Source organism: Psychrobacter luti, from assembly GCF_014192115.1.
Classification (GTDB): domain Bacteria; phylum Pseudomonadota; class Gammaproteobacteria; order Pseudomonadales; family Moraxellaceae; genus Psychrobacter; species Psychrobacter luti.
Window position 1 is genome coordinate 57,672 of sequence record NZ_JACHXL010000003.1, and the last position, 57,671, is coordinate 115,342.

Annotated in this window: 46 protein-coding genes and 3 pseudogenes (2 of these 49 cut by a window edge); 24 read left to right on the forward strand and 25 right to left on the reverse strand. The window is 42.9% G+C overall.

Annotation, left to right across the window (positions count from 1 at the left end; genetic code table 11):
* A protein-coding gene (locus FHS24_RS07105; RefSeq protein ID WP_183620185.1) for a lysozyme inhibitor LprI family protein crosses the window boundary here: on the reverse strand, positions 1-593 show its 5' portion. 373 nt of this gene lie to the left of the window's left edge; the window shows 593 of its 966 coding nt (coding positions 1-593); its start codon is at positions 591-593; its stop codon lies beyond the left edge, outside the window.
* Positions 594-1,074: 481 nt separating this feature from the next.
* Here FHS24_RS07105 and FHS24_RS07110 point away from each other — a divergent pair, with 481 nt between their 5' ends.
* Positions 1,075-1,497, forward strand: a complete 423-nt coding sequence (locus tag FHS24_RS07110) for a YbaN family protein (RefSeq protein ID WP_183620187.1) — start codon at positions 1,075-1,077, stop codon at positions 1,495-1,497.
* A 245-nt stretch (positions 1,498-1,742) separates the two neighbouring features.
* Positions 1,743-1,952, forward strand: coding sequence for a cold-shock protein (locus FHS24_RS07115; RefSeq protein WP_010201661.1), 210 nt, complete (start codon positions 1,743-1,745; stop codon positions 1,950-1,952).
* Positions 1,953-2,179: 227 nt separating this feature from the next.
* Here FHS24_RS07115 and FHS24_RS07120 read toward each other — a convergent pair whose 3' ends face one another.
* Entirely contained in the window at positions 2,180-3,262 is a 1,083-nt protein-coding gene (locus FHS24_RS07120) for a YeiH family protein (RefSeq protein WP_183620189.1), read from the reverse strand.
* 218 nt (positions 3,263-3,480) lie between these two features.
* Here FHS24_RS07120 and FHS24_RS07125 point away from each other — a divergent pair, with 218 nt between their 5' ends.
* On the forward strand, positions 3,481-4,413 hold the full coding sequence (locus tag FHS24_RS07125) for a LysR substrate-binding domain-containing protein (protein WP_183620191.1): 933 nt from the start codon (positions 3,481-3,483) through the stop codon (positions 4,411-4,413).
* A gap of 149 nt (positions 4,414-4,562) precedes the next feature.
* Here FHS24_RS07125 and FHS24_RS07130 read toward each other — a convergent pair whose 3' ends face one another.
* The gene (locus FHS24_RS07130) at positions 4,563-5,024 is read right to left on the reverse strand and encodes a universal stress protein (protein WP_087813544.1); all 462 of its coding nucleotides are present in this window, start codon (positions 5,022-5,024) and stop codon (positions 4,563-4,565) included.
* A 145-nt stretch (positions 5,025-5,169) separates the two neighbouring features.
* Complete coding sequence (locus FHS24_RS07135; protein ID WP_183620194.1) at positions 5,170-5,631, reverse strand: universal stress protein; 462 nt, start codon at positions 5,629-5,631, stop codon at positions 5,170-5,172.
* 262 nt (positions 5,632-5,893) lie between these two features.
* Here FHS24_RS07135 and FHS24_RS07140 point away from each other — a divergent pair, with 262 nt between their 5' ends.
* Positions 5,894-8,971, forward strand: a complete 3,078-nt coding sequence (locus FHS24_RS07140) for an insulinase family protein (RefSeq protein ID WP_183620196.1) — start codon at positions 5,894-5,896, stop codon at positions 8,969-8,971.
* A gap of 120 nt (positions 8,972-9,091) precedes the next feature.
* Here FHS24_RS07140 and FHS24_RS07145 read toward each other — a convergent pair whose 3' ends face one another.
* Both FHS24_RS07145 and FHS24_RS07150 read right to left on the reverse strand, forming a co-directional pair.
* Positions 9,092-9,655 (reverse strand): NUDIX hydrolase, encoded by a 564-nt coding sequence (locus FHS24_RS07145; protein ID WP_183620199.1) that lies wholly within the window; start codon positions 9,653-9,655, stop codon positions 9,092-9,094.
* Positions 9,656-10,014: 359 nt separating this feature from the next.
* Positions 10,015-10,536 (reverse strand): HPP family protein, encoded by a 522-nt coding sequence (locus FHS24_RS07150; RefSeq protein ID WP_183620201.1) that lies wholly within the window; start codon positions 10,534-10,536, stop codon positions 10,015-10,017.
* Positions 10,537-10,654: 118 nt separating this feature from the next.
* Here FHS24_RS07150 and FHS24_RS07155 point away from each other — a divergent pair, with 118 nt between their 5' ends.
* A complete protein-coding gene (locus FHS24_RS07155) occupies positions 10,655-11,392 on the forward strand; it encodes an NUDIX hydrolase (RefSeq protein WP_183620203.1) in 738 nt (245 codons plus the stop codon).
* A 259-nt stretch (positions 11,393-11,651) separates the two neighbouring features.
* On the opposite strand, the gene FHS24_RS07160 is transcribed toward FHS24_RS07155, so the two are convergent.
* Together FHS24_RS07160 and nhaA are read right to left on the reverse strand one after the other, a co-directional pair.
* Positions 11,652-13,049: an oxygenase MpaB family protein gene (locus FHS24_RS07160; protein ID WP_183620205.1), complete on the reverse strand. Its 1,398-nt coding sequence runs from the start codon at positions 13,047-13,049 to the stop codon at positions 11,652-11,654.
* A 77-nt stretch (positions 13,050-13,126) separates the two neighbouring features.
* On the reverse strand, positions 13,127-14,329 hold the full coding sequence (gene nhaA / locus FHS24_RS07165) for a Na+/H+ antiporter NhaA (RefSeq protein ID WP_183620207.1): 1,203 nt from the start codon (positions 14,327-14,329) through the stop codon (positions 13,127-13,129).
* A 517-nt stretch (positions 14,330-14,846) separates the two neighbouring features.
* On the opposite strand from nhaA, the gene FHS24_RS07170 reads away from it, so the two are divergent.
* A complete protein-coding gene (locus FHS24_RS07170) occupies positions 14,847-15,602 on the forward strand; it encodes a TSUP family transporter (RefSeq protein ID WP_183620209.1) in 756 nt (251 codons plus the stop codon).
* A 130-nt stretch (positions 15,603-15,732) separates the two neighbouring features.
* On the opposite strand, the gene FHS24_RS07175 is transcribed toward FHS24_RS07170, so the two are convergent.
* The 3 genes from FHS24_RS07175 to radC form a co-directional block, all read right to left on the reverse strand.
* Entirely contained in the window at positions 15,733-17,106 is a 1,374-nt protein-coding gene (locus tag FHS24_RS07175) for a dicarboxylate/amino acid:cation symporter (protein WP_183620211.1), read from the reverse strand.
* Between the two features lie 387 nt (positions 17,107-17,493).
* A complete protein-coding gene (locus FHS24_RS07180) occupies positions 17,494-20,469 on the reverse strand; it encodes an acyl-CoA dehydrogenase (protein WP_183620213.1) in 2,976 nt (991 codons plus the stop codon).
* A gap of 365 nt (positions 20,470-20,834) precedes the next feature.
* On the reverse strand, positions 20,835-21,518 hold the full coding sequence (gene radC / locus FHS24_RS07185; protein WP_183620214.1) for a RadC family protein: 684 nt from the start codon (positions 21,516-21,518) through the stop codon (positions 20,835-20,837).
* Between the two features lie 130 nt (positions 21,519-21,648).
* Between radC and coaBC the strand changes: the two are divergent.
* The 3 genes and pseudogenes from coaBC to FHS24_RS07195 form a co-directional block, all read left to right on the forward strand.
* Positions 21,649-22,422, forward strand: a pseudogene (gene coaBC, locus FHS24_RS12565) (bifunctional phosphopantothenoylcysteine decarboxylase/phosphopantothenate--cysteine ligase CoaBC); the annotation flags it as partial.
* A gap of 114 nt (positions 22,423-22,536) precedes the next feature.
* Positions 22,537-23,040, forward strand: a pseudogene (locus FHS24_RS12570) (phosphopantothenoylcysteine decarboxylase domain-containing protein); the annotation flags it as partial.
* A gap of 52 nt (positions 23,041-23,092) precedes the next feature.
* The gene (locus FHS24_RS07195; RefSeq protein WP_183620216.1) at positions 23,093-23,875 is read left to right on the forward strand and encodes a sulfite exporter TauE/SafE family protein; all 783 of its coding nucleotides are present in this window, start codon (positions 23,093-23,095) and stop codon (positions 23,873-23,875) included.
* A 19-nt stretch (positions 23,876-23,894) separates the two neighbouring features.
* On the opposite strand, the gene FHS24_RS07200 is transcribed toward FHS24_RS07195, so the two are convergent.
* The 4 genes from FHS24_RS07200 to FHS24_RS07215 form a co-directional block, all read right to left on the reverse strand.
* Positions 23,895-24,101: a DUF2905 domain-containing protein gene (locus FHS24_RS07200; protein WP_183620217.1), complete on the reverse strand. Its 207-nt coding sequence runs from the start codon at positions 24,099-24,101 to the stop codon at positions 23,895-23,897.
* Between the two features lie 56 nt (positions 24,102-24,157).
* Complete coding sequence (locus FHS24_RS07205) at positions 24,158-25,075, reverse strand: histone deacetylase family protein (RefSeq protein ID WP_183620218.1); 918 nt, start codon at positions 25,073-25,075, stop codon at positions 24,158-24,160.
* Positions 25,076-25,191: 116 nt separating this feature from the next.
* A complete protein-coding gene (locus FHS24_RS07210; protein ID WP_183620219.1) occupies positions 25,192-26,193 on the reverse strand; it encodes a YbjN domain-containing protein in 1,002 nt (333 codons plus the stop codon).
* 72 nt (positions 26,194-26,265) lie between these two features.
* Positions 26,266-27,384, reverse strand: coding sequence for a hypothetical protein (locus tag FHS24_RS07215; RefSeq protein WP_227671730.1), 1,119 nt, complete (start codon positions 27,382-27,384; stop codon positions 26,266-26,268).
* A 76-nt stretch (positions 27,385-27,460) separates the two neighbouring features.
* Here FHS24_RS07215 and ccmA point away from each other — a divergent pair, with 76 nt between their 5' ends.
* From ccmA to ccmE, 5 genes are all read left to right on the forward strand, one after another.
* Complete coding sequence (gene ccmA / locus FHS24_RS07220) at positions 27,461-28,090, forward strand: heme ABC exporter ATP-binding protein CcmA (RefSeq protein ID WP_183620220.1); 630 nt, start codon at positions 27,461-27,463, stop codon at positions 28,088-28,090.
* A gap of 127 nt (positions 28,091-28,217) precedes the next feature.
* Positions 28,218-28,874, forward strand: a complete 657-nt coding sequence (locus FHS24_RS07225; protein ID WP_183620806.1) for a heme exporter protein CcmB — start codon at positions 28,218-28,220, stop codon at positions 28,872-28,874.
* Positions 28,875-29,112: 238 nt separating this feature from the next.
* Positions 29,113-29,901 (forward strand): heme ABC transporter permease CcmC, encoded by a 789-nt coding sequence (gene ccmC / locus FHS24_RS07230; RefSeq protein ID WP_183620229.1) that lies wholly within the window; start codon positions 29,113-29,115, stop codon positions 29,899-29,901.
* Between the two features lie 58 nt (positions 29,902-29,959).
* Complete coding sequence (ccmD, locus tag FHS24_RS07235; protein ID WP_183620231.1) at positions 29,960-30,181, forward strand: heme exporter protein CcmD; 222 nt, start codon at positions 29,960-29,962, stop codon at positions 30,179-30,181.
* Positions 30,182-30,420: 239 nt separating this feature from the next.
* On the forward strand, positions 30,421-30,921 hold the full coding sequence (ccmE, locus tag FHS24_RS07240; RefSeq protein WP_183620233.1) for a cytochrome c maturation protein CcmE: 501 nt from the start codon (positions 30,421-30,423) through the stop codon (positions 30,919-30,921).
* A 116-nt stretch (positions 30,922-31,037) separates the two neighbouring features.
* On the opposite strand, the gene FHS24_RS07245 is transcribed toward ccmE, so the two are convergent.
* Positions 31,038-31,886 carry an aldo/keto reductase gene (locus FHS24_RS07245; protein WP_183620235.1) on the reverse strand — a complete coding sequence of 283 codons (849 nt, stop codon included), beginning with the start codon at positions 31,884-31,886 and terminating at the stop codon, positions 31,038-31,040.
* 374 nt (positions 31,887-32,260) lie between these two features.
* Here FHS24_RS07245 and FHS24_RS07250 point away from each other — a divergent pair, with 374 nt between their 5' ends.
* Positions 32,261-33,484 carry an MFS transporter gene (locus tag FHS24_RS07250; protein ID WP_265088149.1) on the forward strand — a complete coding sequence of 408 codons (1,224 nt, stop codon included), beginning with the start codon at positions 32,261-32,263 and terminating at the stop codon, positions 33,482-33,484.
* Between the two features lie 217 nt (positions 33,485-33,701).
* On the opposite strand, the gene FHS24_RS07255 is transcribed toward FHS24_RS07250, so the two are convergent.
* The 6 genes from FHS24_RS07255 to FHS24_RS07280 all read right to left on the reverse strand — a co-directional run bounded on the left by FHS24_RS07255 (position 33,702) and on the right by FHS24_RS07280 (position 41,245).
* Positions 33,702-34,685: a MetQ/NlpA family ABC transporter substrate-binding protein gene (locus FHS24_RS07255; RefSeq protein ID WP_183620237.1), complete on the reverse strand. Its 984-nt coding sequence runs from the start codon at positions 34,683-34,685 to the stop codon at positions 33,702-33,704.
* A 265-nt stretch (positions 34,686-34,950) separates the two neighbouring features.
* On the reverse strand, positions 34,951-35,637 hold the full coding sequence (locus FHS24_RS07260) for a methionine ABC transporter permease (RefSeq protein WP_149488683.1): 687 nt from the start codon (positions 35,635-35,637) through the stop codon (positions 34,951-34,953).
* Between the two features lie 17 nt (positions 35,638-35,654).
* Positions 35,655-36,425 carry a methionine ABC transporter ATP-binding protein gene (locus FHS24_RS07265; protein WP_183620239.1) on the reverse strand — a complete coding sequence of 257 codons (771 nt, stop codon included), beginning with the start codon at positions 36,423-36,425 and terminating at the stop codon, positions 35,655-35,657.
* Between the two features lie 311 nt (positions 36,426-36,736).
* On the reverse strand, positions 36,737-38,905 hold the full coding sequence (locus tag FHS24_RS07270) for a sensor histidine kinase (protein WP_183620241.1): 2,169 nt from the start codon (positions 38,903-38,905) through the stop codon (positions 36,737-36,739).
* Positions 38,906-38,997: 92 nt separating this feature from the next.
* Positions 38,998-39,720 carry a response regulator transcription factor gene (locus FHS24_RS07275; RefSeq protein WP_057761578.1) on the reverse strand — a complete coding sequence of 241 codons (723 nt, stop codon included), beginning with the start codon at positions 39,718-39,720 and terminating at the stop codon, positions 38,998-39,000.
* A 214-nt stretch (positions 39,721-39,934) separates the two neighbouring features.
* Positions 39,935-41,245: an efflux RND transporter periplasmic adaptor subunit gene (locus FHS24_RS07280; RefSeq protein WP_227671731.1), complete on the reverse strand. Its 1,311-nt coding sequence runs from the start codon at positions 41,243-41,245 to the stop codon at positions 39,935-39,937.
* An 800-nt stretch (positions 41,246-42,045) separates the two neighbouring features.
* Between FHS24_RS07280 and pilG the strand changes: the two genes are divergently transcribed.
* The 9 genes and pseudogenes from pilG to FHS24_RS07325 all read left to right on the forward strand — a co-directional run bounded on the left by pilG (position 42,046) and on the right by FHS24_RS07325 (position 55,667).
* Positions 42,046-42,426 carry a twitching motility response regulator PilG gene (gene pilG, locus FHS24_RS07285; protein WP_149488687.1) on the forward strand — a complete coding sequence of 127 codons (381 nt, stop codon included), beginning with the start codon at positions 42,046-42,048 and terminating at the stop codon, positions 42,424-42,426.
* A 287-nt stretch (positions 42,427-42,713) separates the two neighbouring features.
* Positions 42,714-43,076 (forward strand): response regulator, encoded by a 363-nt coding sequence (locus FHS24_RS07290; protein ID WP_183620243.1) that lies wholly within the window; start codon positions 42,714-42,716, stop codon positions 43,074-43,076.
* 3 nt (positions 43,077-43,079) lie between these two features.
* Positions 43,080-43,610, forward strand: coding sequence for a chemotaxis protein CheW (locus FHS24_RS07295; protein ID WP_183620244.1), 531 nt, complete (start codon positions 43,080-43,082; stop codon positions 43,608-43,610).
* A 536-nt stretch (positions 43,611-44,146) separates the two neighbouring features.
* Positions 44,147-45,151: pseudogene (locus FHS24_RS07300) on the forward strand (methyl-accepting chemotaxis protein); the annotation flags it as partial.
* Positions 45,152-45,352: 201 nt separating this feature from the next.
* Positions 45,353-46,321, forward strand: a complete 969-nt coding sequence (locus FHS24_RS07305; protein ID WP_183620248.1) for a CheR family methyltransferase — start codon at positions 45,353-45,355, stop codon at positions 46,319-46,321.
* Positions 46,322-46,351: 30 nt separating this feature from the next.
* Entirely contained in the window at positions 46,352-53,443 is a 7,092-nt protein-coding gene (locus FHS24_RS07310; RefSeq protein ID WP_183620249.1) for an Hpt domain-containing protein, read from the forward strand.
* Positions 53,433-54,467, forward strand: coding sequence for a chemotaxis protein CheB (locus tag FHS24_RS07315; RefSeq protein ID WP_183620251.1), 1,035 nt, complete (start codon positions 53,433-53,435; stop codon positions 54,465-54,467). The genes FHS24_RS07310 and FHS24_RS07315 overlap by 11 nt, the downstream gene beginning before the upstream one ends.
* Positions 54,464-54,967, forward strand: coding sequence for a hypothetical protein (locus tag FHS24_RS07320; protein ID WP_183620253.1), 504 nt, complete (start codon positions 54,464-54,466; stop codon positions 54,965-54,967). The genes FHS24_RS07315 and FHS24_RS07320 overlap by 4 nt, the downstream gene beginning before the upstream one ends.
* Positions 54,968-55,139: 172 nt before the next feature.
* Entirely contained in the window at positions 55,140-55,667 is a 528-nt protein-coding gene (locus FHS24_RS07325; RefSeq protein WP_183620255.1) for a cytochrome b, read from the forward strand.
* Between the two features lie 137 nt (positions 55,668-55,804).
* Here the strand turns inward: FHS24_RS07325 and minE are convergent, their stop codons facing one another.
* From minE to minC, 3 genes are all read right to left on the reverse strand, one after another.
* Positions 55,805-56,095, reverse strand: a complete 291-nt coding sequence (gene minE, locus FHS24_RS07330) for a cell division topological specificity factor MinE (RefSeq protein WP_183620257.1) — start codon at positions 56,093-56,095, stop codon at positions 55,805-55,807.
* A 2-nt stretch (positions 56,096-56,097) separates the two neighbouring features.
* Positions 56,098-56,910 carry a septum site-determining protein MinD gene (gene minD, locus FHS24_RS07335; protein ID WP_183620258.1) on the reverse strand — a complete coding sequence of 271 codons (813 nt, stop codon included), beginning with the start codon at positions 56,908-56,910 and terminating at the stop codon, positions 56,098-56,100.
* A 430-nt stretch (positions 56,911-57,340) separates the two neighbouring features.
* Positions 57,341-57,671, reverse strand: partial view of a septum site-determining protein MinC gene (gene minC, locus FHS24_RS07340; protein WP_183620259.1) — the 3' portion only. It continues 533 nt past the right edge of the window; 331 of the gene's 864 nt are visible here — the last part of the coding sequence; the start codon falls outside the window, past its right edge; the stop codon is at positions 57,341-57,343.

Sequence of the window (57,671 nt, forward strand, 5' to 3'; positions counted from 1 at the left end):
TCTACATCGGCTTTTTGTTGCCGTGCTTTTATCGCTTGTACTGAGCTTTTTTGTATGGCATTGATTACTGCAGTTCCAATAAAATCTATAAGCTCAGAACCATTTTGTAATTGTCCATAAATATTAACCCCATCATCTGTAGGCTGTATAGAATACTCTAAAGAGTATTTTATAGTATTGCCGTCCATATCTATATCTTGTTGGAAAGCTTTCTCACTGAGGTTATACTGCTCATAGTAGTTCGTGACAAAATTAGCACGTTCAATTAGTTCTGAATCAAGTGTAGTAGATAGTGCTGCAACGCAAAATACTTTTGTACTGTTAGGGTCTGTTTGAGAGGTACGAATATCTTCTAAAGTAAAGTGGATTTTGCTAGTACTTGCTCTTAGTCCTGCGCTATCTGTAAGTACGCCCTCATTAGATGCGATATTTTTTACGCGAGACTGGGTATTGTCTTCTAAAAGAGACTGAACAAGTTGCAAAGAACTATCGTCTCCACATTTCACTGTATTTTCGGATATTGTACTTATTTTGTCACAGCCACTTAAGCCTAGTAATATAGTTAAAGGCAGAACAGCAAATCTTAGTTTCATAACAAACCTCTTTTTTTTATAACGTTGAAATTCGGCTTTGAACTTTTACTTAAGCCATCTTAGTGATTATTGACTTATGAAATAATAAGAAGCGCTGTAATAAAGAGACTTATTAGTTGATAAAAGTTACTAAATATATGTATTTCAGTAACATCAAGATTATGCCCTATTGTTCGGTGTTTTTCTAGTAAGTAAAACGTTGACAGGCTAGTCCTTTTTTTCTATATGTATTCACTATTAAATTATTATCATTAAAATTGTAAAATACTAATAACATTGACGGTGAGCAATTTTTGTTTTTTAAGGATTTAGATAAATCCTATAATGCCAATTACTCAACCGCTAACCAAATACACCAATCAATAGCAAAACCGTGCAAAATCAGTCTTGAACCTAGGTTTGAACTTCTTTATCTTTGATAGCTTATATAGGTAGTCTAAACCTAACGACCTAATGTCTCATACTGACTGATAAAACTCCCATGACTCAAACAAAAAAAGCTTTTTATTATCGACCAAAGACCAATCAACATAGCAGCCCAACCGTACGTTGGACGTTTTTGATACTGGGCTGGATATTTTTTGTATTGGGTATTATTGGCATCTTGTTACCAGTGATGCCGACTGCACCTTTTATACTATTGGCAGCGGGTTGCTGGGCGCGTAGCTCACGACGCTTTCACTTTTGGCTGATTAATCATAAATATTTTGGTAAATATGTCCGTGATTGGGAAGATCGCCGCGCCGTACCGCTATATGCGAAGTGGTTGGCAACCATAATGATGACCATATCAACAATAATGTTGTTTTTTAACATTCCTGCCGATATGATATGGGTCGCATGGCTGCTAGCCGTTGTCTGTACTAGCGTAGCGGTGTTTTTATTTCGTCTGCCCAATGCTTAAAAATAGGCTAAATAGGGCCAAAAAACAGTCAATAGTTGCACTTAGTTACACGAAAGGTGAGATAAGGCTTGCGATACTGAACTAACCTCCCTATAATACGACCAAGCTTAAGAGCAGTTCTGCACCAAATCATTACCTCGTAGTATTAGTTATAATCCTTCGTTTTAATATTTATCGTTCAGTAGCTATTTGCAAGCGTTACCGGTCACTAGACCATTAATAAATTAAAAAGTAGGATTATCAATATGTCAGATACTCAAAAAGGTACAGTTAAGTGGTTCAACGAAGCTAAAGGCTTTGGTTTTATCGCTCCAGAAACTGGCGCAGACGTTTTTGCTCATTACAGCGAAATCACTGGTTCAGGCTTCAAAACTTTAGCTGAAGGCCAAGAAGTTGAGTTCACTGTAACTCAAGGTCAAAAAGGTCCACAAGCTCATAACATCGTTGCTATCTAATTCGTCTTTATAGACAACTAGAGCAAGATGAATAAAAAACGAACCTTCGGGTTCGTTTTTTTTCGTCTATTGTTTATGTTTATCGCTTATGATAAATGCCTTAATAATAAGGCACTAAGCAAAATCTTAGAACAAAAATGCCTACGACTATCACTATAGTCGTAGGCATTTTTGGTTTGGTGTTAAGAGTTTGGTGTGTAGTCAGTAACTGTTTTAGAGTGAAGTGATTAGAGTGAAGCAATGCCGATATTAATCAGTCCGCCGCCAATGATAAGCCAAGCAAACATCATTGCGCCTAAGATAAGCGGTTTAACCCCCGCTTGTTTAATAGCGCTTAAGTGCGTGGTTAAGCCCAGCGCAAACATCGCCATGGTAAGCAACACATCATCAAGCATGACCATGCTACGCTCAAAGCCTGCCGTCATCGGCACCCAAGTATGCAGTAACACTATCAAAATAAAAACAAAGGCAAACCATGGTACTTTAACTTGTTGCACACGCTTCATCAATGACGGTTTTTCACCATTTTTGCTACTGCCTGTGGTTAAAGCAAACGATAAAATCAGTAAAAAAGGTGCCAACATCATCACCCGTATCATCTTAGTCACAACCGCTGTATTACCAACCTCCGAACTAACGGCATTACCAGCGACCACCACTTGTGCCACTTCATGAATGGTTGAACCTGTATAAATGCCGTATTGCTGGGCGTTTAGCCACGGTTGCAACCAGCCAAGCTGATATAAAAACGGATAGAGCAGCATGGCAATCGTACCAAAGACAACCACGGTGGCGACGGCGATAGTGATTTTATGGGCTTCCGCTTTGACCACGGGCTCTGCGGCAATCACCGCTGCCGCACCGCAAATACTGGCACCAGAACCAATCAATAACGTCGTCTGCTTATCGACTTTGAGCCATTTGGTGCCAAGCCAATAGGTGAGTAAAAATGTCGAGGTTAATACCAGCGCATCCGTCATTACCGCTGGCATACCGACACTAGCGACTTGTGTCAAGGTTAGCTTAAAGCCATAAAAAATAATGGCAAGACGTAATATTTGACCTTTAGCAAAGTTAACACCATCACTAAGTTGGTCGGAAAAATTTGGATATAGCGTATTGCCCAATACCATGCCAAGCAAGATTGCTAGGGTTAACGAGGACAGCCCGACAATACGCCCGTCCGACCACGTATCTAAGCTCATATTCAGCCACAAACAAAACAAGCTGCCAATCAGCACGACAATCAGCCCCAAAATATGGCGGTTATGCGGAAAGTAGTTATGCATGTTTTGTGCTAAAGCGTTCATGTCGTACGTACCTATTATTATCTATAATCGAAATAAGCATAAGCTTATGAATAGACAGTATAAGTCATGTCGATTTATAATAAAAACAGATTAATAAGATATAAACTATCGAATTTTTAGGTTAAGAAACGATTTGTAAAATTTAGGTTTTTAAAATTTAGGCTTTTGAAATTTAGGCTTTTGAAAGTTTATAGGGTGCATAGGATGTCAGAGACATTATGAAAAAAACCATACAGATGCTGCCGAAGATTACCCTTAAGCAGCTATCGGTATTTGTCAGTATTTATCAAACTGGCAGTACCAGCCGTGCCAGTGAGGCGCTGCATTTGTCGCAGTCGGCGGTCAGTAGCGCGCTGACAGAATTAGAAGCAAGGTTACAGATGCTGCTATTTGAGCGCGTCGGGCGTAGGCTTAATCAGCATCCAAACGCCCATCCTATTTATATACAGGCGCAAGCTATCTTGGGGCAGGCTTTAACTCTAGAGCATTATCATAAGCATCAAGCAGGGCAGATTCATATTGGTGCCAGTACCACTATCGGCAATTATGTGCTGCCACCGCTGCTGGCCAAGCTATATGCTGCGCTACCGGATGCCCATATCGACATGTATATTGCCAATACCCAAGAGGTAGTCGGCGAGGTTGAGCAGTTAAATATTGATATTGCGCTCGTAGAGGGTATGCCGCGCCCGATAGATATGAAGGTGATTGAGCAGCGAGAATGGCGGACCGATACCTTGATCGTCTTTGCTAAGCGTAATAGTAAATGGCTGACAGGCATGGCCTATAACGAGAAAGAAAAATGTTATGAGCTGAGCGCGGAACAGCTGGCAAGGCTGCCGCTATTGGTACGAGAGGCGGGTTCGGGTACACGGCAAATTATCGATGAGCAATTATTGCAATACTTGCCGTATGCCGAGATCGTGATGGCGATTCAGCAGTCGGAGGCCATTAAACATATGGTAAGCGCCGATATTGGGCTTGGCTGTTTATCACAGCATGTCATTGAGGCGGAGCTGGCAGCAGGAAAATTGGTGCAGGTAAAAGTAGCGGGTATAGATTTATCACGTACGTGGTGGCTAGTTTGGCACAAAGCCCGCCATCAAAGCCCTATTTGGCAAAGCTTTATTGATATTTTGATAGAAGATTGATTTTAATGGTAAATGTAGAGATTCTAGTGAGAAAACTTACTGTTTTAATGAATAATAAAAAAGCGCACTGTCATACAGTGCGCTTTTTTTACTGAGCTTTTTTAATAGTTTCAAATAACTTGGGAATTACGGTAAGTCTGTTCTGAGACTTATTTATTAACCGGTTTATCCAGTCTCACTACTAAGCTGTCGCAAGGGACATTTGGCAAGATATTATCTGCTGTCGCGCCACTGAGCCAAGCAGCGATACCATGACGTTCGTGACGACCGATGACTAGTAGATCAACATCATGCTTATGGCAATAGTTGACGATACCTTCACTGTTAGAGATGGCGGTGGTCACTTCAGAGTTTACCGCATGTAAGTCGTTACGGTCCAAAAACTGTGCCAATTTAGCGCGCGCTTCTTGGCAGCGCTCATCATCAATTTCATCATATAAGCTTGAGGCAGGCACCAGCTCATAGCCGAAGCCAACCATGGTATCTTTGACGATATGAAGCACCGATAATTTGGCATTAGGACGATTCTCAACGATGCGTTTGGCCTTTTGGGCGACCACATCAGCATCGGACATTAGGTCGGTGACCAATAAAATATGTTCGTAACTCATAGCGTCTTCCTCGTGTCAGATAGTATTTACTATAGCACTCCTACTGAGCGCTGTTAAGTGCTGCTAAGCTATGTTTGTCTATATCTTATAGGGATATTTGTTACGCTTAACAGTGGCTTTTTTAGCGCCTTGCTTGCTTATTCCGTTATTTCGGGACGGGCTGATCAAGTTTTACCACGAGACTGTCGCAAGGTACGTTTGGCAAGATACTGTCAGCGGTTGCCTTGACTAACCAAGCAGCGATACCACGGCGCTCGTGGCGACCGATAATCAGTAAATCGACTTCTTTTTCGCGGCAATAATTGACGATGCCTTTACTGTTAGAGATAGCAGCATTGACCTCGGAGTTGACCGCGTTTAGCTCATTGCGTTCTAAGAATTGCGCCAATTTATTGCGTGCTTCTTGCCAATGTTCGCCATCGAAATCGCCTGACAAACTAGACGCCGGCACCAGCTCAAAGCCAAAGCGCACCATATCATCTTCAACGATATGTAAGACAGATAACCTAGCTTCAGGCGAGCCTGCAAGGATACGTTTGGCTTTTAGGGCAACCTTGTCAGCATCGGACAATAAGTCGGTGACCAGTAAAATATGTTGGTAGCTCATCAGGTGCTCCTGAATAGTAGTTAACTTTATAGTAACAGTGCCACATGCCTTTGTTAAGGATTAAATCCATTATTTGATTATGGATATTGTCTTCATACTACTTTTAAAATATTCATTGATAAATCTTACTCAGTGAGCCGTTATTACTGTATGGCTAGCTTGACTTATCTATAGGTAAGCCCCATCTAATAGCGCTATAGACACCATTTTATGAGCCCTGAAAATCAGGGCACGATATATATTATCATTGATAAGGAACACTATGACTGACACGCCATTTACTGCAGATTTAACGCTACATCCAGCGTTTGAGCTGATTGAGCATCGCCACATTGAGGCGCTATCGATGGATGTGCTGATCAGTCAGCATGTTAAGACTGGGGCCATGCATTACCATTTGGCGCATCCGAGTGATGAAAATGCCTTTTTGGTTGGCTTTCGCACTCAGCCAATGGACTCAAAAGGCGAAGCACATATTTTAGAGCACGTGGCCTTATGTGGCTCTGAGAAATTCCCCGTCCGTGATCCGTTTTTCTCAATGATTAAACGTTCATTAAACACTTTTATGAATGCGATGACTGCTGCCGATTGGACGGCGTATCCGTATGCCACGCAAAATAAAAACGACTACTTTAACTTGCTTGCCGTTTATCTTGACGCATCATTTTTCCCCAATATCCATCCGCTTGATTTTGCCCAAGAAGGCATTCGCGTCGAGTTAGACGAAAATGATAAGCCGCAGTTTAAGGGTATCGTTTTTAATGAAATGAAAGGCGCGATGAGTGGCGAGATTGACCAGTTATATCATACGGTTGCCCATCATTTGTTCCCAACGACGACCTATCACTATAATTCAGGCGGTGATCCTGCTGATATTCCAGACCTCACTCATGATGAGCTGGTTGAATTTCATCAAAGCCATTATCACCCATCAAACAGTGTGATTATGAGCTTTGGTAATATTCCAGTCGCTGAGACGCAGGCGAAAATCCATGAAGATGCCTTGATTCAATTTGAAGCGGGCAAAAAACACGTATCGCGTCCAGAACAGCGTCTGTCTGCACCGATTAGCGCGGTTGACACTTATACCGCTGACGAAGCTGGTCCTGACCAAACCCATCATGTGGTGGCGTGGTTATTGCCGTCAATTACCGATCCAAAGCAGCGTTTGGCATTGCGTCTATTAGAAGGCGTTTTGGTTGAGCATGCTGGTTCACCATTGCGCACGTATCTAGATAGCCATCCACTCGGTAAGGCGCCAAGTCCGCTATTGGGACTCGATGACAGTCATTATGAAATGGTCTTTTATACCGGTCTGCGTGGTTCAAACCCTGAGCATGCCGAAGCGGTAGAGCAGGGTATTATTGATTTGCTTAAAGAGGTCGCGAGCAAGCCGATTGATGATGAAACCATTGAAACTATCTTGCATCAAATCGAGATTGATCAACGCCATATCGGCGGTGATAGCATGCCTTATGGTCTAAATCTCATGCTAGAAGGCTTTAGTACGGCGATTCATGATGGCAACCCTATCGATGTGTGGGAAGTGGACGAGCATTTAGAGTGGCTACGTGAACAAGTAAAAGACGCACAGTGGTTACCGAATTTAATTAAGCAGCACTTGTTAGATAATCAACACCGTGTGCGTGTCACTATGACGCCTGACAGCGAAAAAACAGCACGTCTTGCAGCCGCTGAACAAACCCGTCTTGATACGATTGCGATGGATTTGACCGCTGATGATAAAGCTATCTTAAAACAACAAGCCCTTGATTTGGCAGCGCGCCAAGCAGCGCCTGATGATTTAAGCTTATTGCCAAAAGTTGGCTTAGAAGATGTGCCTACGGATATCAGCTTTAAACAAGGCACACAAAAACAAGTAACTTTAAGCGGCCAAGATAGCACCTTATTTGAATATGAGGCAGGTACCAATGGCTTGTATTATTATCAAGTAATTGTGCCGTTGACCGATGCGATTGGTAATCAGGATACAAGCGAGCTACCCGTTAATGAAGTGATTAATCATCCGCTATTGCCTATTTACTTAAGCTTATTATCTGAGCTCGGTACCGACTCGTTAAGCGCTCATGAAATGCAAGCCAAGCAAGCCGCGCATTCATCAGGCGTGACGGCGCGTATCAGTCAGCGTACCAATATCGGCGACAGCCAAGCGATTAGCAGCTACTTTGTGGTGGCAACGCGTGCGCTGAATCGTAAACCTGAAGCGATTGATTTGCTCAAAGAAGTCATGGAACACAGTATCTTTAGTGAGCATGATCGTATCAAAGAAATCTTGCAGCAGCGTCAAGCAGGTTGGCAATCAAACCTTGCCGGTTCTGGACATTCTTATGCGATGCAAACCGCCAGTCGCGGCATGAGTCGCCAAGCGCAATTAGAATATGTGCGCAGTGGTCTGCCAGCATTGAACGCGCTAAAAGAATTCCTAACCCATGCCAGTACGGATGATGCGCAGTGGGATAAACTGGCAACCAGCTTGATGGATTTACATCAACGTCTGATTAGTCTGCCTAAGCATGCGGTTATCATTTGTGAAGCGGAGCAAACTGAACGCTTAAGTAGCTTAATTGTGGATAGCTGGAAAGACAGCCAAGCGCCAAAAATTGCTGAAAAAATCACAAACTCTGAGGCGGGTATTGAAGACAATATCCCAAGCGAGTTTGCTGAGTTACAACTTGATGCGGCGTTAAATGGCGAGAAAGACGCGGTCAAAGCAATAGAAAGTGGTGTGGCGCTCGATGTTGAAGATTTGGCATGGCTGGTGCCGACCAACGTCTATCACAATGCCAGTGCTTATACCGTGCCAGCAGCCGACCATCCTGATACAGCAGCCTTGATGGTACTAGCGCCTTATCTGCGTAATGGTTACTTGCATAGTGCCATCCGTGAGCGCGGCGGTGCTTATGGCGGCGGTGCAGGTTACGATGCCAATGCTTGTGCCTTTAAGTTCTTTAGCTACCGCGATCCGCAGTGTGCTGAGACCTTTGCGCATTTTGATGCCAGTATCGAATGGCTATTGAATGAGCCGCAAACCGATGAGCAATTAGAAGAAGCTATCTTAGGTATCATCTCAGGTATGGATAAACCAGGCTCTCCAGCAGGTGAAGCGGTCAAAGCCTGCTTTGCCAATCTGCATCATCGCGGTGTCGACTGGCAACGTAAAATGCGTGCCTCAATATTGGCCGTAACCGTGGAGGATTTACAACGTGTTGCTAAGCAATACCTGCAAGGGCAAAAGCATGTACGTGCGGTACTAGCGCCTTATGATAAAGAAGCAGCGGTACAAGAGCTTGGCTTTAAAGTCTGTAAGATTAAAAGCTAGTTTTTTAACTTATCGCAAAATAAGTTATAGCAAATTAATATCTGTATAAAAAACCGCCGCTTTCAGTATTTATATTGAAAGCGGCGGTTTTTATTGCGGGTAGTATTTTTAAAAGCTGGATTAATAGCGCTTAATCGCCTGGTCTTTGCCAATCATATCTTGATGAATGGGAAAATCCTCATGATTATCGTATTGCTGACGGTCGGCAAAATAGCTTTTTAAAGTACGGCGTACGGCTTCAAAGGCAAGCTTATCCCATGGAATGTCTTCTTCGGTGAATAAAGCGCAGTCTAGACTTTCGGAGCCAATACCGTAAGCACCGTCTTTTAGCTCGGTGATATAAATACTATATATTTGCCCGATATCAGGAATATCATAGAGGCAATATAAATGCGGATTGGTAACGACCGCTTCTGCCTCTTCAAAGCTTTCCCTAGCTGCGCCTTCTGCCATGGTTTCGCCATTTTCCATAAAGCCTGCGGGCAGCGTCCATAAACCATATTGTGGCTCAATCGCGCGGCGACATAGCAGCACACGGTGTTTATAGACGACCAATGAGCCACAAATGACTTTTGGGTTTTCATAATGAATATAATTGCAATTTGGGCATACCAAGCGCGGGATATTATCGGTGGCTGGTATTTTGCGTTCTGCTTGATGACCGCATTGTAGACAATAGCGCATATCAACTGCCTTATATAATGAAAAGGAGAAATGAGAAAAAGGTGTTCGGTATTTTAAGAATTATAATTCTTGTTTTATAAAATAGTATGACTTTAGCTTATCGAATTTTATTTGATAATAGCCGTTAAGCCTAAGATAACACAAATTCTCATCGCACTGGCAGTGATAATAAAAACCCTACAGGTTTGCACAACTGCTTGCGCTTAACAATGCGTTTATTAATAAATGCATTGTTAAGCGCAACGGATAACGCAGCTTAACCCAGCCCAGTCACATAAATTCTATGCAGCTTTAGTCAGATTGCGCTAGGCTAGACTCATGCTAACTATTGAATGATAGCTTTACCTTGAAGAGTAGCTTTACCAGTAACGCGGGTAATGACGGCCGCGACCGATATTATTATAAATGAGGGCGACCACTACCAAGGCAAGCGCACCGACCAGAGTAGGGGTGATTAAAAAATGCCATTTGACGCCGCCAAGCATTACGATTAATGGATTGGATCCAGCCGGTGGGTGCGGTACGCGCAGTAATAGCATCAGCGCAATCGCCGTGCCGACTGCAAGCGATAAGCTCCACCATTCAATGCCAAACAAAGTCAAAAATGATAAGCCTGTGAAAGTGGTGATAAGATGACCGCCAACGATGTTTCTAGGCTGCGCAAAGGGGCTCTCTGGATAAGCAAAAATAAGCAAGCAGCTGGCACCAAATGAGCCCAAAATCATGGCGACATTTTGCCAATTGCCTAATAGCGCCAGTATGGCAGTGGCAAACGTACCGCCAACCCAAGCTATGGCGATAATGATTAATGGCAATCTTTGCGGGCAATCATCAATCTTGCCCTGCATCTTATTTAATGAAAAAATCTTATCCACGAGCATATCCTAAAAATATTTGGTTTTTGACATTGATACTTGATTAGGCAATATTTATATTTGATTGCTATTTATAGTCAATTGCATTGATGCTTCATACTGATAAAAATATAGGGCAATAATAATGTTACTCCCCTCGCAGTCGCTACGTTTTGATGACTTTTCAGTCGCTGTGCCAGACTTTATTCGCTATCCTACGATTCGGAAGTTGGCGGAACGAGTGCAGCATGAAACCTTAAATGCCGTTACCAGTCCGGCGCTGTGCGACGGCTCTAATACTTCTCGTAGCGCTCGCATCTTAGATAGCTTATATCAGACACCCATTGCCGATGCCTCGGTATTGGTTGCTATTACCCATGAACGTCATCCCAAGCTGCTACTGACGCGCCGCGCCGCTCATATGAACAGTCATGCCGGCGAAGTCTCTTGTGTAGGCGGTAAACATGACGCCGGCGATGGTAATAATGTCGTCACTGCTTTGCGTGAAGCCTGTGAAGAAACCGCATTACCGCCTAGTAAAGTCCAACTGCTTGGTCAATTACCGATTCAGACCTCCAAAAGCGGTATGAGCGTGCGTCCTATTGTGGCGCTGATTGCGCCAGATTTATTGTTAGTGCCTGAGCTTGGTGAAATCTCGCGTATTTTTTGGGCAGATTTTGAGACGTTACTGACTCAACCTACGGTAGAATATGCGGTAGAGTATATGATGCAAGATCAGACTGCGACCATTCTCACACCAAGCTGGCAGGTTGATGGTGAAACGGTTTGGGGTCTGACAGGACGCGTCATTGCCAGCTTGTTGGAAACGGGCTTTGATCGGCAGCTTGATTGGTATTACCGCATCCAAAATACGCGTAATTAACACGTAAGACAGTTGAGGTTATGGACTGAATTATCTAAAGTAGAACCATTCTCTGTGTAAAACCAAGCGCGTCTTTTGCGGATTTATTATAGTTATTGTAGACGCCGTTGATAATGGTTTAACATATTCTATTTGCTACTAATAATATTCGACATATGCTTTCTAGTTATGGTTTTGAGATTATCTAAATATCATTTGTTATTAGTTTTATGTAATATAGAGTGGTTTTTCTCCTTAAATTGTCTGCATTTATCATACTTTATTTATAGTAATCGTCATTTTTCTTAAGCCACCAGTTCATATTGTCTTGGCGTTTGGCGCGGAAGGCTTCTAGCTTTTCAGCCACCGTTTGATTGTGCTGACGTGCTGTATCGAGCGCAAAAAGAATTGGCACTGACGATAAGACACCAAAACGAATTTTTGATTTTGGCAAATCCAGTCCATCGCCGATATCATCACCGACCAAGGTACGGGTGACGCTGGCATTGACCATTTCAACGAAACGTCCACGGCGATTGTCCTCGCCCATCAGTTGCCGCGGCAAATCATGCAGCGCTTTTGCTAATGGCTGTCCCATTTTAAAATCAAGCTGCTGAATCGATAAATAGGTATAGAGCCATTCCCAACAGGCGGCTTCGTCCTTTGGTAAGCGCTCTAAATCAACGCCCATCCAATAACTGGCAAGATTCCATAGATGCAGGATACCTTCCGCTTCTTCAGTACTGATACGGGCGCCAAGCAGTCGTAAACCGCGCATAATCAACAGTGAAAATTGCAAATGGGTAGCAATCATATCGGTCTGATTGATTGGAATACCCCAGTATGCTTTGTTCCAACTGCCATCTGGATTATGGTGCTGGTCGGCACTAGATATGACACCCTTAGCTGCATTGCCTTTACCTTTGAGCAGGTTTTGCCGCACTAGAGTATGAATCTGCCGCACCTTGATAGATTGCCGCCATCCTTCTGAACCAATCGCCAATACCTCCTCGATAGGCTGATGCTGAGTGCCTGCGCTCATATTTGACTTGTGTAATGGAGGATGCTCAGAGACGGCAAGGATATAAGCGTAAGTACGCATCAAACGCGGTAGGGCATCGTGCATCAATGCTCCCGTTTGAATGAGCGGCAGGGAGAGGGCAGGAATACTATAGCCTGCCATTAGCGCCACGTTACGCAATAGCCAAATTAGCATCAACGGATAACGGCGATAAGCGACTGCACCAGTTTGTGCAAGCTTGGGATCATACCAAGCAGGGTGGCTGCTAAATTGCTCGGTCAAGGCGTTAAATGCAGGGTTGTTTGTAAGGTTGGCGTCAAAGTTACTGCTATTGCTACTACTACTGTCGCTGATAATAAATTGATGCAAGGGCTTTACAAAACGAATACCGTCAGCAGCTAACGCATCTGCCACTGGATCACCGATCTCGTAACCCGCAACCATTTCCTGTAATAAATCTTGCGAGATAACAAAGTCTTTTGGTAGTAAGTAGCGCTTGATACGCTTTAATACTTGCAGATCACTATGATCGTCAATCGCCGTCGTGCGCCCATGACGCTGATAAGATTCAACATGCGCTTGATGAGGATTGTTGTCTTCGCAAGAGCTGGCGGCATTTGCTTTAGTGTTTTTTTTAGTAATATTGATGGAATCCATATCTATGAGTCACTCTTTAGTAACTGCTTTTCATTACCCAATTAAGCGACTTACTAAATAAGTCGCTCTATCAGTCATTATGAGTGCTGCGTTAAGTCGACAGAGGTGTTGTTAACATCGTCTTTTAGAGTGGCTTTTAGCATCAGATAACCAGCAACACCAGAAACGATTGAACCCATAATGATACCTAGACGTTCATCAAATAGTGGCGTGGCGCCGCCAAATGCAAGGCCACCGATAAACAAGCTCATGGTGAAGCCAACGCCGCAAAGTAACGCCGCACCGTAGATTTGCTTGAAATTCATACCTTTTGGCATGGTTGATATGCCAAGTTTAAAGATTAACCAGCACATGAACATCACGCCGATTTGCTTACCGATGAACAGTCCAGCGGCAATACCCAATGGCACGGAATGAAATAGCTCCGCAAAGCCTGCGCCCTTGAGCGATATACCTGAGTTGGCAAAGGCAAATAATGGCAAAATTCCGTAGGATACGGTGTTTTGTAAGTCGTGCTCAAGCTCTTCAAGTGGGGAGTGTTCAGGGTCCGTGCGATCAAATAACGGAATGAATAAGGCGAGTACCACCCCAGCTAGTGTTGCATGGATACCAGATTTTAGTACGGCAACCCACATGATGACCCCAATCAATATATAAGGGGTGATACTGGTAACGTTACGGCGATTGAGCAGGTACAAGAACGGCAAACATAACCCAGCGACAGCCAGTGATCCAAGCGACAAGTCATTGGTATAAAATAAAGCGATGATAAGAATAGCGCCAATATCATCGAAAATAGCGATAGAGACCAAAAACACTTTTAGTGAGTTTGGCACGCGATTGCCAAGTAGACTTAAGATACCAAGGGCAAAAGCAATATCAGTTGCCGCAGGAATCGCCCAACCTTTCCAAAACTCAGGCTCATTATAGTTAAAGAGCAGGTAAACGATGGCAGGCATAATCATGCCGCCCAATGCGGCGCCAGCGGGTAAGATAATTTGCTTGACGTTTGAGAGCTCGCCGATGAGCACTTCACGCTTGAGCTCAAGACCGACTAAGAAAAAGAACACTGCCATCAGACCATCATTAATCCAATGGTGGGCGTCTTTTGCAATCGCAAAGCTACCGATTTGAATGGCAACGGGAGCATGAATAAAGGATTCATACCAAGTATTCAGAGGGGTATTGGCAATAATCATTGCCGCGATAGCTGCCAGCGCTAAGACAATGCCGCCTGACGCCTCGAGGTTGAAAAATGCTTTGACTCTTTGTATTGCCATATTATCCTCATTAACTAAATAAAACGTGCTAAATCATTCAAAAACTTCAAGTACCTATTGTTATTTGATTTGCTTCAGTCTGCTTGGCTTTAATAAGCTTAGATTTGCTTAGTTCAGCTAAGGATTACTCAGCATAGTTAAGCGATCGACAGTCATTAATAGCGATATAGATTGATATAACAAATAGGTGTCTCTAGTTTCTCACAATTTTATTCATATAAACAATTAAATACGTTAACGGTTTTGTGCTGCTTCCTTGAAGACTCAACGATTATCAAAGGACATATTGTTAAAACAGCCGATATGACAAATCTAGCAGACTTTGTTAGGTTTTTGGCTTTTTTTACATTTTTATCTTTATAATGAGCGCCTCTAAGCAAATCCTTCTATCCAGTTTGGCATTGATGAAAGAGTGGTATAGATTAAAAAAATAGCTGCTACTTTATCAACCAATGTATTTTGAGCCTGATTTTTTCAAGCTTGCTTTTTTGTGTCATAAATTTTCAAGGTCGGTGTCATGGACATATCGCTCTCTATCGAAATTATTTTAATGTTGACGGTTGTGGCCGCTCTGGCTGGTTTTATCGATGCTATCGCGGGCGGCGGTGGTTTATTGACCATTCCAGCCATGCTGCTTGCCAATATTCCCCCTGTACTAACTTTGGGAACGAATAAGTTGCAAGCAGCATCAGGCGCACTCGCGGCGTCCATTACTATGATTAGAAAAGGTGTCGTCAAACCGAAAAATATAAAAACGGCGATTATCGCGGCTTTTATCGGTTCTGTTCTTGGTACGATTGCCGTGCAGTTGTCGCCGCCTGATTTATTAGAAAAGCTGATTCCGTTTTTGATTGCGGCGATTGGTATTTATACCTTATTTGCCCCAAGGCTGGGTGAAGTGGAAGCCGCACCGCGCATCTCAGAAAGCAAGTGGCAAAAAGTAGTAGCACCTTTGATTGGTTTTTATGATGGTTATATCGGACCGGGTACGGGGATGTTTTTTGCCTTAGGAAATGTGGCGCTACGTGGTCGCCAAATTATTGAAGCAACGGGAGCGGCAAAGGTGCTGAATTTGTCCACCAATATTGGCTCGCTCATTTTCTTTATTTTGGGCGGTAATGTGTTGTGGAAAGTGGGACTGGCAATGATGGTAGGGCAGACGATAGGTGCTTATTTTGGCTCGCAAATGGTCGTTAAAGGTGGTAGTAAACTGATTCGTCCGATGATTGTTTTGGTTTGTATGGCGATGCTGACGAAATATGTGTTTGGTTAAAAAGTGTTGGTATGAATTTCAAAAACCTTATTCAAGACGGAAAAAAACCTCAGCCGATTGTGAACTGAGGTTTTTTTATTTCTAAACTTTTATCATTGGCTATTTTGTATTAAAGCTAGCCACGTTTCATTTAATCACGCTTAACATCGTCGTATTCACTGCCCATAATGCCATCGCTAAAGACTTCAGAGAATTCGCGTTCGCTGTTTTCATCGATATGACCATCGAATACGTCTTTTGAACCAGCATCAGGATCGTTATAAACCGAGATATCCATTTTGCCTTCTGATTTCGCTACGATAGCGGTCACAGCAGCATCGCCGCCGACGTTGACGGCAGTACGTAACATATCAAGGATACGGTCAACCCCTAAGATAAGACCAATGCCTTCGATAGGTAAGCCCACTTGCGCAAATACCATCGATAGCATGATTAAGCCAACACCAGGAACGCCTGCTGTACCGACAGAGGCAAGTACCGACATTAAAATAACAGTCAGATATTCGGTTATGCCCAAATCAATACCATAGATATTGGCAATAAAGATGGTCGCCGTCCCTTGCATGATAGCTGTACCATCCATGTTGATGGTGGCACCAAATGGCACGGTAAACGAAGCGACAGAATTATTGACGCCCATACGTTTGGTAACCGTACGCAAGGTAATTGGAATCGTCGCGTTTGAGCTTGAGGTACTAAAAGCAAAAATTTGTACTTCGCGCATTTTTGTTAAAAAGGTTCTTACTGATAAGCCTGAAGCTAGCTTTAGCACAATCATCATGGTTACAAAGAAGTGAAAAGCAAGCGAGCCAACCAATACCGCGACATAACCAAGTAGCGACCAGATAAGGTCTAAACCAAGCTCAGACATGGCTTTTGCTAACAGCGCAAACACGCCGTAAGGGGCAAGGTTCATAATGATGGTCACCATCTTTAAGATGACTTCATTGATAAGCTCTAAGCTTTGCACCAAACCCTTGGCAGGTTTGCCAACCATCAAGATACTGATACCGATTAAGATAGCAAAGAAAATAATCGATAACATATCACCATTCGCCATCGCACTGATGGGGTTTGATGGGATAATATTGGAGAACACATCAAGCAGTGGCGGTGCAGATTGCGCTTCAAACGCCGCATCCGTTTTGATATCCATGCCTTTACCGATACCAAAGAGTACGCCAAGTCCAATGGCAGTCGCAATCGCTAGCGCCGTTGTCATCATATAGATGAAAAAGGTTTTTGTACCGATACGACCAAGCAAGCGGATGTCACCGATGCCACAAACCCCGCAGATAAGCGAGATAAGTACCAAGGGCACAACCAGCATTTTTAGCGAGTTAACAAATAACTTACCGATAATGGCAAAAAACCCATTGGTGATATAAGTATTAACAAAGCTACCTTCGGCATTCAATCCCGAATAGTTTATAAATAAACCCAGTATAATACCCAGCACCATAGCAACAATAATCTTGCCAGTCAGCCCCATATTTTTCCACATAACTACTGTCCTTGGTTGCCGTAATGCACAGCAATAAACACGATATATCAGGCCGTATAAGCGTCATTATCGTGTCTGCTACTGTGTTTATTACGTCTATAAGTGTGTTATCTGTCATTTAAGTCAGATTTTGGAGACAATATAAAAGAATTGTTGGGGATACTGCAAGAAATTTTTATGACTTTAATAACGTGACATTTTCGCCTTGCTGTGGTCAGGATTTATTTAGCGGCAAAAATTTTTAGATAAAATTGAATAACATAAGGGTTTTTGCGTAGATTTGCGTGTCATAGCTATGGTATATACGAAAAAAGCGAGACTATCTATGTTGGATAATCTCGCTTAAGTTGAAAAACAAGTCTTAGAGAAGTGCTGGTTTTAAGCCACTTAAACCTTATCGTTTTCGTCGCGACGTAAACCATCTTGCCATTTGTTATCAGCGTTGGACGATTTGTCTAAGCTGTCTGTTTTTGCCTGCATACTTTCTGAGCTCTCAAGGCCATTTGAGCCGTCTAAGCTATCTGAGTTATTTACATTATCAGCATGAATATCAGTCGCTTGATTCAAACGATGATTATGACCCATGCGTTCGCTTAGGTGCGTTTCTGCATCACGGTGACGCGGGTCGATTGCTTGCGCTTCAGGATTCGACTCTGCAAAATCGGTTTGTGCTTGAACCTCTTTTATGGTGTCTTGCTCGCTGACCATTTTTACATCACCATCGCTTTCATACCCATGGTCAGGATTGGCATCACCGGTTGCTTCTTGTTTATCATCCGCTGCAGGCTCAAAGGATTCAGTCGTTGACTCAGTATTATCAGTCGCGATACCGTTTCTTATTTGGGCATCGTTTTTCAATTGCGCATAATCCGTTAGCTTATAAACTGCATTCTCTAAACTGTGTGGATTGGTACGTTCTTGCACTTTAGATAAATGCTTATCGAACACATCAGTTAATAACGAATCAAAACGTATAGCATTATATTGAATAAGGACTTCAGCCTCTTCTTCGGTAATATCACCATTTTGGCTGGCATAGACCACGTGATCTTCAAAGGTTAAACCTTCAAAGCTGTCTTTATGCTCAGCCTTTTTGAACTTCTGCCATAAAGGTTCAACGTCAAGCAGTGTTTGATAAGCGTGCTCCATGCGTCCCGTTACATCATCGGGCTCAGTATTGTAATACACCATGGTTTTAAGATAATCGCGGAATGGATTGGCTTCAAAATCATCCATAAAGGTATCGCCCAATTGGCGTTTTAACTCATCGCTCACCGGTGCAAAGATACGACCACTTGGGAAAGTAACAAAGCTGACCACACTTGCCGCCATGCGATTTGGAAAGTTAGCAAATAAAGATAAAAAGGCTTCTTGAATAGTATAAAGGCTGTTTTTTAGTGCCACTTCCGCATGCAAGCGTTCAGCTGCTGATTTAGAGCCGTATTCATAAAATTGTAGAATCGCTGTACAGATAAATAGATGCGCGTGAATATCTGCTAAGCGCCCAGACAGCATTTCTTTACGTTTTAAATCGCCTGCCAATAAGCCTAAAGACATATCAGCGGTTAGGGCAAAGCCTGCGCTCAAACGGTTGATGTCTTTGTAATAAGGACGGGTAAAGCTATCGGCAAAGCTTGGCGCATGACTGCTACCACCGACATAGCCTGCGACAAACGCTTTGGCACCGCGATTAAAAGTATAGCCCAAATGTTTAAAGAATAAATCATCAAACTGCTTGAGCGCGCCTTCTTTATCCTCACTTTGTAGCAGTTGCAGCTCGTCAAATAGGTAAGGGTGACAACGCATTGCCCCTTGACCAAATATCATCAACGAGCGCGTCAATATATTGGCACCTTCAACGGTGATAGAGACTGGAATGGCTTGATAAGGAATCGCTAAAAAGTTACGCGGTCCCATCTGCACCGCACGACCACCGACCACATCCATACCGTCATTAATGACTGAACGCATGGTCTCAGTGGCATAGTATTTTGCCATTGCTGTCATTACTGATGGCGTACCACCTTGGTTCAGTCCACAGGTAACTAAATGACGGAAAGCTTCTAACATATAAGTGTTGCTAGCAATACGGCTGGTGGCATCTTGTACACCTTCAAATTTGCCGACGGAGATTTTAAATTGCTCACGTACTTTTGCAAAGGCACCAACGGTCAAATAACTGACTTCACTGGCAGAGGTCGATAGCGCTGGCAAGGAGATGCCGCGGCCAACACCCAAACATTCCATCAGCATACGCCAACCGCGACCCGCATTTTCAACGCCGCCGATAATATAATCTAGTGGAATAAAAACGTCTTTACCATCGACTGTACCATTCATAAATGGTGAGCCGATTGGATTGTGACGCGGACCGATAATTACCCCTTCATGGCTAGCAGGAACGAGCGCACAGGTAATGCCGTAATCGGTCTTTTCAGGGTCGCCAAGTAAACCTTCTGGGTCATGCATCTTAAAGGCCAAACCAACGACGGTGGCGATAGGCGCAAGCGTAATCCAACGTTTAGAGAAATTCATGCGTAGGCCGAGCACTTGCTCGCCTTCATGCATGCCATAGCAAACCACACCCGTATCAGGAATCGCGCCTGCATCGGAGCCCGCCTCAGGACCAGTCAAACCAAAGCAAGGGACTTCTTCGCCTTTGGCTAAACCTGGTAGCCAGCGTTGTTTTTGTTCATCGGTACCGTAATGCATCAGCAGCTCACCGGGACCAAGTGAGTTCGGTACCATGCAAGTAACGGCAGCGGTTGGTGAACGCGAAGCAATTTTACTCATCACCCGACTTTGGGCATACGAGCTAAATTCTAAACCGCCATATTCTTTAGGAATGATTAAACCTAAAAAGCCATTGGCTTTAATAAAGCGCCACGCCTCTGGTGACAGCTCTTTATCTTCATGATGGATTTGCCATTCATCAAGCATGGCACAGAGCACTTCTACTTCATTATCAATAAAGCTTTGCTCTTCTTCTGATAATTCAGGATAGGGATACTTGGCAAAGGTATCCCAATCTGGCGCGCCCATAAACAGCTCTTTTTCCCACCAACTGGTACCAGCATCAAGAGCTTCACGTTCGGTGTCGCTCATGCTTGGCATGGCACCGCCCAAGGCTTTATAAACTGGCTTGGTAATCAGTGATTGGCGCAGCGGAGTAAATAACAATACTAGGCATAAGAGCGCGATTGGTATACCTAAGATAAGCGACCATGGACTGATAAAGGCGGTGACGAGGATGGTAACAAGAGCCACGATACTGCCAGTGACACGCGATAAGGATAATAAAAAGATGGCCAAGACCACGGCTAACTGAATGATTACTGCCAAAATAAATAAGCCGATGGCCATGACTGTCTCCTTTATAACGCTGAATGCACAAGCGTAAAATTTAAATGAATAAAAACTGATGGAATAATTCTAATTGTTATTTTATTTTTCCATCAGATTTTTTATGCGATAAGTTAATGTATATGACAAAATAAATGCCTGTTTGGTACTTCTTTTCTAGCAGTTTTGAAAATTAATAAGGATAGACCTACTATTAAATAAATCTATCAATAGTAGGTTTACCGATAACTGCCACAACTGCCACAGCAAAAATAAAGTTAACTACCAATATGAAACAGTTGTTTATAACTATCAAGAGCCAAAATGCTACGCTGTGTCGATAATATGTATCAAGCTTTGTTTATATAACCAGCTGTTATCGATTCTTAGCCAAAAGGGGGCAAGCAGCTCTCAGCATAAGATAAGGTGTCATTACGTCCGACAATGATATGGTCAACCAATGACAAATCTATTAAGTCACAAGCCTTTTTTAGCTCGTAGGTTAATAAGTTGTCGGCCGTTGAAGGGGTTGCATTGGTATGCGGGTGGTTATGAGCGACGATAAGCTGACTGGAAGCGTGGCTTAACGCATGACGTAAGACGTGTTTGATACAGACCGAGCAAGAAGAAATGCCGCCGGTAAACAGTATCTCAAAATTGATTAAGTTTAACGCATTATCCAGACACAGCACGGCAAAGACCTCACGGTGCTCACCGCGCAGCTGGGTGCTGATATAGTCTTTGACCATTTGCGAGCGTCCAAGGGCGTGACCTGTCTTAAGCTGACTGTCTAAATAGCGCGTGCCCATCTCAAGCGATGCCAGTATCTGGGCGTATTTGGCAGGACCAATACCGTGACAAGCAAGTACCGTCTCTTGCGGCGCGGCCAACAGCTCAGCTAGGCTACCAAACTTGTCGATTAAATGGCGGGCAAGCTCAATGGCAGATTGTGACTGGGTGCCTGTGCGCAAAAATATCGCTAATATCTCAGCATCAGATAAATGAGCTGCGCCAAATTTCAGCAGCTTTTCACGGGGTCTATCATCTTCATGCCAGTCTTTAATTCCCATTGTCACTCCTTGATAATGAGGATAGGTGCCAGATAACTGAGATAAATCTACAAAACTTCCCCTAACTTATCGCATAATTGTTACTATAAGCGCAAATTTTATCTTTCATTTTTTTATTGATGCTATGCTTATGTCAAATATTGTGCTTGCTATCACCGGCGGTATCGCCGCTTATAAATCTGCTATGTTTGCCCGTCTACTTATTAAGGCGGGCTTTGATGTGCGCGTCATTATGACCACAGGCGCACAAGCGTTTATCACGCCTCTTACCTTGCAGGCTTTGACGGGCAATGAGGTGCATATCTCATTACTTGATGAGCAAGCAGAAGCGGGGATGGGTCACATCGAGCTTGCTAAATGGGCGGATTTAATTATCATTGCGCCTGCCTCAGCCAATACTTTGGCACGGCTTGCAATGGGTATGGCAGATGATTTATTGACCACCGTATGCCTTGCAACGACAGCACCGGTCATTATTGCACCAGCGATGAACCAGCAAATGTGGGCGCATCCAGCAGTGAATCTAAATGTGCAGACTCTGCGCGATATGAATTACCAAATTATCCAACCAGCCAGCGGCGAGCAGGCATGCGGTGATGTCGGAGCAGGGCGCTTGCCTGAGCCTGAACAGTTATTAGCCGAAGTGCTGCTATTTAATGCCATGCAAACCACGCCGCAGTTATTAGCAGGTAAACGCGTGGTAATTACTGCAGGTCCGACGGTAGAAGCCATCGATCCTGTGCGTTATTTGTCCAATCATTCTTCAGGGAAAATGGGCTTTGCCTTAGCCCGTGCTTGTGTGGCCGCTGGTGCAGAGGTTATTTTAATTGCTGGGGGCAAAGTTGCCCTGCCAACACCGCTCAATGTCACGCGCATTGATGTGCTGTCAGCTGAAGATATGTTGATAGCAGCGCAGCAATGTGTCGATGGTAGGCATAGCGCGCTACAGTATCTGCTTGAAGAAGAACATGACCATTCTCACGATCATATGCACGACCATTCTCATGAGCACAGCCATGACCATGCTCATAATCATAACGACTGTGATTGCGATAAAGAGCATGAGCATACTGAGATTATTACCGATGACAGCGTAAAAGTTGCTGATATCTTTATTGCTACCGCGGCTGTCGCCGATTATCGTACTGAAGAAGCTGCACCGCAAAAAATCAAAAAAACGCAAGATGCGATGACGCTAAGCTTGGTTAAAAATCCTGATATTTTAGCAACGATTTCACTTGCCCATCCAAAGCTATTTGTCGTTGGTTTTGCGGCAGAAACTCAAGATGTTGAGCGTTATGCTCGTGGCAAACTAGTATCTAAAGATTTAGATTTAATTGCCTGTAACGATGTGTCACGCGCAGATATTGGTTTTGCTAGTGATGATAATGCCATGCAAGTGTTTTTCTCAGAGCGTTATGAGCACGATAGCGTGATACTTGAGAAAGCGAGCAAAGAGGAGATAGCCAAGCAATTGGCTACTATTATTGGCGAAACCATCTGGCAACGTCATAATGCATAATATACGTCCTAATTATAATTTTGCCAGTATAGCTATTAGAGATTAAAGTCTGATGGCAAATATGATGGATGACGATAGCACCCAGACGCTATTACTGATTGCAGTCTTTGCACTGGCATCATTGCTTCACGGCATTAGCGGACTGGGTGTGACGTTAGTAACCACCACCGCGCTTGCCAGTATCTATCCGTTACCCCATGCTATCGTTCTAGTGATTTTTCCCTCATTGTTACTTAATGCCATGACTTGGCTAGCGGGTGGCGGGCGTACTATTTGGCAAAATTTCATCTACTATGGCAGACGCTATTGGTTGCTTGCGTTAACCAGCCTGCTGGGGAGTATGCTTGGTGCAAAGCTACTGCTATGGGTAGATAGCGCTTATATCTTGTTGGTATTGGCAGCGGTTATTGGCTTTTATGTCGTTAGTAGCTCACTCGGTAAGCAAATCCGTCTGCCTAATACCAAGCCTGTACTGATTATCGTTGGTCTTAGTGCTGGCATTATTGGCGGTGCGACCAATGCCATGTCGACCATATTAATGATGTATTTATTGTCCGCAAGTGACGATAAGCATACCATCGCCAAAGTCGGCAACATGTGTTATTTCTTGGGTAAAATCGCCCAAATTATCGTCTTGCGTGAGCCTATTATGGCGCTAAGTAATAGTGAATGGCAGCTGATTACTATACTTAGTGTCATGTCTATCGCCGCGCTGTTAGTTGGTATTCGCTTGCGCCGCTACTTGCCACAAGCACGCTTTCGCCAGCTTATTTTATTGATTCTTACGGTGCTAGGTATTCGTGTCGGCTGGCAGGGAATAACGGCATTGCTATAAACTGAGCAATTAAATAAATTTACCGATTGAATAAATTTAACAGTATGGTAGCGACGATACTGATGATAATCATTGTGACGACTGGAAAATAAACCCGTGTATTGCCTGAGGTGTGTTTGATATCGCCTGGCATATTACCTATCCATGAAAATGCATTTGGAAATAGCAGCCAAATAACGCCGATAACAACCAGCAAAATCCCTATACCTATCAATATTTTTGCCATTTAAACTCCACTAAGCTCATTATGTTGCTTGGTCGCGCCTGTTTCTAAGTTGCACATTACTCAATCAATTCTGAAAAAAACAGCTGTTGTGCCAAACGAAAAGTATTACAGTGCGCTTCGATCACATCTTCGATATCTTCTGAATAGCCGCCTCCCATAACGATAGCTACGGGAATATTTGCCGCTTTAGCTTGTTGTAGGACAAACTCATCACGCGCTTTACAACCTTCTATCGTCAGACTAAGTTTGCCCAATTTATCGGTTGCTAACACATCGACGGCGGATTGATAAAATATCATATCCGGCGCAAATTTATTGATTAAGCGCGGCAGCGTAACCTCTAATATCTGTAAGTATTCTGCATCACCCGTATCATTATCTAGCTCAATATCTAAGTCTGATAGTTGTTTACGAAATGGATAATTCTTCGCGCCATGCATACTAAAGACAAAAACGCGCGGCTCATCCGCCATAATACTTGCATTGCCGTTACCTTGATGAACGTCCAAATCAACTATTAAAATTCTTTGCACCTGTCCACGATTTAATAATAAATTGCTGGCGATACAAACATCATTAAAAACGCAAAATCCCTCACCATGATCGGCAAAGGCATGATGAGTGCCGCCCGCGACGTTCATCGCCACGCCATATTGCTGCGCATATAACGCACATTCATAAGTGGCATGGGCAATATAACGACCGCGCTCTACCAGCTCTGATGTCATCTCAAAGCCAATGGCGCGCGCTTCTTTGCGTGGTAAGGTCTGGGTTTTAAGCTGCTGCCAATAGTCCGCTGTATGCGTGGTTAAAATTTCCTCTTCACTTAGACGTTTCGGAGCAAAAAAATTCTCGGTAGTGATAGTTCCTTCAGCCAATAAGCGCTCAGGAATCATGGTGTATTTTTGCATGGGAAAGCGGTGCTTTTCGGGTACGGAATAACGAAAAATGTCAGAGTAAGCAATTTTTAGCATAGTATTAATGTATGTCTTTTTAAAAGTGATTTAAGGATAGACAGGTTTAAGAATTTTGAAAGTAGGGTATTGGTGAGAAATTGTAAAAGCAGAAGATATCTGTTTTGCATAATTGATTATTGAACAAATTGCGTGGGTAAAAAAAAGGTTCGCGCATCCTCTTGCTGATGTAGCGTCATCAGTAAGTCTTGCAACTCTGCAGCAGGATTTTGATTATTGACCAAGTCACTAAATATCTCGTAAGTAACCGTGGTCATGGCGATGACGCTTTGTAGTAAATGCTCAATGGTATTTTCATCCATACCGACCGCTTCGACATCGATGGCATTTTTGTAGCGTATCTCGCCATCATTGATATCCATCTCAAGATTGCCAATCAGCATGTCGTAATTGATTTGGGTAATCAGTAGCATGGCGGCGCTTTGGTGGCTTTCGGGGATCAGAAACGGCAAAATACCATAGACTGCTAGCAAGTTGTTTTTTTCTTGCACACGAAATAGATAGCCACAATCGAGCTTTTTATTGCGCATTCTCAGAGATAAATGGTGTGATTGCTGGATGTCACTGTTTTTATTGCCACTGGCTCTAGGTCGATAATGGTTATAGTGCCATTGTTGCTCATCAAAATACTGCTTAAGATAATTGACAATCGGGGTGTCATCATCACTATTTTGCTTTGTCATACCTTCGATATCATTATCAAAATAAGCGTCAGTACCAGTACCAGTACCAGTATCAGTATCAGTGCTGCTATCTAACCGACTATCAATGTTGCTACTAAGGCTGTTATAAATGACGTCATCGGGACTGTTATCAAAGCTGTGGTTTACGTTATGATTTAAACTATAATTTAAGTCAGGGTTAGAGCCGCTGCCATCCGTATCATCGTTGTCATTATCATTATCGTCACTGTCTTTAGGACGAGATTTAATACTATCACTCTCATCTTTTGAAGGCTGAGAGTTATTCTTATCCTGTTTTGTTAAGTCTAAATCCGCACCCACATCCACATCTAAGTCTTGAGCTACCTTGATATCATCAATGACAGCCTGCACAGCTGATATGTTGAGCAGCTGTTTAATTCTTTGCCATAAGCTGAGTTTAGGAGATTGGCTCATAGATAGTAGGCTAACTAATAAAAAAGGTGAAATTTAAAAAATAAATCAAAAACCGTACGCCACAACAGCAGATTAATCGGTGCCGAATACCAGTCCTGCTTTGATACTCGGCTGAGCGTAAAACGCTTGCAGCATATCTGTTATATGCGCCGTAACCCATGAGCTTTCAATGGTGTCAGTGACAACAGGTAGCAGGGCAGTACTCAATTGCGTCATTGCCTGCTCATCGATATTTAAAATTGCTGCTATATTGGCAATGCTATCGGTATGATGGTTGGTATACCAAGTATCGACGCTCGCTGCTACAAGGCTGTGCAAATAAGGCGATAGGCGCAAACGGTTATAGCTTTGCTGTATGCTATTTTCAATATGCTCAATGCTGCTATCGTCAGGCTCATCACGTAAATAGGTCTGGATTTCGCTAATCGGCTTATCTTTGATACGGCCCCAACCCGTTACCAATAAACGTGCAACCTCTTCATTGGATAAATGCGCTTGGGCATTGGCTTCTGCTTTATGCGCTAAATCTTTAATATTGCGATGCAGGTACGTCTGCAATTTTTCATCAAGATTGCGATTGGTTGCTTTTTCAAACGAGCTACGTCCAAACTTCATCAGTTTGCCAGCAGGGCCCGCTTTATCTAGCGTGGATTCCATAAAATCATTGATAGCGTGATAAAGCGTTTGCGTTAATAAGTCTGCAAAGGTTTCATTGCCGACTAGTGTATGAACCAAGATATTACGCTGCTCTTCATGACTGCCTACGTAGCTGGCTAAAAGCTCAACTTGGGAGTCATCGACCAATTCTGATAAAGGCACGTTATCATTAACGGGATGATAAATAATAGTATGCAGAATATCGCGAATATCGCTGCGAACTACTTCGCTAACTGGCTGTTTAAGAAACCATTCATTAATAAGATGCTGCAAATCATCGCTACTGATATATTTACTCAGTGGCTGCTCGCCAAACCACTGCCAAGCCTGCATCGATAGCGGCTGGGCTTGTGAGTACAGCCATTGCCGCATAAAGGCAACTTGCGCCTCGATTAATCTGTTTATAGTTAGCATAGGCGTGTCTGATTTTTGAGCTGGGTTTTGATTCGGTTTTTGAATATCTTTTGAAGTCTGCATAGGTTTTGAGGTCATAGTAATCGACAATTTGTTATACTGTGTGGTTGAAGTAAGCATAAAGTATTATGCCATGAACCTCATCTGTGTTTGTGATGAATATTGCCTGTTGCTTAATAAATAATGAGAGGTTTGGATGACAGCTCTGAATACAGCTTTACTTGCGCTCGATGAGCTGACGGTTCAGCGTGGTGAAATTCCTTTATGTGAAGGGGTGACACTCAATTTGGCTGCCGGAAGTATCTGTCACTTGGTTGGTGCTAATGGTACGGGTAAAACGACGCTACTGATGCAGCTGGCGAGTTTATTGCCGGTGCTGACTGGAGAAATTGTTTATCAGGGAACAGTAAGCTTACCTGTGCAGCCTTTATATGTATCGCACCAATTGGGCATTCATCCAAACCTGACCGTAGCACAAAATCTCACTTTTTTGCTAAATTTATATGGTATTAGTCCAAGTAGCGCTGATATTGATGATGCCCTTACTTGGGTGGGATTACAAGGGTTTGAGACCATCAGCTCAAGCCATTTATCTGCTGGGCAAACGCGTCGTATTACCCTTGCACGCTTATATTTATTAACGCCTGACGTCACCCCTTTATGGCTGCTTGATGAGCCCTTTACTGCGCTTGATATCGATATGGTGGCACGCATGGAAGATAGATTGCGAGAATTTGCCACTGCTGGCGGTGCGATATTAATGACCAGTCACCAAGCCGTCGGCGTGGCCAATCAAGTGCTCGATTTGTCCGATTATATGGTGTAAATACTATCAATATAAGTGCGACAAGTATCAGTGGAAGAGCGAATAAATGACAGAGTCAGATACTCCAGTACAAAACGTGAATAAAAACTCAAATGCGAACTTAGCAATACCGCGCTGTATCAGTTTTATGCAGCTATGGCGGCGTGAATGGCAGGTCAAGCAGCAAGGAGCGGTACAGTGGTTATATCCTCTGGTATTGTTTTTAGTGATTATTACCTTGTTTCCGCTAGCGGTTGGTAGTGAGCCTGCTTTATTGCAGCGCCTTGGGGTGTCCGCGGTTTGGATAGCGGCTCTGTTGTCACTGGTAATGGGCGTTGATGGTTTGTTTAAGCCTGCCCTTGATAATGGTACGCTGGCGCAATTGGTCGTCGCTAAGGCGTCGCTGCCATTATGGGTGCTGATTCGGTTGGTTATTCATTGGATTTTTAGTAGTGGTATCGTGGCAACATTAAGTTTGCTAGCTGTGCCTTTATTTCAGCTTAGCTGGTTTGAGGCGTGGATATTGATGGCGTCTATTGTCGCTGGCAGTCCGATGCTGCTCATGTTGTCAGCGGTCGCCAGCAGTTTGACGTTATCACTAAAAAATGGCGCGGTGCTGGTGCCTTTGATTGCATTACCGATGCAATTGCCGGTATTGATTTTTGCTACAGGTGCGGTTGATTTATTTGCCACCGGTCTCAATGGCTTGCCGATTTTAGCTTTATTATTGGCAGGTAGTATTATTTCGGTTTTGGTGATGCCATGGGTGATTGCAATGACGTTAAAAATGTCTTGGTTAAATTAAAAAATCACCCAGTTTTGTATCGTGTATCCATTTTATTCGTATCGACTATATACATTCCCTCATTAAAACCCTTTATATTAACAGCATGGTGAAAACTGGCAACTTTGCTATAATAGTTTATTAAACAAACAGTCACGTGTAGATTCTATCCAGCGTTTAACGCCAGCAAGTTAGCGGGTAGTCGTATGAATCATGCGTTTTACTCTATAATCACTAGCTGCGTAATAGGTTTATTCCCATGCCCAACCTGAATAATGTCTCATCTCCTAGCCTGTGGCAACGCATCTGGCAAGTTTTCTTGACCACGGTGGGTACCAAGGAGTTCTTTCGTATCTTTGCGCCTTGGGTTAAGTGGTTAGCGATATTAGCCGGTCTCTGTTTGCTCATCGGTAGCATTTGGGGCTTGGCTTTTGCACCGCCTGATTATTTGCAAGGTAATAGCTATCGTATTATCTTTATCCATGTACCTGCTGCCAGTCTTGCTATCTCCATTTATTTTGCTTTAGCCGTACTCGGCGTGATTTATATGGTATGGAAAATTAAGACGGCGAGCCTTGTGGCGCAGGCGCTGGCTCCGATGGGTTTTTTGCTTTGTGTCATTAGTTTATTAACCGGTTCTATTTGGGCAAAACCGACGTGGGGTACTTATTGGGTTTGGGATGCGCGCTTGACGTCTATGCTCATTTTGGCGTTTTTATATGCGGGCGTGATGGCATTGTTTGCCGCCTTTGAACATACGGCCAACCGCGGTAAAGCGGCGGCTATTTTGTCCATCGTTGGCGCTGTCAACTTGCCCATTATCAAATACTCAGTACAGTGGTGGAATACTTTGCACCAAGGTTCAACCTTTACGCTAACTGCGGCACCAAAAATGTCGGCAGATATGTGGTTGCCATTACTCTTGATGATTATTGGCAGTTATTTATTGGTCGCAACCTTGGCTATTTATCGTACCAATACCCTTATTTTATACCGTGATCAAGGTAAAGCGTGGGTCAAAGAATACGTTCGTGGACAAAGTAAATAACCACATATAATATAACAATATAGCTATGAACAAACCAAATAACGGCTAGGGAAATATAATGCAGCCTTACTTTTATAGCGTCTCTGAGTTTATCGCCATGGGTGAGCATGGTATATTTGTCTGGTCATGCTGGGCAATTACGGTCGGCATGATGCTGATTTTTATTATCTATAGCCGCCGTCAACGGCAAGCGCTTATCAAGCAGTTAACGATTCAGCAAGCGCGTCAAGCACAGCGCGCTGCTAAAACCCCTAATCCTGCGACTAAAAAATCCTCTTAAAATCCTTCTTAATATCAACTTTTTAGCTTATAAATTATTATTACCCAATGGTAAATATATGACCTCATCAGTTGCTAGGGGGCTTATCGATTTGGGCAAAAAATGCTACCATATAGGTATTAGAAAAGTACGGTTGGAAAGGCTTATTATCAAGTCAGTCTAATAGGAATTTCTTTAATATTTTCTGTTTTGCAAACGAGCAGTTTTGTAAAGCAGCTACTCATCAATGAGGTAGTGGTATGAACGCAGTTCGTCGCAAAAAACTGATGTGGGTTATGTTTACGCTTGCAGGGGCAGCGATTGCCGTGGTGTTGGTGATTTATGCCATTGGGCAACAGACCGATTACTACTTTGATGCCACCGCCATTGCGCAAGGTGAAGCGCCGCAGGACAAGCGTATCCGTGCTGGCGGTATGGTAGTTGCCGGTAGTGTCCAGCGTGCGCCAAACGACCCGTTAAGCGTTGAATTTGCTATCACTGACTTTGAGTCGACCGTGCCCGTGACTTATCAAGGTATCTTGCCGGATTTATTCGCTGAAAACTCAGGCGTGGTCGCAACCGGTAAAATGCAAGGCGATACCTTTGTCGCAGGCGAAGTATTGGCCAAGCATGATGAAAATTATATGCCGCCAGAAGTGGCGAAATCGATGAAAGAGAACAATCGTAATGGCGCGATTCCTTCTTCTGAACAATATAACCCTGCTGAAAAAGTACATGAGACCAAGACTTTGCAGCAGTAATTACGCTGACAATAATAATTATCAATAGTTATCGTAAAAAGTGTTAAATATAAAAAAGCCAGTGATAAGATGTCGCTGGCTTTTTTTGTTGTCAGTATTCAAATAAGTATGGTTTATTAATCATCCCATTCTGGTGAATAATCCGGATGCTTAATTTTACGCCCGTCGCTACGCGCTAAGCTGCCAATTTTCTCAAGTTCATCTTCACTGAGCGTTACCTTGACAGCATCTAAGTTACCTTGTAAGTGCTCAGGATTGGACGTTTTTGGAATCGCAATACGGTGCTTGTCGGATAAAATCCACGCCAGTGACACTTGTGCTGGGGTGATACCATGCTTATCAGCGATGTCTTTAATAATTTTATTATCAAAAACGTCTCCGCGGGCAAGCGGCGAATACGCTTCTAATAAAACATGGTGATTGTTTAAAAAGGTCTGCAACGTTTTTTGCTTAATAAAAGGGTGAAACTCAACCTGATTGACCACAATAGGCACATTAGCATAGCGCTTGGCTTCGATGATATTGGCGATATTAAAGTTAGATACACCGATATTGCGAGTCAGCCCTTGTTTTTGTAACTCACAAAGCGCAGGGATGGTCTCGGATAAAGGCACACGATCATCAGGCCAGTGCAGCAGCAGTAAATCAACGTAATCGGTATCTAAGTTTTCTAACGAACGTTTGGCAGCCGCAATAAGCTTTTCTGGCTCAAACTTCATGTCATCAGGGAATATTTTGGTCGTTAAAAAGAATTTATCGCGAGCGACGCCTGATTGCTTAATGCCTTTTCCTACCTCTTTTTCATTATCATAAGCTTGGGCGGTATCAATGTGCTCATAGCCCATTTTAAGACCTTGGCTGACGACATCGATACAGTCTTGTCCCGTTGATTGCCACGTACCCAGTCCGAGTACCGGAATGTTCGCTTGTCCAGCGGTGCGAATATTATAAGTTTTAGCACGCATATTATTATCCTTGTTATTTGTATATTTATTAAGCTTACCCACTATAGAAAAAAGTAGCGATAAGTGAAAGGGCAGGTGACGCTTTCCTACAAACGGCAAACAGGCTGTAACGTCATGTGTTAATTAATAAGAGGATAGGTTCTTCTCGATCAACTATTTAATGCGCTAATAAAATAGCCATTTAAGACAAGACCTATTTAGAGAAAGAAAGTTTATCGTTGCCTATATGAGAGGAGTAGAAGTGAATAAGTTTTACCTGTACTTTATACATCATGGCAATATATGTTTTATCTGTAAGGTGAGAAGAAAAGGGCTTTTTAATGCTTTAATCATAAATACTTTAATCATGAATGATTTAATAATAAGGAGGGGGTGTGTCTAGTCGTTCAAAGCCAAGTCATGCACAAGGAAGCCTGTCAGAAAATAGTACCTATGAGCAACATCAGAACCCTATTTCGTGGTTTATCTTTGGTTTAATGGCAAGCGTAACCTTTATTGGGATTCTCTCAGAGCTGATGCCGTCGGGTATCTTGCCGCAAATGACTGAAGGTTTGGGCGTTGAGCAGACCCAAGTAGGATTTTTGGTCGGGATATACGCGTTGGCATCGGCGATTTTTGCTATTCCCCTCATTAGCATGACGTTGTGGGTCAATCGTAAGGTGCTGTTGTTGCTGCTATTGACAGGTTTTGCCGTCTCTAATCTGGTCGTCGGTCTTACCTCGTCTTATCCACTTATTGTAACCATGCGCATCATTGGCGGTATCTGTGCCGGTATTATGTGGCCGATGATTGCCGCTTATGGCACAGCCTTAGTGCCAGAAAATCTACATGGCAAGGCGATCACCATTATCATGGCGGGTAATACCTTTGGGGTGAGTCTAGGTCTACCGATTATGACCTTTATAGGCACACTCGTTAGCTGGCGCACCTCGTTTCTAGTGCTTGGCGCATTGGGTGCGTTGATTGCCCTGCTAGCAGCTAAATACTTGCCTTCTGTACAGGGTGAAAAGCTTACCCAAAGTAATTCGCCAATAGCGGTACTTAAAATACCGGCAGTATGGATAGTATTGATACTCACTCTTTTATCTGTGGTCGCCCATTACAGTACCTATACTTATATCACGCTATTGGTTGAAAGCATTGATTTTGTCGGCGGTATCAGCTTAGCCTTGCTTATCTTTGGGATAGGTTCAGTCATTTCAGTCATCTTATCAGCCAAGATTATCGATACGCATCTGCGCGGTTTAATCGTTGCTATGTTGGCTTGCGGTATGATTACGATGCTGTTGTTTGTTTTCTTTAGAGGGACAAATGGTTTTGCACATTTGGCTTTTTTATTATGGGGACTGGCGTTTGGACCTTTGGTGACGATGTATCAAACCGCCGTCAGCAAGCAGGTGACCGAAGCGAAAGCCGTCGCAACTTCAGTGCAGTCGAGCGTTTTCAACTTCTCGATTATGATAGCAACGTGGGTTGCAGGATTAATTTTGCTTAATCTACCAGAAGTAGGCGTTTTTGGCATCGTTTATCTCTCTATTCTCTGTTTCATTCCTGCCATTATTATTACCCTCTTGGTAAAGAAAACACTTGATGCTTAATAAGCGCCTATGGATAAGACTATAAACATGAATCACTGAGCTAAATAGCCATACAGGCAATCGCTAATGATGAGCTTTATAAGCTACAAATACCAAAATACCAACGAAGAAAAGCCCATTATTAGCAAATAATGGGCTTTTCTAATTCACTTATTAAATCCTTAAAACACTTGGTTTGAACAAAGCATTTTAAGTCATTAAGTGGTTAGTTCTACAATTATTGAGCAGCAGCTTCTGCGACTGGAGCAGTAGCTGTTGTAGAAGCAGTCGCAGGGGTAGCAGCGGTATCAGCACCCCAGATTTTTGGGTATTTATAGCCAGGGAAGCTATCGTGAGCATACTTTTTAAAGGCTTCTGAGTTATAAGCGTTGGTCACGTCTTTCACCCATTTTTTGTCTTTATCAGCAGTTTTGATGGCTGACCAGTTGACATAAGCAAAGCTTGGCTCTTGGAATAGCGCTTCAGTCAGCTTGATACCTGCATCGGTCGCATAGTTACCATTGATGATAGCAAAATCAACTTCGTCACGCGCACGTGGTAGCTGGGCAGCTTCTAACTCAACGATTTTGATGTCGTATTTGCTGTTATCGGCGATATCCGATTTTGATGCGGTCAACGGGTCGATATTGTCTTTTAACGTAATCCAACCTAACTCATTCATCATTACTAACGCACGGGCGAAGTTACTTGGATCATTAGGTGCAGAAACACTCATGCCTTTATAGACGTCGTCGAGCTTAGTCTTTTTACCAGTATAGATACCAAGTGGGGCTGTCGGTACTTGAAAGACTTCGACCAAATCAAGGTTGTTTTCTTTTTTGAAGGTATCAAGATAAGGCTTATGCTGGAAGATGTTGATATCTAAATCACCATCAGACAAGGCGATATTTGGACGCACATAATCGGTAAATGTGACTAGCTCAACTTCATAACCTTGTGCTTCTAACGAGCCTTTTACTTGGTTACGAACCATATCGGCAAAGTCGCCTTCGGTCGTACCGATGACAATTTTACTATGCTCAGGGTCGATATCGCTTGTCGCGACCGTTTCTGTGGTCGTTGTTTCCGTTGCGCCTTCAGTGACTGGCTCTTTGTTGGCTTCTGGTGCTGATGAATTGTTGCAACCGACCAATACAAGACCTGATACGCCAACCGCAGCAAATGCTGTGGCTACTTGACGGCTGATATCTGTTAATTTCATGAAACTTCCTTAATAAGGGATGGGAATAGGGGATTGAACGTTAACATTAAAAACTCGCATTAAAAAAGCAACATTATGAATAGTAATGCTGCTAAGTTAACGGTTGTTAAGATAGTATCAAAATTAAAGGGAATCAGTTACAAAGTCAAGCATTTGCTTAGGATGAATCGGCATTAAACCTTGAGCATTATTCATATCGAGCGTTTAATATGAGCGCTTTAAAAGCTGATGATTAATACTGTTTATAATTATTTATAGGTAAAATTTAACGCTTATCTAAACGCATGGCGATCCAATTACCCGATGCCTGAATCCCAATAACCATAATCGATAGCATGACAACAATAAATACCATCACCTCAGTTTGATAGCGATAATAGCCATAACGAATCGCCAAATCACCCAAACCGCCACCGCCAATCATACCGGCAGCTGCCGAAAACGACAGCAAGCTGATACATAAAATGGTGACCGACAGTACCAAGCCAGACCGTGCTTCATTGAGCAACACTTTGATAATGGTAAAGGGACGGGCACCCATCGATTCAGTCGCTTCAATAATGCCGCGTGGCACTTCACGCAGGTTTTGTTCAACCAAGCGCGCAAAGTAAAAGGAACCGGCAATCGCTAGTACTAGCGATGCAGCAATCGGTCCGATACCGGTGCCAACGATGGCTTTGGTAAAAGGACTCATGGCAATCATCAAGATTACAAACGGGAAGGCGCGCATAAAGTTGGTGATAGCACCAAGAACGCCATATAAGGTCTTATTTTGCAAAAACTGTCGATCACTAGATAAAAATAAGAAAACCCCAAACAAACCGCCGATCACGATGGCGACCGTCGTTGAGATACCAAGCATAATAAAGGTATCTACAAACGCTTGCCAAATCTCTTTGCGCAGCGCGAGCAGTTTGTCTATCGAGGCGGATAATTCAGCACCAGTTAACATGTCTATTCTCCTACCTCTTAGTCTTCGTGAACCAAGCCTTTGCCAATCGTTGTGGTGGCCTGAATCAGACCGTCGCGAATATCGGCAACCTCGAGTAATTGCCCTTGATGTAACAATGCTGCTCGATCGCATAGCCTGCGAATGACGCTCATTTCATGCGTGACGATGACGATAGTGACACCAAGCTGTTCATTAATATCGCGTAGACAAGTCAATAAGCTGCGCGTGGTCGCAGGGTCAAGCGCACTGGTCGGCTCATCCGCCAATAATACTTTTGGGCTTGGCGCAATCGCGCGCGCGATACCGACGCGCTGTTTTTGTCCCCCTGAAAGCTGCGCAGGATAATGCCCTGCACGATCGATCAAGTCGACGATTTCTAAGCATTCCATCACGCGCTTATGAATATCGGCGCTCGGATAACCTGCTACTGTTAAGTTAAAGGCGACATTATCAAATACCGTACGATTGGACATCAGGTTAAACTGCTGAAAAATCATACCGATATTGTGGCGGGCAATACGTAACTCACTGGCTGATAGCGTGGTCAAGTCCGTACCATCTACGATTACTTGACCCGAATCTGGACGCTCAAGCAAATTAATCAGGCGTAAAAGGGTAGATTTACCCGCTCCCGAATAGCCCATCAAGCCAAATATTTCGCCTTGCTGCACAGTTAAGGACGTCGGCTCGACAGCAGTAAACCAATGTGGCTTGCCGTCTTTATCTTTTATAGACCGGTCACTTAGAAAGCTTTTGGTCACATCGTTTAAGACAATCATGTCACTCATGGAGGGCTCAAAATTCAATAAATATTTTAATAGTTATGAAGCGGTTGTAGGGTCTCTTACATCATAAAGAGCACAGTTAAAAACAACATTCAATAACCCCATAATAAGGGGCGCTAATATAGCATATTATGCAGTGTTTTGGATATGGACATACATGACTAAAGGATAATCTTGGCTTGCTCGATATTAAGCAATGAAGCAATCAAGATAGGTAGCGCGTAAGTTTATATGAAATAAAGAAGCGCTCAGATAGCGGCATGTATTTTTGAATGTTTTTTTAAGACTGAGTTTTTTGGTGTTAAAAGACAGTCTTAGTCACGGCTGTCATGGTGATAATGAGGGTCGTGCTTAACGGGTAGTACCACTAGAAATCGAGTATGACCATTAATAGTGTCAGTGAGAATACGCCCTTGGTGAGCGGTGACAATCTGGGCAACCAAGGATAAGCCAAGTCCCGAACCTTTATTTTTTTGCTGCAAACGTACGAAAGGACTAAAGACTTCCTCGCGTTTATTTTCAGGGATACCTTCGCCTTCATCAATCACTGCCAACACAGCATACTTTGGTAGTGGGCGCGTTGGCTCGGCTTTAGGTTTCTTCAGATGTTTACTAAACAAACCTTCTTTACGCGTGCCATTTGCTGTCTCACCATTCTCTTTAGGGCTTTCTTTGGTACTGTCTTTAGAATCTATTTTAGAGTCAGCTTTCTCAGTATTGTCGTTTTTATCCGTATTTTTTACATTTTTACTGTCTACGTTATCATTTGTAGCGTCGCTGTTATTAAGGCTGTCAGTCGAGTCCTGGAGATTAGTGTCAGAGCCCACCTGATTTTCAGGAACCACGCGCCAAATGACTTTTTTAATTTTATCGGTTAAATCAGTAGTGAAGCGTTGATAATTGGCTCTAAGCGAAGGCTCACTAACGGTTCTCGACTCATCATTACTGCTTATGTCAGTGTTTACGTTACTATTTACATCAATAAGTTCTGAGGGCTGGACTTTATCTGCATCTACGCTCTTATCATTATGGATATTACCATCAGCCTCAATAGTTTCATTCTGAACATCAGTAAGCGCCGTGACGCTTTCACCATTTTTATAAATAGCGGGAGCAGGTAATAATACTATTTCTGTTGATTCTGCTGACTTAGGTTTTCTGTCGCTAGCGTCAATTGAGTCATCAGTGGCAGTAGAGTCTTGCGCGTTTTCAAGCTGATTGACGTGATGAGTGATTTCTTCATAAGAGTCAAAGTCTGAGCTGTTATAGTCGACAAAGCTACTACACAGTATGGTCTGCAGTAGGAAGTCAGGGATATCATTGGCTTCATCTAAGGTTTGCACGCCATAAAGTAGTACAGTTACAGGCGGCTCACCATGTAGCATGGCATTGGTGAGTAGGTTGCGAATTAAATGGGTGAGCATGGATGACTGACCATCAATGACGATATGCTCGCCAATCAACGTTGCTTCAGGATAATGTTGCCGCTCTTGATTGACCAAGTCGTATAAGTCTAAATGTTCAACTTGCTGTAGCGCATGACCAGCGTCTAATCGGCTGACGAGTAAGATACTTTCAACCAAATCATTCAGTCCCGACAGATCGCGGTTAATGGCTTGGGCGCGTTTATCGAATTTTTCTTTGGTATCGCTCGGCAGAGCGGCTGCCAGCATATCCATCATCTCAATCTGTAATCGAATACGGGTGATAGGTGTGCGTAGCTCGTGCGAGGCGTGTGCCAATAGTAGATTATTAGCATTGATAAGATGTTCGATTTTTTGTGCCGCTTGGTTAAAGCCGCGGGCGAGTGAGGCAATCTCGTCATTACCGTGCGCATTGACACGCACGCTAAAGTCACCATCACCGAGTTGCGCCATCTGCTGACTCATCTGATTGATACGCCAAGTAATGGTACGAGCAATCCACCAAAGCACGCCCGCCATAATGATCAGCAGCAGTAAGGTGCCGGTAAATAAGTTTAGCGCAGCCGAGAGTACAGGTTTTTTAGGAGGTAAACGTGACTCATATAATAGCGTATAGCCCGTACTACTATAGACTTGAGCTTGTTTAGTTGGAGAAGTTTCGGCAAATGAAGGAAAAACGCGTGATAATAGAGAGGGCGGCGCAGGCAATTCTAACGGCAAATCGCTGTTGTCGGTTTGCATAAGCAAATGACCTTCGCTGTCATACAAACCCATCTTTGCCTGTAAAGATTCATCAAAAATATCAAAACTTTTTTTGACCACCGCCAGCATAAAGCGTGACTGTAAGCGATTATCTTTGCTGACAGCGATATTTAGCTCATGCAAAAACGGGTCTATTTGACCCAAGATTTGCGTGGCTAAGATTTCTGAGCGAATGCCCGCGTCTTTATCGTGAACCAACTGCGTCAATAACACCATCGCTACCGCAAATAAGATAAGTGCCAGCATGACACTGGCAAATAGTTTAGCGAATACGGAACGAAAACCCAGCTGCTGCATTAAATCATCTCTATTATCAAACGCTCATAACCACTAACTTGGTTTTATTGGCACTATCGCTTAACCTAGCGTCGTTTGATTACATTCGCCATTTAAACTTGATCGGTTGCGAATTGATAACCCACACCACGTACGGTAATGATACGTTTTGGCTGACGTGGATTGTCTTCAATAAGCGCACGCAAGCGCGAAATATGCACGTCAATGGCACGATCAATATTGTCTGAGCTGTCATCGTTTGGCATCGCTTGCCATAATTGCTCGCGATTTAGTACTTTACCAGAATGGGTGGCAAAATAATGCAGCAATTGAAACTGATGCGTCGTTAGACGTACCGGTTGGTCATCGATAGTGACTTCATGACTGTCGGGAAAAACGCTCAAGCGCCCAAAAGTAAGGCTGTCTGATTGGCTGTCCGCTTGATTTGGCTGCTCATGACGACGAATAACGGCACGAATACGCGCCAATAACTCACGTGGCTCAAATGGCTTAGCAATATAGTCATCTGCACCCATCTCTAAACCCAATACGCGGTCAGTGGTATCACCTTTTGCCGTCAGCATGATAATCGGCACTTTATTAGTCATGTTGTTTTTGTTGCCACGTATTTTTTGGCAAACTTGCATCCCATCCATATCAGGAAGCATCAAATCCAGTACGACCAAGTCAATATCACGCTCTTTGGTGTCTAATAAGTCCAAACCTTCTTGACCCAATCCTGCATGATGTACGTCGTAGTAATTCATGGTCAGATAATCACTGATTAACTCGGCTAAATCTGGATCATCTTCAATTAGTAAAATTTGCTTACTCATAATTTTTCCTCTAGTTGTTGTTATAGTTTGTTTAACTTGTATTTTGAAAAGTACTGTTTTAAACCTGTATTTGCAAAGTGCTGCTTTAAAAGTACTGCGCCCTTAATGTTCAATCACTGTCATTTAGCATACGCTATATTGCCTAAACAGGATGTTATTAAACAAGACATGCTTTGTTAATGTTTCTACACAATGTAACTACTTGCTTCAACGCTTATGAAACTACGGCCTTTTTACCTTCAGATTCAACTGGTAAATTTGCTAAACAAATCAAACTGTCATTGGTAATTCCCGCGATCAAATACTGTTTGGTCAGCGGATCATACTCAACGACCTCGACAGGCTGACGCGTCAAACGTTGGTCTTGTTTAATAATCCATACATTGGCAATTAAAGGCCGCAGCGGCTTATAGGGTGGTTTGTGCAGCATAGTGAGATCTACATTATGCAGTGCACGCTTAGGGACAGTGGTACCGACCTGTATTTGTCCATAGTCAACACGTCCTGTCACCTTCATATCAGGTCGTATCTGGTGTCGACTGACCTCATTATCAACCACGTTGACAGCAACTAATAGTTGTTTAGGTTGCTGAGTGGTGGTCAGTTTACTCACTTGGCCAGTAAACTCATCTATTAAACCTTCAGCAGTAAAATTCACCGTTTGCCCGACAGAGATTTGCGATTCAGCGTCAATGGGAAGGGTTGCGATAAAATGCAGTTCCGTCTCGTCACTGAGCTTTAATAAAGGCTGCCGCGCCTCTACTTTCTGTTCGTTTTTAATGTAGAGCTTTTCTACCCGACCAGAAAAACTCGCCCGCACCGTGATTAGATTGTATGATTTTTCTGATTGGGCAGCTTCTTGAGTGTTATTTAGTTCGTCATTACTGCCATTGCTAGCCGCACTGTCTGTATTTAGCTTTTTACTGTTAGCGGCCGTCATTTTTGCATCCGTTTCTACATCATTTTTTGTCTGCTTATTACTATTAGTAACGGTATCATTTGCCGAATCTTTATTATTAGCAACCGATTGCTCAGGCTTAATATCAGTCTTTTTATTAGCTTCTAATGTGTCTGCTGAATTTGTAGCCGCTGCTGCTTCATCAGCTGGCTGCTGAATTTGGGTAGTTTGACGACGAACAATAAATAAGGGCGCGCCTTTTTCTACCCATTGATTTTTCTTCACCAATACTTTTTCTACCGTCAGCGCTTGTTCGGCAATCAGATTGACCTTTTTAATAAGCTCAATTTTACCTTCTAAGCCAAGACTTGGCTGATAACGGGTTGGCTTGACGCTCAGAATATGGTCAGGAGTCATCGTGATGCTATCAGCGCGAATCAAAAGCGGCGTATTCACCGTCTCGCTATTTTCGGCAGTGACAGGCTCTGATGTTGGAGGGGAAGGTTGACAGGCGATAATGAACAAAGCACTTAAGAGGTAAACGCTCTTTTTTAAAGGGCTAGAAGCTAGAAATAGCGCACTTGAAAATATCGTGCTTAAACGTTTTGAGCACATAGAATCTCTCATATCAGTCACCATTATCAACGAATTTTCATTATATAGTGAATTATGCTGCGGTGAAATGATTAGCCTGTGTTTTCTAATTGGCATTGACTGAGTGGAATATTGCGTTGATAAACAGCGCTGATAATACAGGCCGAAAATAAAGGGATTGCGCTAGAGTGATGAATTTACACTGATTTATTTGAACATAAATTCACTAAATGACTGGAAAAGGCATTACAACTGTGCTAAAACAAACATAATAAAATATATTGATACATTTTTATGACAAAAGAAAATTATTCGGTAAGGTATACGCTATTTGTATATAATGCCAAAAATATAGCAATACGAAGTATCGTATCTGGCTTTAGTGTCATCTAAATTAAATCCTATTAAGTAACAGTAAACTACTTTTAATGAGTGAGCTTCAGTAAAAGATTGCTTAAAAGGCTCGCGGTTGGGTTAACTAGAATTTTTATCGATGACTAAATAGTAGGATTGCGCTAGGCTGATGTAGGTATTATAACCGCTTAAAAACACTTAAAATACCGCGCAATTTACTAAGATAATTTACCATAAAGTGCGTATAGTGACTGATGGTAATGCGCTGGTAAATAGGCAGATACTGATGGTGAAAATTTAGCTATTATGATCGAGCACAATACAGGGTTTGCTGTTAATCTTTAGATAAAATATGTTCACTGATAAATTAAGATAACTGCTTATTATTTTGTATTGATAGCTTAGATTGGCAGATTAGAGTGATAGTCTGTATTCATAGATAGCACTACGAATAAATAGTCATTAATAGGATAGAGATAATGGAAAATAATTTTGATGGTTTAAAAGTAATGGTAATTGATGACTCAAAGACCATTCGCCGTACCGCAGAAACGTTATTGCAAAAAGCTGGCTGCGAAGTAGTAACCGCCATTGATGGTTTTGATGCCCTAGCTAAGATTGTTGATCATAACCCAGATATTATTTTTGTGGACATTATGATGCCACGTTTAGATGGTTATCAGACCTGCGCATTGATAAAAAACAATCCTGATTATGCCAGCAAGCCTGTAATTATGCTGTCATCGAAAGATGGTTTATTTGATAAAGCCCGTGGTCGTATTGTCGGTTCTGATGAATATTTAACCAAGCCATTTAGTAAAGATGAGCTTTTTGAGGCGATTAATCAGTATCGCTCATAATGGAAGGTTTATTTAAATTCGTTATAAGCTGTTATTAATAGCTCAATATAGATAATAACCAGCTATAAAAACATCATATAAGTCGCTAATCAGACGATAGGTTATCTTTACAGTTATTCTTACTGACGCTGTTTAGGAAGATTAATTATGCAGGTTTGTTATGCAAGCTTGCCACTCTATTTATACCGTGATGATAATAATGCTGCTGATTCAGAGCGACTTATTTTTAATCGATTTGTATCAATAATATATCCTGATGGATATCATCGAAAATAAAGGAAACACCTATGACTACTGTTTTAGTCATTGACGACTCGCCATCTGAGATGGCGAAATTTCGCGATATGCTTGCGAAGAATAATTATCAAGTATTAGAAGCGACAAACGGTGAGCAAGGCTGTCAGATGGCCATTGATCATCTGCCAGATGTCATTTTAATGGATGTGGTGATGCCTGAAATGAACGGTTTTCAGGCAACTCGTAAGATTACCCGTGGAAAAACGACGTCTCATATTCCTATCATTATGATTAGTACCAAAAATCAAGAAACCGATCGTGTATGGGGTAAGCGTCAAGGCGCTAAAGAATATATTACTAAGCCGATTGATGAAAGTGGTCTGGTCCAGATAATTCGTAGAGTAATGGAGTAGCTTGTGGCATCCAGAGGGTTTATTGAACTGCTACGGATAGCAGACTTAGCACGCGCGCGCAAAAGTGGTCGCCGCGGAGGAAAAGAGTTTGACTGGCAAGGTGTGGTATTTGAGATTGGTGGTCAGCGTTTGGTAGCACCAATGGGTCAGGTATCAGAGATATTGACCATGCCAGAATATACCAGCGTGCCTTTAGTAAAGCCTTGGATGCTCGGCATCGCCAATATTCGTGGGCGCTTGTTACCTTTAACCGATTTGTCGCGGTTTTTACAAGTGCCTAGTCAGTTGTCGCAAATGAGCCAACGTAAAGTCATCGTCATTGACCATGATAATGTGTTCTCAGGGTTGTTGGTCGATCAAGTCTTGGGTATTGAACAGTTCACTCAAGATCAATATCGTCCAGAAGCGCTTGAGTCCAGCTCGCCATTTGCACCTTATAACCATGGCAAGTTTTTTAAAGATGAGCAGGACTGGTATGTGTTTATGCCAAGCTTGCTTGCACAAGATTTGCAGTATACCGATGCCGCCATATAAATATAGGCATAACGGTTTTTAGTAATTTACTGTTTTTCATAAGCAGTTTTTGCTAAAGAAAAAATAAAGAACAAGGGCTGACATGGTTTAGTGATATGTCAGCATTCATACAGGCTTTGTTAATCACTGTTGTTTTGATGACAATATGATTTCAGAGTCAGTCACGATACGACTTTGACGATTGTTTGAAAGGAAGAGGCACGATGAGTGATGTTATAAACAACCCTGTAGCTGGTAAGAATAAAACAACGACAGATGCTAATAGTAAATGGAAGCTGTTATTAGGGCTTTGTGCTTTAGTAAGTGTGACTTGTCTTTTTTGGCTGGTCAATTCATTGTCATCGGTCAGCCAATATTTAACGAATTTTAATCAATCAGTTGTCTTGCCGGTGATTGTATTTGTCTTAGGCGTGCTTGGCATCTTATTTACATTGTTCCAGCTACTAAAGCAACGTGGCGGCTCAGAACGTTTATTGATTGAAAAAGAGACCTTGCGTCGTCGCCAAGAAGCGGAAGCAGAGTCTGAGCGTGCGCGCCAAATTCAAGAAGAGAATGAGCGTAACCAGATTGCAATTTTGCGTCTACTGGATGAGCTAGGCGATTTGGCAGACGGTGATTTGACGGTAAATGCGACCGTATCGGAAGACTTTACGGGTGCGATTGCTGACTCTGTTAACTTCGCAATTGACCAATTACGTCAGTTGGTACTCGTTATTAACAGTACTGCTGATCGCGTCTCGCAGTCTTCAGAGCAAACGCAGATGAATGCGGTTGAGCTTGCTGAGGCGTCTGAGCACCAAGCACAAGAAATTGCTGGCGTATCAGCGGCTATTAATGAGATGACGGTATCGATTGACCAAGTTTCAAACAACGCCGCAGAATCGGCAACGGTTGCACAGCGTTCAGTTGCTATTGCTTACAACGGTGCGGAAGTTGTACAACGCTCGATTGAAGGCATGAACGTTATCCGTGACCAGATTCAAGAGACCTCAAAACGTATCAAACGCCTTGGTGAATCTTCGCAAGAGATTGGTGATATCGTCGGTCTGATTAACGATATTGCTGACCAAACCAACGTTCTGGCATTGAACGCCGCGATTCAGGCATCGATGGCAGGGGAAGCGGGTCGAGGCTTTGCGGTTGTTGCCGATGAGGTTCAGCGTCTTGCTGAGCGTTCAGCAAATGCGACCAAACAGATTGAAACGCTGGTAAAAACCATTCAGGCGGATACCAGTGAAGCGGTGATGTCGATGGAATCAACAACTTCTGAAGTAGTACGTGGTGCCCGTCTAGCAAAAGATGCGGGTGAGGCACTAGAAGAGGTGCAAACCGTTTCTAATACTTTGGCAGATCTGATTCAAAACATCTCAAACGCAGCTATGCAACAGGCAGAATCTGCAGGTCATATCTCGCATACGATGAATATCATTCAAGATATTACCTCGCAAACGTCATCAGGTTCCATGGCAACGGCGCGCTCTATTGGTGAGCTCAGTGAAATGGCAGCAGCGTTGCAAGAGTCGGTAACCGGCTTCAAGATTTCTAATGATGATGAGCAATTGCACATAGAACAGACGGACGATGAGTATTTAGATATTGATGAAAGGGTTTCTGACAGTATCTAAAGGCCAGTTATTATTGAGTCATTAGCGCTTAATTTATGATTTTTATATTGAAATGTTAACCAAATAGTTGCTCTAGTTATTATTTTATCTAAGACAACACTATTAATAGCAGGTCACATGAATAATCATATTCAACAAGACGGTCCTATTATTCATAAAGCCGACGCTTTAGCGGCAGAGGCTTTGAGACAGGATGCTGCTTTTGATACAGAGCAATGGCAACGTTATATAGAGCAAGAAATCGGCTTTATATTACCGAATATTCAGCGTAAGTGGTTGGTCAATGCCGTCACGCAAACAGCACTATCATATGGGCTCACTATCCTACAGTTATGGAAACAGCTACCTATTAATTATGAGCTTCGTCAGCAATTTTTGGATAAAGTACTGATTCATGAAAGTCGCTTCTTTCGCCATCAGCCTTCTATAGAGTTTGTCATCGAATGTGCTTTGCAGCATCAACGGCGGCAGCTGACCAATAACAGTGACGATATTGCTACCAATGAGTTGTTTCGTATATGGAGCGTCGGTTGTGCGAGTGGGCAAGAGACTTGGTCGCTCGCAATGAGCTTGGCTGCGAAACAGCTGACTAATTACACTATATTGGGTACAGATGTCAGCGAGCAAGCATTAAAAAAGGCACGCGTAGGACAGTATGATAAAAGACAGCAAGCTTTAATTCCGCCACATTGTCAGCAATATATCCAGCCATTGCGTCCGGCAAGCGTGATTAAAGCATTACGTTTTTTTCCTGTAGCGACTAATACTAAGAAAACTATAGAAAATAGTGTACGTGCTCACTGGCAGGTGATGCCAACCTTAAAACAGCATGTACGCTTTACTTTACATAATATTATCAATCAAGAGCCGCCAACGCCGTATTTACAACAGGTAATTGTTTGCCAAAATATGCTGATGTATTTTCGTAAGTTTGATCAGCGTGATATTTTAGCGCGTCTATCAAAGCAGTGTGCGCTAGGCGGTTATATTATATTGGCTCCAGGTGAGGCGTTATTTTGGCGTCCCTCAAATATGCGCCGTATTGCGCACCCACAGATTAATGCGTGGCAAAAAATCAGTGCCTAAATTAGCGCCTAGACGAGTTAGGATAAATCTATGAAAAACCAGCCCAATGACATGGTGACGTTTGAGTGGTTATTACCACTATTTAATCAGCAATTATCACAGGTAGCTGATGGCTGGCAATTAGGTGAAAAAAGCGCTGATTATGAGCAAATGTCACACAGCTATCATCAAGTTAGTGGTGCCTTAACCATGCTCAACTTGCCTGCATTGGCAAGTTTGGCGACTAAGCTAAGTTTGTTAGCAGGAGTAGTGAATGTCGTTGACATAGAAGATGCTCTGGTAGATGACATTGCAATAAATTCTGAAACAGAGTCAGAAACAGCTCCTGAAGTAGCATTTGGTACAGATGAAAGCCGTATTGGTCAGATGGCTAATCGATTACTTATGCGTGAGCTTGGACACTATGCGCGCACGGGTAGCTGCCATACTGCTTTGCTGAACAAAACCTCGGCTGAGCTGACACAAGTCTTAACGCATTATGGTGTCGTGACTGATCATCTTACAGATGCTCCTTTAGCCTCTGAAGCTGACTATTCTGCTAGCATGGTAGATGCTGAATATCTTGATATTACAGTACCTGATGTTAAAGCAATGGACAATTTAGACCGTGAGCAATATCAGCAATTGTTATTGGTTTGGCGTCAGCAAGTACAAGTGTTACTAGCAGCTAATGCCAACACTCCCTCTATACTGACGGTTTTAGAAAAGGTCAGCCAATATTTATGGCAAACCGCAGCGGATGCAGATTTACAGCGTCTTTGGTATCTGACTGAAACCTGGATGCATGACCTAGCATATAATGAAACCCCAAAACCTAAACATTATGCCGCATTATTAAGCCAGTTAGATGCGCTGATAGAGTCCTGCGCGCAGCAAAACGAGATATCGACAAGCATCATTAATAACTTAATAGCCAGTATTTATATTGAGTTAAGTAACCTAGTCAATCATAGTGAAAACTCTCAATCTATATTGCATAACATATCGCAACCGGATGTAGAATCGCGTTTTTTACCGCGTATACTCAATCAAATTGAAGCCCTTATCTTTAACCTCGATAAACCTCATACGCTATTAAAGCCTTTACAACAAATAAATAACCAACTTGAGAGTCGTGGTTGGACACTTTTTGCCGTACAGACTAGCTCAATCCTAGATGATATAGAGCGTGGCTTATCTGCAGAAGCAGGGTTGACACAAGAACAGTGGCAAATTGAGCGCCAACTGCAAGAATTATACGATGCTATCTACAATACTGAACAAGTTATTGCTAGCAAAATAGGAAACGTTGCGTCGTTTACCTCTAAAGCTGCAGTTGTTACGAATGACGATTTTGATGGTCTTAATAGCGTTGATGGCTTACAAACAGATAATGACCGCCAAATTAATGCGAGTGATAAAGAGCTGCGTGAGTTGCGTATTGCTGTCGAAGACGTCAAGCAAGGCTTTAATGACTATATCCAGCGCCAACATACCGATCTGTTATCAGAATCAGCAGATTTTACTAAAATTAGCGAAGCTTTTGATAGTATGGGCTTGCCATCAATTCGCTATGCTACGGATAAAATAGCCGATATATTTGACCAATTAAACACCCATGAGGTTAACGTGCTCAGCTGGGATGTTACCGAAGCAGTGGCGGAGGGTTTAACGTCGATTGAGTTATTACTCGATTATCTGGCGCAGCAAGTCTTTAACCAACCATTATTAGAACAAGCAAATGCCTATATTGATAAAGCCTCAACGTTGCTTACTGGCTATATCGATGCACCTGAAACAGTAAAAGATACTTTCTTAACACAAAAATTAGCGGCGAGTAATGTACTGCGCTATGACGACAGTGGTGAAATTGCACCTATTATTAATGATGACGACATTATCGACTCAGTTCTAGAGAGTGATATGGCGAGTGATAATCTTAATCACTTTAATAGCAGTGATAAAACAGAAAGTGCTGCTTTATTAAACGCCCGTAGTCAAATCAAGCCTGATAACTTTGATATCGATGAAGATATTCGTGACATCTTTATCGAAGAGGTTGCAGAGGTTATTGCTGATTTAGAAGATTTTTTACCAATATGGCAGCAAGACGCACAGGATTTAACCCCATTAACAGAAGTGCGAAGAGGTTTCCATACCTTAAAAGGCTCAGGGCGTATGGTTGGTGCTTTTAGCATCAGTGAGATGGCATGGTCAATTGAAAACCTGCTTAATCGTCTGTTGGACAAAACACTGCCAGTGACCGATGAAGTCGTCGCATTAGTGACAGAAACGACCCAGCGTCTACCAGCGATGTTGAGTGACTTTGAAGCACAGCAATTACCAAGCTTTGATCCTGCCATTACTATTGTGCAAAGCAATAATCTAATGAGTCAGCAACCTATCAATACTGGGCTAGAAACATCTAAAATCACATCTTCTACCGCTGACGTTGAAGGAAACTATCCTTTGCTAGAAGAGAGCTTGTCGTCAAACGAGACCAGCTTAGACATTGAGCATGCCGATACTGCAGGGACAACTGAGCACGTTAATTATACGATGGCAGAGGAAAAAGCTATCTCTGCATCATTGATAGAATTAGAAATCCCTGCGGTACTGCAAGCATTTGTGTCAGCAGCTCAGCCGTTACCGATAGATGCTGACGATGCCGATCCTGATATTAAAGAGATATTTTTAGAAGAGGCTAATGAGGTCTTGGATGAAATTGTGCCTTTATATGAGCAGTGGCAGCTGACTCCTGATGACTTAACCCAGCTGACAGATATTCGTCGCGGTTTCCATACCTTAAAAGGGTCGGGGCGTATGGTTGGAGCGAACACTAGTGCTGAGTTGGCTTGGTCGATAGAAAATATGCTCAACCGTATTTTAGACAATAGCATTACCGCTTCTACGAATATACAGCAGCTGATTAGCCATGTGCTGAGCGTGTATCCTGAGTTATTAACTACCTTTGAGAACGGTAGCCAAGATTATCCTACTATCATGCCATTATGGGTGGCTTGTGCTCAGGCTTATAGTAAACAGTTGGGTAATGAATTTAGCTACCCTGCGCTATACCAGCAGTTAGTAGGCACTCCTGCACCGTCTTCTGCGCCAATTACAAATCAAAGTGCTCAGGATGGTTCTACTAATGAGAGCAATACTGAAGACAGTACTGATGAAAATACCGACAATAGCGATCATATCGACAGTATGTTACAAAAGATCAATTCTGTGAATGAAAAAATGGCAGAAGCGCCCATCGTTTTAGCCCCTCAAAGTGAAGAAGAACAAGCCTTTTTTGATATTTTTATTGAAGAAGCAGAAGAGTTATTGGAGAGCGTTAATGACTTTGTTCGTCGCCATCAAGATGAGCCTTATGTGGCCGTAAGCGATGAGATTGTAAGGGCATTCCATACTTTAAGGGCTGCTTCTGGGTCTAGTGCTTTGACAGCAATTAGCGAGGTTAGTGCGACCATAGAGCAGAGTTTAGAGCTTTTACAGCAGCAGGATACGCCGATGAGTGCGCAGCATCTAAAGGCGCTCGCCCAGTCTGCAACGCTTATTAATGGATATTTGGATAACTATAAACAAAATATTCAGCAGCAAGATGTGTCGTTAGAGGAGACGCAAAGCCAACAAGATATTGCTTCTTTGCAAGCGATGCTTGGTGAGCAGTACGCCATTAAAGATAACGAGAGCACCGCTGATAACAAGCCAACGATAAACCAATTGTTGGATGATAATATCAATGAGTTGCTCGATGCGGAATGGCAGCTAGAAACCGCTTTGACTCATTCAGAAAATGAGCAAGTCGAAACTTATATAGCGCAGCAAATTGCACAAATAAAATACTTAAGTGGTAAAGCCCAAGAGTTTCCAAAGTTTACTGCCATCCTTAATGAGCTAGGTAACGCTTATGCGTATTTAAGCCATCATCCTGAACAGTCAGTTGATACGGATATTCAAGCCATTTTACTGGCGGGACATGCGCAATTGGTCGGTTTGTTTGATGCCTTGGCAGGTAGCAGCTCATTAAAAATTGATGAGCAAGTTCTTCAGCAGCTACGAAGTATTTCTCAGCGCTATGATAATAATGACCAAATAGTCGCTGATGATGCCGCTATCAGTGCTGAAACTGAAACAGACATTAATATTGCTGCAGAGGCATATGCTGATGCTTTGGTACATAGTATCGCCGCGCCTGAGCTAGAACTTGAAACCATTGATACCGATATTGAGCTATTAGAAATCTTCTTAGAAGAGGCACAAGAGCTTGATGACGCGCTCAATGATAGCTTTAGTAAGTGGCGCGCCGATATTAGTAATATCAATACTTTAAAAGTCTTACAGCGTCATCTGCATACCATCAAAGGTGGTGCGCGCATGGCAGGTATCCGTAGTATTGGTGACTTGACTCATGAAGCGGAAAGTATCTACGAGGCATTTGTAGAAGAAAGACGAGTACCAACCGCACAGTGGCTTGAGATTATGCAGGTGGTGCAAGATACGTTGTCATTACAAGTGGCGCACATTGTCCGCTATCAACAATCATTTTTTGCACCTGAGCTGATTGAGCAATTACAGCAGTTTGAAAAAGCGAAGACATTGCCAGACGTCGTTCAACTTATTGTACCGATGCCTAAAAACCACATTGATACCGAGTCGCAAGTACTGGCAGATGAATACATTCATCGTATAGAGCAAGCAGCAGATAGCTTAAGTTTAGATAGAATTATTAAGCAATCATGGGCAAATGGCTTACCTGACCCTGATATCTTGGAAGTGTTTTTAGAAGAAGCAGAAGCCCTGACCAATCGTAACGAATATCTGCAATCATTCTTAAGTGATGCAAATGATACGGTGGCATTGCAGGCACTACAACGCGACTTGCATACCCTTAAAGGTGGCGCGCGTATGGTGACCGCTAGTGGTATTGCTGATCTTGCGCACGAAATGGAATCGGTGTATACGGATTTCGTCGATCGTCGCCGTCCTGCTACCAAAAAAGTCTTAGAGCTATTAGTGGCTTGTCATGACTGGCTTGCAGATGCCGTATTTATTCTGTCGCAACAGGTGAATCCGCCAACCCCTGATTTATTGATTGAGGCACTACAGCAATTTAGTAAAAACCCAGATAGCTTAAAGCACATACCAAAAGAGTCATTGCAGGCGCAGCGTGACGCCATTCTTTTGGCGAAACAAAAGCAAGAATCGACCTATATCCAGAAAGATATTAGTGAGATGCCGTTGATGGTAGCTAATACTGCTGAGCAAGAGCAGAACACCAACAATAATGAGATGATTCGTATCTCAGGTGGTCTGATTGAGCATATGATTAACCTATCGGGCGAGTCGGCGATTAACCGTGCACGTATCGATATGGGCATGAGTAGCTTGACCAATAGTATTGAAGAGATGGGCACTACCGTACAGCGTTTGGCAGATCAGTTACGCCGGATGGAGATTGAGCTTGAGGCGCAGATTTTATCGCAGATCGATGACGAATTGGTCAATCATGAAGGTTTTGACCCGCTAGAGATGGATCAGTATTCTTCATTGAATCAGTTGTCAAAATCTTTGACAGAATCGGCCTCGGATTTGGTCGATATTAATAACACCTTATTAGAAAAAACCCGTGATAGTGAAAGTCTGTTGCTACAACTATCACGAACGCAAACCGAGCTCCAAGATGGCTTGATGAACTCGCGTATGGTGCCGTTTACCCGTCTAACGCCAAGGCTTGAGCGTATCGTACGTCAGACAGCCAACGAGCTTAATAAGTCGGTTGAGCTCAAGATTATCAATGCTGATGATGAAATGGATAGAACCATTTTAGAACGCATTACCTCACCGCTTGAGCACATGTTACGTAACGCCGTCGATCACGGGATTGAAAATGTTGCTACACGCCAAAAGGCGGGTAAAGAGCGTAGTGGACAAATCACGTTAGAAGTACTGCGTGAAGGCAGTGAGATTGTCATCCAGTTAACCGATGACGGTCGTGGGATTGATGTAGAAGCAGTACGTAATAAAGCTATCTCTCAAGGTTTGATTGACGCAGACGATAGCACGTTAAGCGACCTTGATATCATGCAGTATATCTTTAATGCAGGTTTAAGTACCAGTAAGCAGGTGACGCAAATATCAGGGCGCGGTGTCGGCATGGACGTCGTAATCAGTGAGGTTCGTCAATTAGGCGGCGCAGTATCAGTGGTCTCAGAGCTGGGTAAAGGTTCTCGATTTACCATGCGTGTACCGCTTACCGTTGCTGTATCTGATGCTTTGGTAGTTCGGGCAGCAGACCGTTATTATGCGATACCACTGGTGCAGATTGAGCGCGTAGTGCGTATCAATCCAGAAAAAGTTTACGATTATTATCAATCAGGCGCGGCAACGCTTAACTTTGAAGATACCGATTATCGCGTCCGTTATTTAAATGAGATTTTATCTGGTAATAAATTAAATGAGTTGGTCGTCAATACCAATACCAGCGTGCCACTTATCATTATCAAAAACCGTAGTGGGCAGAATATGGCGCTACAGGTTGACCAAATCGCAGGCTCACGTATTGAGGTTGTGGTAAAACCTTTAGGACAACAGTTCTCGAATTTATCAGGTATTTCAGCGGCGACTATTATGGGTGACGGCTCAGTAATGCTCATCCTTGATTTGATTGCGCTGATGCGTAATGTCACCTTGGTAAAAGAATTCACAAAACCTGCTGTGACCATGGATAGCACGACAGAGTCTAGAGCGACTGTATTGGTCGTCGATGACTCCGTTACGGTACGAAAAGTCACCTCACGTTTCTTGGAGCGTCAAGGCTTCAACGTGGTACTTGCCAAAGATGGTATCGATGCGCTTGAGATTCTACAAGAAACGACACCTGACTTGATGCTACTCGATATTGAGATGCCGCGCATGGATGGTTTTGAAGTCGCGACTCAAGTCAGACATAATAGACGTCTGCAACATCTGCCAATTATTATGATTACCTCGCGTACGGGCGAAAAACATCGCGAGCGCGCCCTTGAGATTGGGGTCAATGACTATATGGGCAAACCTTTCCAAGAAAACCAGCTTCTTAGTAAGATTGAAGCCCTATTGGGTAAAGAGGCTAGCCTAGTCAATGAAGGATAACTTAAGTGCCTTGGCGCTAAAAGACAAACATAAAAGTGATATCAAGGTATTGGTGGTTGCAGAGGACCATCATCAGCGTATGGCTTTTTCTGATACGGTACGTAGTTGCGGTCTACAGCTGGTTGACTGCGTATCGCGGGCGCAATTACAAGACAGGTTTGAGAGTTATGAAGGGTTTATCGATATTTGGCTGATAGATGGTGATTATGACAATCATATGGCGACAGCAACGGCAGCCTCTAAAGCTGCCGCCGTGTTGGTAGGGTTTAGTCAAGCACCTTATCTCAATGAAGCACAGCAGTATGCTAAGTGGCAGCGTAAACTAAAGCGTAAGCTTGCCCAAATGTTAGCTTTACCGATGCTAGTTGATGATGCTACTGATAAAAACACTGCCTATAAAAATGAGGTCAATAACTGGCATTATGTGGTGTTTTTAGGGGCTTCAATGGGTGGCCCTAGCGCCGTCAAAGAGTTTTTAGACCACTTATCGCCTGCACTTCCTGTGAGTATTTTATTAGCGCATCATTTTAACCAAACCATGATTAGTACATTACCGCGTATATTGAATCGTCATAATGAGTGGCGCTGTCAGCTGATTACCTCAACGCAGCGTTTGCGCACCGGGCAATGTCTTATAGTGCCTATTGATAAACAAATTGTCTGTGATTCAACCGGTCGCATCATCTTATTAGATCAGGCTTGGGAAGGCGATTATAAACCCGCTATCGGACAAATTCTTAAAAATACTAGCGATGTTTATGGCAGTGAGTTGATTAACATTATCTTTTCAGGGATGGGCAACGATGGCACGCAGTATTTGGATTTAATCCAAGACAATGACAGTCAATTATGGGCGCAGGACCCAAGCCTGTGTGCCTGTCCTAGTCAGCCACAAGCGATTATTGATTCAGGCTATTGTCAGTTTGTCGGCAGCCCTACAGCATTGGCAGAAAAACTTACTGAGTATATTACTGAAAGGGCGGTGAGCGTCCCTTCGGATTCATTTATTGTGAGCGACTTATGAAACAGATTCTAAAGCATTCGTTTGAGGCGGTGAGCTTACTGACCACTAACAATGGTATGCTCGACGTAACGGTTGTCCCAGCAGTTGACCAACCGGACTGGATTATTCCTAGCAGTTTGATTTTGAGTGTCGAGGAGTGTAGCGAACATACCGAGCGCTATGAGTGGAAAGAGCAAGCAGTTGCTGTCTTCCATCTGCTGCCACGCCATCAAACGCCAGAAAAAATGATTGTCTTAGAAGGTAATACCTCCGCCCATCGTATTGCACTCCAAACGGCAGGTGAGCTGCGCCAACTACAGGCACGTATCTCTGATGTCAAAGATATCGACCTTCCTGAGTATTTTATTAAGACAGGCGACAAAATCGATGATGTTGATGAACACGTACAAGAAGATGTTGTGCTATCCTATCTCTTTCAAACCGTGATGATTGATAATACGCTTTACTTGGTACCAGATTTGGATAAAATAGCATACCAATTGGTTGATTTAGAGCGCTAGTTTGCTTATGGTTATGCTTCTTATAATAGGCTTTATCATTAGCCTTGATAGCGTTTAGTGTATGTCTTTTTGAGCCAATCGCTGTCTGCCAATATCAGTGCTTCAGTAAAAGCCAGTTGTATTAATGAGCACCATTGAGCGCTAATGAACAATAGGGGTGATAAAGCAAACTATGAATACCATCAACTCAAATCTGACAAAGTGGTCATTTGCTAGTCGAATCTTTCACTGGATTAGTGCCATCTTATTGCTAGTCACTTGGGTCATGATATTTTTATATGGCAATCTCGATGACAAGTTCTATATCGGATTACATAAGGCATTTGGAATTAGTTTGTTGTTTTGGATGATTGCCCGCGTGATCAATCGTATATTTACCAAAGCACCGCCCGCGGTTGCTATGCCAAAATGGCAGATACTACTCTCACAATTGTCACATTTTTTCTTATACGCTTTATTGATCGCTATGCCAACAGCCGGGCTACTGATGTCAGTCTATGGCGGCAGAGCCGTTGATATCTTTGGCTTATTTCAAATCCCTGTCTTCGTCACACCAGATAGAGGCTTAGCCCGACTCTTTAATGACTGGCATACAGATATTTTATGGCCAATGATTATCGCCTTTACTTTGATTCATATTGGCGCTGCTTTATACCATCAGTTTATCAAAAAAGACAATCTGATAGCTCGCATGAAGTAAAGGTCTATAGATAAAGAGCACAAGCATAAAAAAGCCCTAAGTATGATGCTTAGGGCTTTTTATGGAGCAATAAAAGTATGAACTTGTTTATAGTAAATCGAATAGCTATAAAGCCAATAATTATAAAGTGAATAACTTTACTTTTTATGCTCAGGTAAACTGATATTCATTTCCAGTACATCTAAGCTGTCTTCAGAACGATGATTGATATTGACATCATCAATCTGAACGCCGTTGACGTATTTATTAACCACTTCTAGTATTTCACGTTTCATTTTTTCGATACGATCAGCGGTCAAACGATTATTTAAGCGGTTTTCACTTGCAACGATAACCTTTAAGCGCTCAGTGGCCATATTGGCACTACCAGCATTACTACTGTCATCGGTGCCAAATAGACTACTCCAAAATCCTTTTTTCTTACTCATTATTAACCCCCAAACCAGCGCTGTAATAGACTCTTTTTCTTAACATCAATATGACGTAATGGGCGCTCTTCCCCTAAGAAACGGGCAACGATATCGTCATAACATTGACCAGCAACAGAGTCGGTATAATGAATTACTGGCTCTCCATGGTTAGAGGCTTCAAGTACTGAATGGCTCTCAGGAACCACGCCAAGTAACGGCACCTTTAGAATATCGTTAGAAATGGTATCGATATCCATCATCTCATTAGCAGCAGCGCGGTCAGCGTTGTAGCGTGTAATGATGAGATGCTCACGTACCGTCCCTTGATTTTCAGCCACTTTCTTAGTTTGGCTTTGCAAAATACCAATGATGCGGTCCGAGTCACGTACTGAAGAGATTTCAGGGTTAGTAACGATGATGGCTTCATCAGCATGATACATCGCAAGCTGCGCACCGCGTTCGATACCAGCAGGCGAGTCACAGATGATATAGTCAAACTGCTTAGACAACTCGTCCATGACTTCTGCTACGCCTTCGTCCGTCAACGCATCTTTATCACGTGTCTGACTGGCAGGTAGGATATATAAATTTTCCAATTGCTTGTCTTTCACCAGCGCTTGAGATAGGCGTGCATTACCATTGATAACATCGACAAAGTCATAAACAATTCGATTTTCGCAGCCCATAATCAAGTCTAGATTACGTAAGCCCACATCAAAATCGATAACAACTGTCTTATAGCCACGTAATGCTAAACCGGCGGCAAAAGAAGCACTGGTTGTGGTTTTGCCCACACCGCCTTTACCCGAAGTGATTACAACAATCTTCGCCACAATGGCACACTCCTATGAATTGATGGGATATTTATTATAAAAAACAGTATAGATATAAAGTAGCACATTTGCTCGGCATTCACCTAGCGTATATGTACTGTCTGCGAGCGTAAGCCTAGCATAAATATACAAAAACTTATAGCAAGTCTATATTAAAGCACAAAAACAGAAGATATATCATATATATGCTTGCTATAAACACAAAGATTAAAGAGCTAAAAAACGGTCTAGTATCTGCGCTCAAACCTCGTACATATAGTGTAGCGTAAATAGTGGCAGAGCTAAAAATCCATCATAGCGCAGTTTTGTTAAGTAAACTTACTACAGTATTAATTATGCCATTTAGCCGCCAATTTAGTCTTTATTATTCATCTTTTTAGCTGATATGAATGCAATTGTGTCTTAGGACAATCTTAGTGTCATAGCTAATTTAAGCATCGTCCATAACTGTAAAGACCAAGCCTTGACCTTCTAAATAACGTACTTCGACCGATTTGTCGATCACATGCTCGGGTAGATTGTCGCGTAAGCAATACGTACCGGCAACAGAGACCAATGAAGGGTTAAATACTTGGCAGAAAATACGTGCGTCTTTGTCGCCGGTTGCCCCTGCGACTAAGCGACCTTGGGCGCGGCCATAAACGTGTAAGTTATTGTCGGTAATGGCTTCAGCACCGCTATTGACACTGTTGGTCAAAATTAAATCACCGCCAACATGATTGAGGCTTTGTCCTGAGCGCAGCATTTGATCGTAGATGAGG

Excerpts from the sequence above, each read along its gene's own strand:
- ccmA (WP_183620220.1), top strand. The coding sequence starts at position 27,461 with ATGACAGCTCTGAATACAGCTTTACTTGCGCTCGATGAGCTGACGGTT.
- FHS24_RS07310 (WP_183620249.1), top strand. The coding sequence starts at position 46,352 with ATGAAAAACCAGCCCAATGACATGGTGACGTTTGAGTGGTTATTACCA.
- FHS24_RS07140 (WP_183620196.1), top strand. The coding sequence starts at position 5,894 with ATGACTGACACGCCATTTACTGCAGATTTAACGCTACATCCAGCGTTT.
- FHS24_RS07290 (WP_183620243.1), top strand. The coding sequence starts at position 42,714 with ATGACTACTGTTTTAGTCATTGACGACTCGCCATCTGAGATGGCGAAA.
- FHS24_RS07245 (WP_183620235.1), bottom strand. The coding sequence starts at position 31,886 with ATGCGTGCTAAAACTTATAATATTCGCACCGCTGGACAAGCGAACATT.
- FHS24_RS07130 (WP_087813544.1), bottom strand. The coding sequence starts at position 5,024 with ATGAGTTACGAACATATTTTATTGGTCACCGACCTAATGTCCGATGCT.
- FHS24_RS07205 (WP_183620218.1), bottom strand. The coding sequence starts at position 25,075 with ATGCTAAAAATTGCTTACTCTGACATTTTTCGTTATTCCGTACCCGAA.
- FHS24_RS07125 (WP_183620191.1), top strand. The coding sequence starts at position 3,481 with ATGAAAAAAACCATACAGATGCTGCCGAAGATTACCCTTAAGCAGCTA.
- FHS24_RS07255 (WP_183620237.1), bottom strand. The coding sequence starts at position 34,685 with ATGAAATTAACAGATATCAGCCGTCAAGTAGCCACAGCATTTGCTGCG.
- FHS24_RS07305 (WP_183620248.1), top strand. The coding sequence starts at position 45,353 with ATGAATAATCATATTCAACAAGACGGTCCTATTATTCATAAAGCCGAC.
- FHS24_RS07215 (WP_227671730.1), bottom strand. The coding sequence starts at position 27,384 with ATGCTTACTTCAACCACACAGTATAACAAATTGTCGATTACTATGACC.
- nhaA (WP_183620207.1), bottom strand. The coding sequence starts at position 14,329 with ATGGCAATACAAAGAGTCAAAGCATTTTTCAACCTCGAGGCGTCAGGC.
- FHS24_RS07270 (WP_183620241.1), bottom strand. The coding sequence starts at position 38,905 with ATGCAGCAGCTGGGTTTTCGTTCCGTATTCGCTAAACTATTTGCCAGT.
- FHS24_RS07180 (WP_183620213.1), bottom strand. The coding sequence starts at position 20,469 with ATGGCCATCGGCTTATTTATTTTGGCAGTAATCATTCAGTTAGCCGTG.
- FHS24_RS07175 (WP_183620211.1), bottom strand. The coding sequence starts at position 17,106 with ATGTGGAAAAATATGGGGCTGACTGGCAAGATTATTGTTGCTATGGTG.
- FHS24_RS07200 (WP_183620217.1), bottom strand. The coding sequence starts at position 24,101 with ATGGCAAAAATATTGATAGGTATAGGGATTTTGCTGGTTGTTATCGGC.
- FHS24_RS07225 (WP_183620806.1), top strand. The coding sequence starts at position 28,218 with ATGCAGCTATGGCGGCGTGAATGGCAGGTCAAGCAGCAAGGAGCGGTA.
- FHS24_RS07135 (WP_183620194.1), bottom strand. The coding sequence starts at position 5,631 with ATGAGCTACCAACATATTTTACTGGTCACCGACTTATTGTCCGATGCT.
- FHS24_RS07145 (WP_183620199.1), bottom strand. The coding sequence starts at position 9,655 with ATGCGCTATTGTCTACAATGCGGTCATCAAGCAGAACGCAAAATACCA.
- FHS24_RS07155 (WP_183620203.1), top strand. The coding sequence starts at position 10,655 with ATGTTACTCCCCTCGCAGTCGCTACGTTTTGATGACTTTTCAGTCGCT.
- FHS24_RS07210 (WP_183620219.1), bottom strand. The coding sequence starts at position 26,193 with ATGAGCCAATCTCCTAAACTCAGCTTATGGCAAAGAATTAAACAGCTG.
- FHS24_RS07170 (WP_183620209.1), top strand. The coding sequence starts at position 14,847 with ATGGACATATCGCTCTCTATCGAAATTATTTTAATGTTGACGGTTGTG.
- pilG (WP_149488687.1), top strand. The coding sequence starts at position 42,046 with ATGGAAAATAATTTTGATGGTTTAAAAGTAATGGTAATTGATGACTCA.
- FHS24_RS07120 (WP_183620189.1), bottom strand. The coding sequence starts at position 3,262 with ATGAACGCTTTAGCACAAAACATGCATAACTACTTTCCGCATAACCGC.
- FHS24_RS07195 (WP_183620216.1), top strand. The coding sequence starts at position 23,093 with ATGGCAAATATGATGGATGACGATAGCACCCAGACGCTATTACTGATT.
- FHS24_RS07275 (WP_057761578.1), bottom strand. The coding sequence starts at position 39,720 with ATGAGTAAGCAAATTTTACTAATTGAAGATGATCCAGATTTAGCCGAG.
- minE (WP_183620257.1), bottom strand. The coding sequence starts at position 56,095 with ATGAGTAAGAAAAAAGGATTTTGGAGTAGTCTATTTGGCACCGATGAC.
- FHS24_RS07160 (WP_183620205.1), bottom strand. The coding sequence starts at position 13,049 with ATGGATTCCATCAATATTACTAAAAAAAACACTAAAGCAAATGCCGCC.
- FHS24_RS07325 (WP_183620255.1), top strand. The coding sequence starts at position 55,140 with ATGAATACCATCAACTCAAATCTGACAAAGTGGTCATTTGCTAGTCGA.
- ccmC (WP_183620229.1), top strand. The coding sequence starts at position 29,113 with ATGCCCAACCTGAATAATGTCTCATCTCCTAGCCTGTGGCAACGCATC.
- FHS24_RS07280 (WP_227671731.1), bottom strand. The coding sequence starts at position 41,245 with ATGAGAGATTCTATGTGCTCAAAACGTTTAAGCACGATATTTTCAAGT.
- ccmE (WP_183620233.1), top strand. The coding sequence starts at position 30,421 with ATGAACGCAGTTCGTCGCAAAAAACTGATGTGGGTTATGTTTACGCTT.
- radC (WP_183620214.1), bottom strand. The coding sequence starts at position 21,518 with ATGGGAATTAAAGACTGGCATGAAGATGATAGACCCCGTGAAAAGCTG.
- FHS24_RS07320 (WP_183620253.1), top strand. The coding sequence starts at position 54,464 with ATGAAACAGATTCTAAAGCATTCGTTTGAGGCGGTGAGCTTACTGACC.
- FHS24_RS07315 (WP_183620251.1), top strand. The coding sequence starts at position 53,433 with ATGAAGGATAACTTAAGTGCCTTGGCGCTAAAAGACAAACATAAAAGT.
- ccmD (WP_183620231.1), top strand. The coding sequence starts at position 29,960 with ATGCAGCCTTACTTTTATAGCGTCTCTGAGTTTATCGCCATGGGTGAG.
- FHS24_RS07150 (WP_183620201.1), bottom strand. The coding sequence starts at position 10,536 with ATGCTCGTGGATAAGATTTTTTCATTAAATAAGATGCAGGGCAAGATT.
- FHS24_RS07260 (WP_149488683.1), bottom strand. The coding sequence starts at position 35,637 with ATGTTAACTGGTGCTGAATTATCCGCCTCGATAGACAAACTGCTCGCG.
- FHS24_RS07115 (WP_010201661.1), top strand. The coding sequence starts at position 1,743 with ATGTCAGATACTCAAAAAGGTACAGTTAAGTGGTTCAACGAAGCTAAA.
- FHS24_RS07265 (WP_183620239.1), bottom strand. The coding sequence starts at position 36,425 with ATGAGTGACATGATTGTCTTAAACGATGTGACCAAAAGCTTTCTAAGT.
- FHS24_RS07110 (WP_183620187.1), top strand. The coding sequence starts at position 1,075 with ATGACTCAAACAAAAAAAGCTTTTTATTATCGACCAAAGACCAATCAA.